48 protein-coding genes and 3 tRNA genes are annotated in these 54372 nt (G+C 39.6%); 14 read left to right on the top strand and 37 right to left on the bottom strand.

The window, feature by feature from the left end; genetic code table 11:
• Window positions 1–75: 75 nt before the first annotated feature.
• The 9 genes from I2D56_RS09370 to I2D56_RS09330 all read right to left on the bottom strand — a co-directional run bounded on the left by I2D56_RS09370 (window position 76) and on the right by I2D56_RS09330 (window position 9225).
• Window positions 76–1017: a YitT family protein gene (locus I2D56_RS09370; RefSeq protein WP_195214251.1), complete on the bottom strand. Its 942-nt coding sequence runs from the start codon at window positions 1015–1017 to the stop codon at window positions 76–78.
• Window positions 1018–1090: 73 nt separating this feature from the next.
• The gene (gene aspS / locus I2D56_RS09365) at window positions 1091–2845 is read right to left on the bottom strand and encodes an aspartate--tRNA ligase (protein ID WP_195214252.1); all 1755 of its coding nucleotides are present in this window, start codon (window positions 2843–2845) and stop codon (window positions 1091–1093) included.
• Window positions 2846–2945: 100 nt separating this feature from the next.
• Window positions 2946–3182: a hypothetical protein gene (locus tag I2D56_RS09360; protein WP_195214253.1), complete on the bottom strand. Its 237-nt coding sequence runs from the start codon at window positions 3180–3182 to the stop codon at window positions 2946–2948.
• A gap of 144 nt (window positions 3183–3326) precedes the next feature.
• Entirely contained in the window at window positions 3327–4595 is a 1269-nt protein-coding gene (dltD, locus tag I2D56_RS09355; protein ID WP_195214254.1) for a D-alanyl-lipoteichoic acid biosynthesis protein DltD, read from the bottom strand.
• Entirely contained in the window at window positions 4588–4827 is a 240-nt protein-coding gene (gene dltC / locus I2D56_RS09350) for a D-alanine--poly(phosphoribitol) ligase subunit DltC (protein ID WP_006595371.1), read from the bottom strand. Before dltC ends, dltD begins: the two co-directional genes overlap by 8 nt.
• Window positions 4828–4845: 18 nt before the next feature.
• Entirely contained in the window at window positions 4846–6096 is a 1251-nt protein-coding gene (dltB, locus tag I2D56_RS09345) for a D-alanyl-lipoteichoic acid biosynthesis protein DltB (protein WP_195214255.1), read from the bottom strand.
• Complete coding sequence (gene dltA, locus I2D56_RS09340) at window positions 6093–7643, bottom strand: D-alanine--poly(phosphoribitol) ligase subunit DltA (protein WP_129822590.1); 1551 nt, start codon at window positions 7641–7643, stop codon at window positions 6093–6095. The genes dltB and dltA overlap by 4 nt, the downstream gene beginning before the upstream one ends.
• A gap of 14 nt (window positions 7644–7657) precedes the next feature.
• Window positions 7658–7786: a teichoic acid D-Ala incorporation-associated protein DltX gene (locus I2D56_RS09335; protein ID WP_006595368.1), complete on the bottom strand. Its 129-nt coding sequence runs from the start codon at window positions 7784–7786 to the stop codon at window positions 7658–7660.
• A 173-nt stretch (window positions 7787–7959) separates the two neighbouring features.
• Window positions 7960–9225 carry a S41 family peptidase gene (locus I2D56_RS09330; RefSeq protein WP_023024749.1) on the bottom strand — a complete coding sequence of 422 codons (1266 nt, stop codon included), beginning with the start codon at window positions 9223–9225 and terminating at the stop codon, window positions 7960–7962.
• A gap of 261 nt (window positions 9226–9486) precedes the next feature.
• On the opposite strand from I2D56_RS09330, the gene I2D56_RS09325 reads away from it, so the two are divergent.
• Window positions 9487–10152, top strand: a complete 666-nt coding sequence (locus I2D56_RS09325) for a DUF4947 domain-containing protein (RefSeq protein WP_229039010.1) — start codon at window positions 9487–9489, stop codon at window positions 10150–10152.
• 64 nt (window positions 10153–10216) lie between these two features.
• Here I2D56_RS09325 and I2D56_RS09320 read toward each other — a convergent pair whose 3' ends face one another.
• Window positions 10217–13012 carry a YhgE/Pip domain-containing protein gene (locus tag I2D56_RS09320; RefSeq protein ID WP_195348415.1) on the bottom strand — a complete coding sequence of 932 codons (2796 nt, stop codon included), beginning with the start codon at window positions 13010–13012 and terminating at the stop codon, window positions 10217–10219.
• A 135-nt stretch (window positions 13013–13147) separates the two neighbouring features.
• On the opposite strand from I2D56_RS09320, the gene I2D56_RS09315 reads away from it, so the two are divergent.
• Entirely contained in the window at window positions 13148–13684 is a 537-nt protein-coding gene (locus I2D56_RS09315) for a TetR/AcrR family transcriptional regulator (protein ID WP_195348414.1), read from the top strand.
• A 36-nt stretch (window positions 13685–13720) separates the two neighbouring features.
• Here I2D56_RS09315 and I2D56_RS09310 read toward each other — a convergent pair whose 3' ends face one another.
• The 11 genes from I2D56_RS09310 to I2D56_RS09260 all read right to left on the bottom strand — a co-directional run bounded on the left by I2D56_RS09310 (window position 13721) and on the right by I2D56_RS09260 (window position 27410).
• Entirely contained in the window at window positions 13721–15082 is a 1362-nt protein-coding gene (locus I2D56_RS09310) for a bacteriocin secretion accessory protein (RefSeq protein ID WP_123159936.1), read from the bottom strand.
• Between the two features lie 26 nt (window positions 15083–15108).
• Entirely contained in the window at window positions 15109–17262 is a 2154-nt protein-coding gene (gene comA / locus I2D56_RS09305) for a peptide cleavage/export ABC transporter ComA (RefSeq protein WP_154854267.1), read from the bottom strand.
• A gap of 283 nt (window positions 17263–17545) precedes the next feature.
• A complete protein-coding gene (gene rpsD, locus I2D56_RS09300; RefSeq protein WP_003009175.1) occupies window positions 17546–18157 on the bottom strand; it encodes a 30S ribosomal protein S4 in 612 nt (203 codons plus the stop codon).
• Between the two features lie 574 nt (window positions 18158–18731).
• Window positions 18732–19004, bottom strand: a complete 273-nt coding sequence (locus tag I2D56_RS09295) for a Veg family protein (protein WP_006595358.1) — start codon at window positions 19002–19004, stop codon at window positions 18732–18734.
• 3 nt (window positions 19005–19007) lie between these two features.
• On the bottom strand, window positions 19008–20363 hold the full coding sequence (gene dnaB / locus I2D56_RS09290) for a replicative DNA helicase (RefSeq protein ID WP_023024763.1): 1356 nt from the start codon (window positions 20361–20363) through the stop codon (window positions 19008–19010).
• A 24-nt stretch (window positions 20364–20387) separates the two neighbouring features.
• Window positions 20388–20840, bottom strand: coding sequence for a 50S ribosomal protein L9 (gene rplI / locus I2D56_RS09285; protein WP_023024764.1), 453 nt, complete (start codon window positions 20838–20840; stop codon window positions 20388–20390).
• Window positions 20837–22816 carry a DHH family phosphoesterase gene (locus I2D56_RS09280; protein WP_123159938.1) on the bottom strand — a complete coding sequence of 660 codons (1980 nt, stop codon included), beginning with the start codon at window positions 22814–22816 and terminating at the stop codon, window positions 20837–20839. The genes rplI and I2D56_RS09280 overlap by 4 nt, the downstream gene beginning before the upstream one ends.
• A gap of 211 nt (window positions 22817–23027) precedes the next feature.
• A complete protein-coding gene (gene mnmG / locus I2D56_RS09275; RefSeq protein WP_023027415.1) occupies window positions 23028–24941 on the bottom strand; it encodes a tRNA uridine-5-carboxymethylaminomethyl(34) synthesis enzyme MnmG in 1914 nt (637 codons plus the stop codon).
• A gap of 8 nt (window positions 24942–24949) precedes the next feature.
• Complete coding sequence (locus tag I2D56_RS09270; protein WP_123159939.1) at window positions 24950–25405, bottom strand: NUDIX hydrolase; 456 nt, start codon at window positions 25403–25405, stop codon at window positions 24950–24952.
• A gap of 137 nt (window positions 25406–25542) precedes the next feature.
• Window positions 25543–26664, bottom strand: a complete 1122-nt coding sequence (gene mnmA / locus I2D56_RS09265; RefSeq protein ID WP_195348413.1) for a tRNA 2-thiouridine(34) synthase MnmA — start codon at window positions 26662–26664, stop codon at window positions 25543–25545.
• Between the two features lie 203 nt (window positions 26665–26867).
• Complete coding sequence (locus tag I2D56_RS09260; RefSeq protein WP_195348412.1) at window positions 26868–27410, bottom strand: LysM peptidoglycan-binding domain-containing protein; 543 nt, start codon at window positions 27408–27410, stop codon at window positions 26868–26870.
• Between the two features lie 230 nt (window positions 27411–27640).
• Here I2D56_RS09260 and sdaAB point away from each other — a divergent pair, with 230 nt between their 5' ends.
• The 3 genes from sdaAB to I2D56_RS09245 are packed head-to-tail and all read left to right on the top strand — an operon-like array spanning window position 27641 to window position 29824.
• Entirely contained in the window at window positions 27641–28312 is a 672-nt protein-coding gene (gene sdaAB, locus I2D56_RS09255; RefSeq protein ID WP_023024775.1) for an L-serine ammonia-lyase, iron-sulfur-dependent subunit beta, read from the top strand.
• A 9-nt stretch (window positions 28313–28321) separates the two neighbouring features.
• Entirely contained in the window at window positions 28322–29194 is an 873-nt protein-coding gene (sdaAA, locus tag I2D56_RS09250) for an L-serine ammonia-lyase, iron-sulfur-dependent, subunit alpha (RefSeq protein WP_023024777.1), read from the top strand.
• Between the two features lie 3 nt (window positions 29195–29197).
• Window positions 29198–29824 (top strand): HAD hydrolase-like protein, encoded by a 627-nt coding sequence (locus tag I2D56_RS09245; RefSeq protein ID WP_023027419.1) that lies wholly within the window; start codon window positions 29198–29200, stop codon window positions 29822–29824.
• A gap of 166 nt (window positions 29825–29990) precedes the next feature.
• Here I2D56_RS09245 and I2D56_RS09240 read toward each other — a convergent pair whose 3' ends face one another.
• The 7 genes from I2D56_RS09240 to yfmF form a co-directional block, all read right to left on the bottom strand.
• Window positions 29991–30629 (bottom strand): LysM peptidoglycan-binding domain-containing protein, encoded by a 639-nt coding sequence (locus I2D56_RS09240; protein ID WP_195348411.1) that lies wholly within the window; start codon window positions 30627–30629, stop codon window positions 29991–29993.
• A 171-nt stretch (window positions 30630–30800) separates the two neighbouring features.
• Window positions 30801–31595 carry an energy-coupling factor transporter transmembrane component T family protein gene (locus I2D56_RS09235; RefSeq protein ID WP_023027421.1) on the bottom strand — a complete coding sequence of 265 codons (795 nt, stop codon included), beginning with the start codon at window positions 31593–31595 and terminating at the stop codon, window positions 30801–30803.
• Window positions 31588–32430 (bottom strand): energy-coupling factor transporter ATPase, encoded by an 843-nt coding sequence (locus tag I2D56_RS09230; RefSeq protein ID WP_023024785.1) that lies wholly within the window; start codon window positions 32428–32430, stop codon window positions 31588–31590. The genes I2D56_RS09235 and I2D56_RS09230 overlap by 8 nt, the downstream gene beginning before the upstream one ends.
• The gene (locus I2D56_RS09225; RefSeq protein WP_023024787.1) at window positions 32415–33242 is read right to left on the bottom strand and encodes an energy-coupling factor ABC transporter ATP-binding protein; all 828 of its coding nucleotides are present in this window, start codon (window positions 33240–33242) and stop codon (window positions 32415–32417) included. Before I2D56_RS09225 ends, I2D56_RS09230 begins: the two co-directional genes overlap by 16 nt.
• Window positions 33243–33782 carry a CDP-diacylglycerol--glycerol-3-phosphate 3-phosphatidyltransferase gene (pgsA, locus tag I2D56_RS09220; RefSeq protein ID WP_023027422.1) on the bottom strand — a complete coding sequence of 180 codons (540 nt, stop codon included), beginning with the start codon at window positions 33780–33782 and terminating at the stop codon, window positions 33243–33245.
• Window positions 33783–33878: 96 nt separating this feature from the next.
• Window positions 33879–35165: an EF-P 5-aminopentanol modification-associated protein YfmH gene (yfmH, locus tag I2D56_RS09215; protein ID WP_023024790.1), complete on the bottom strand. Its 1287-nt coding sequence runs from the start codon at window positions 35163–35165 to the stop codon at window positions 33879–33881.
• Entirely contained in the window at window positions 35162–36412 is a 1251-nt protein-coding gene (gene yfmF, locus I2D56_RS09210; protein WP_123159943.1) for an EF-P 5-aminopentanol modification-associated protein YfmF, read from the bottom strand. The genes yfmH and yfmF overlap by 4 nt, the downstream gene beginning before the upstream one ends.
• A gap of 152 nt (window positions 36413–36564) precedes the next feature.
• Between yfmF and yaaA the strand changes: the two genes are divergently transcribed.
• Complete coding sequence (gene yaaA / locus I2D56_RS09205; protein WP_023024793.1) at window positions 36565–36936, top strand: S4 domain-containing protein YaaA; 372 nt, start codon at window positions 36565–36567, stop codon at window positions 36934–36936.
• Between the two features lies 1 nt (window position 36937).
• On the top strand, window positions 36938–38026 hold the full coding sequence (gene recF, locus I2D56_RS09200) for a DNA replication/repair protein RecF (RefSeq protein ID WP_042361444.1): 1089 nt from the start codon (window positions 36938–36940) through the stop codon (window positions 38024–38026).
• An 81-nt stretch (window positions 38027–38107) separates the two neighbouring features.
• On the opposite strand, the gene guaB is transcribed toward recF, so the two are convergent.
• Window positions 38108–39589 (bottom strand): IMP dehydrogenase, encoded by a 1482-nt coding sequence (gene guaB, locus I2D56_RS09195; protein ID WP_195348410.1) that lies wholly within the window; start codon window positions 39587–39589, stop codon window positions 38108–38110.
• 167 nt (window positions 39590–39756) lie between these two features.
• Window positions 39757–40782, bottom strand: coding sequence for a tryptophan--tRNA ligase (gene trpS, locus I2D56_RS09190; protein WP_042361299.1), 1026 nt, complete (start codon window positions 40780–40782; stop codon window positions 39757–39759).
• Between the two features lie 420 nt (window positions 40783–41202).
• On the opposite strand from trpS, the gene I2D56_RS09185 reads away from it, so the two are divergent.
• Together I2D56_RS09185 and I2D56_RS09180 are read left to right on the top strand one after the other, a co-directional pair.
• Complete coding sequence (locus I2D56_RS09185; RefSeq protein WP_006595336.1) at window positions 41203–42825, top strand: ATP-binding cassette domain-containing protein; 1623 nt, start codon at window positions 41203–41205, stop codon at window positions 42823–42825.
• A 62-nt stretch (window positions 42826–42887) separates the two neighbouring features.
• The gene (locus I2D56_RS09180) at window positions 42888–45476 is read left to right on the top strand and encodes a YfhO family protein (protein ID WP_229050212.1); all 2589 of its coding nucleotides are present in this window, start codon (window positions 42888–42890) and stop codon (window positions 45474–45476) included.
• 80 nt (window positions 45477–45556) lie between these two features.
• Here the strand turns inward: I2D56_RS09180 and I2D56_RS09175 are convergent.
• The 7 genes from I2D56_RS09175 to rlmH form a co-directional block, all read right to left on the bottom strand.
• Window positions 45557–45630, bottom strand: a tRNA-Asn gene (locus tag I2D56_RS09175).
• 8 nt (window positions 45631–45638) lie between these two features.
• Window positions 45639–45710 (bottom strand) — tRNA-Glu (locus I2D56_RS09170).
• Between the two features lie 47 nt (window positions 45711–45757).
• Window positions 45758–46510, bottom strand: a complete 753-nt coding sequence (locus I2D56_RS09165) for a response regulator transcription factor (protein WP_154854253.1) — start codon at window positions 46508–46510, stop codon at window positions 45758–45760.
• Window positions 46511–47830, bottom strand: a complete 1320-nt coding sequence (locus I2D56_RS09825) for a sensor histidine kinase (RefSeq protein ID WP_229050211.1) — start codon at window positions 47828–47830, stop codon at window positions 46511–46513. It lies immediately after the preceding gene.
• Complete coding sequence (locus I2D56_RS09155) at window positions 47830–47973, bottom strand: bacteriocin (protein WP_082160962.1); 144 nt, start codon at window positions 47971–47973, stop codon at window positions 47830–47832. The genes I2D56_RS09825 and I2D56_RS09155 overlap by 1 nt, the downstream gene beginning before the upstream one ends.
• A 245-nt stretch (window positions 47974–48218) precedes the next feature.
• Window positions 48219–48292: transfer RNA gene (locus tag I2D56_RS09150), tRNA-Arg, on the bottom strand.
• Between the two features lie 44 nt (window positions 48293–48336).
• Window positions 48337–48816: a 23S rRNA (pseudouridine(1915)-N(3))-methyltransferase RlmH gene (rlmH, locus tag I2D56_RS09145; protein WP_195214270.1), complete on the bottom strand. Its 480-nt coding sequence runs from the start codon at window positions 48814–48816 to the stop codon at window positions 48337–48339.
• Between the two features lie 201 nt (window positions 48817–49017).
• On the opposite strand from rlmH, the gene I2D56_RS09140 reads away from it, so the two are divergent.
• The 5 genes from I2D56_RS09140 (at window position 49018) to I2D56_RS09120 (ending at window position 54195) form a co-directional block, all read left to right on the top strand.
• Entirely contained in the window at window positions 49018–50196 is a 1179-nt protein-coding gene (locus I2D56_RS09140) for a S1C family serine protease (protein ID WP_129822610.1), read from the top strand.
• Between the two features lie 65 nt (window positions 50197–50261).
• A complete protein-coding gene (locus tag I2D56_RS09135) occupies window positions 50262–51023 on the top strand; it encodes a ParB/RepB/Spo0J family partition protein (protein ID WP_129822611.1) in 762 nt (253 codons plus the stop codon).
• Between the two features lie 249 nt (window positions 51024–51272).
• On the top strand, window positions 51273–52643 hold the full coding sequence (gene dnaA / locus I2D56_RS09130; protein WP_195348409.1) for a chromosomal replication initiator protein DnaA: 1371 nt from the start codon (window positions 51273–51275) through the stop codon (window positions 52641–52643).
• 160 nt (window positions 52644–52803) lie between these two features.
• A complete protein-coding gene (gene dnaN, locus I2D56_RS09125) occupies window positions 52804–53940 on the top strand; it encodes a DNA polymerase III subunit beta (RefSeq protein WP_123160750.1) in 1137 nt (378 codons plus the stop codon).
• A 63-nt stretch (window positions 53941–54003) separates the two neighbouring features.
• Window positions 54004–54195 carry a DUF951 domain-containing protein gene (locus I2D56_RS09120; protein ID WP_129822612.1) on the top strand — a complete coding sequence of 64 codons (192 nt, stop codon included), beginning with the start codon at window positions 54004–54006 and terminating at the stop codon, window positions 54193–54195.
• The last annotated feature ends 177 nt before the right edge of the window (window positions 54196–54372 follow it).

Genomic DNA, 54372 nt, shown 5'->3' with positions numbered 1-54372 from the left:
CCCTACTCAACTGTGCGGAGGTGGGACGACGAAATCGAATTCTAACGAATGACCGATTTCTGTCCCACTCTCTTTTTAATCTTCCACCTCGACAAAACGTCCAATAATATGAACATTTTCTGATATGGTAATAAAAGCTTCAGGATCCTCTTTTTTCATTAAAAATTTAAACTCATTAAACTCTGCTCTGGTAATAACGGTGAGCAAGACCGCTTTTTCCTGATGATTATAAGTCCCTTCCGCATTGTGGATAATGGTTGCTCCACGATGCAAACGCTTATGAATTTTCTCAATTATCTTATCCGGTTGGCTAGTGACAATCATAGCCTGCATCCGCTTCTGCTTGGTAAAGACTGCATCTGTCACTCGACTGGACACAAAAATGGTAATCATCGAATAGAGGGCATATTTCCAACCAAAGGTCATCCCTGCTATCAACATGATGCTCCCATTGACGATGAGAGAAATTTTTCCGACGTTCTTGCCCGTTCGCTTTCGAATGGTCAAGCTAACAATATCGGTTCCCCCACTGGAGATATTGTTGCGAAGCGCAAATCCAATCCCTGTCCCCATTACAACTCCCCCAAAGAGAGCATTCATAATAGGATCATTGGTCAGGGTAACCACTGGCATAAATTGGATAAAGAAGGAACTCATAGACACCGTAATAAAGGTGAAAATAGTAAACTTATGACCAATTTGATACCAAGCGATGATCATTAATGGCAGATTGATGGCATAGAAGGACAAAGAGACCGGAATGGTAAAGCCTAAAAATCGATCACTAAGGGCGGATATAATCTGGGCCAATCCTGTCGCACCACTGGAATACACACGTCCCGGCTGGAAAAAGAAGTTCACAGCAACGGCAGATAGGAAGCCATAGACCAAAGAAGCCGAAATCTTTTCATCGTACTTCTCTCGGGAAATACTTTTTAAGACCCGTAGTAATTTAAAGTTATAGGCCAATCTTCGTATATAATAACGCAAGATCTTGCCTAAGCGAGTTTTTTTCATGCTTATCTCTCAATTTATAAATAAAGGGAAAATCCCACAAGTTGCTTATGGTAATTTTCCGCTTTTACTTTTCTTATTCCTCAGTTTTTACTTCTACTTGTAGGCTCAACTCTTCCAGTTGTTTGGTAGCTACTGTAGAAGGGGCTTGGGTCATTGGATCCGTTGCCTTATTATTCTTAGGAAAGGCAATCACTTCACGGATATTCTCCTCACCAGCTAACAGCATGACAAAACGGTCCAAACCAAGAGCTAATCCACCATGTGGAGGGAAACCATAATCCATGGCTTCTAGCAAGAAACCAAATTGCTCTGTCGCGTCTTCTTTTGAGAAACCGAGAGCGGTAAACATCCGTTCTTGCAATTCTTTTTGGTTGATCCGAAGACTACCACCACCAAGCTCGTAACCATTGAGCACAATATCATAGGCAATGGCCCGTACCTTGGCAAGATCGCCCTCTAATTCATGAGCTGTATCTGCTTGCGGAAGTGTAAATGGATGGTGGGCACTCATGTAACGACCTTCTTCTTCAGACCACTCAAACATTGGCCAATCGACCACCCATAGGAAGTTGAATTGACTATTGTCAATGAGGTCCAATTCCTTGGCAATTCTGCAACGAAGGGCACCTAGAGTTGCATTGGCCACTTCTAGTGTATCAGCTACAAAGAGAACCAAATCCTTTTCTTCCAACTGTAAAGAACTTGTCAACTCTGTTGTCACACCTGTCAAGAACTTAGCTACTGGCCCATTTAAAGCACCATCAACTACCTTGACCCACGCTAGACCTTTTGCCCCATATTGCTTGGCTACTTCGGTCATCTTATCGATATCTTTACGAGAGTAGCGGTCTGCTGCTCCTTTGACCACAATGGCTTTCACTGCTGGAGCTTCTGAGAAGACCTTGAAGTCTACGCCCTTTACAACTTCTGTCAAGTCTGTCAAGAGCATCTCAAAACGAGTATCTGGTTTGTCAGAACCATAAAGAGCCATAGCATCATCGTACTTCATCCGTGGGAAAGGAAGGGTCACTTCGATGCCCTTCGTTTCTTTCATAACACGTGCGATTAAACCTTCCGTAATATCTTGAATTTCTTGCTCTGTCAGGAAGGAGGTTTCTAAATCGACCTGTGTAAACTCAGGTTGACGGTCGCCACGTAAATCTTCATCACGGAAACATTTGACGATTTGATAATAGCGGTCAAAGCCAGCATTCATCAACAATTGTTTAGTGATTTGAGGGCTTTGAGGCAAAGCATAAAAATGTCCCTTGTTGACGCGAGATGGTACGAGGTAGTCACGCGCCCCTTCTGGAGTTGACTTAGAAAGGAAGGGGGTCTCCACATCGATAAATTCCAACTCATCCAAGTAATTACGGATAGAGTGCGTCACCTTGGCACGCAATTTTAAGTTTTCCAACATTTCTGGACGGCGCAAGTCCAAATATCGATAGCGTAGACGAGTATCGTCGTTGGCTTCAATACCGTCCTTGATCTCAAATGGCGTGGTTTTTGCAGTATTGAGGATAGTCAAGGAAGAAACATGCATTTCAACCTGACCTGTTGCAATTTTATCATTCGCTTGCTGTCTGGCAGCAACTTGACCTGTCACTTCGATCACATATTCGCTACGAAGGCTCTCGGCCGTTGCCATGACTTCCGAGCTAACAGTTTCCGGATTGATGACCAATTGCATAATCCCTTCACGGTCCCGCAAATCAATAAAGATCAAGCCACCCAAATCACGGCGTCGACCCACCCATCCTTTGAGGGTTAGTTCTTGTCCAATGTGTTCCTCGCGAACACGCCCAGCATACATGGAACGTTTCATTGTATTTTTACTCTCCAAACTAATATTCTTCCTTCTATTTTACCATAAAGCCTGTCAGATAAGTGCTTTTCCAGAGATTTTTCCAGAAAAAACAGTTCTTTTATTCAGCTTCTTTCCTGGTAGGATCTTTCTCTTGTTTTGCCTCTTCATCGTATAGCGTTGGGGCCAACATTTTCATCAGGCTAGCTGTTCCAAAACGCATGACGGCTGCCAAGACCCCAAATATTGGAGCCAAGCCACGGAAAAAGAAATCTCCTCTGACGAATTGGGTGATGAAACCCGTAATGAGAAAGATTACGATTCCTTGAAGAATCGCATAAAAAGCTATTTTCTTCATTGTTTTCATCTTGTACCAGTTCCTCTCTTTGTATTAGACAGACTTATCCACAAGCTTGTGGATAAGTCTGTGAATATGGGGATAAGTTTCTTCAAAACCATAGGAAAAAAGGTTGAGACTGGGTATTCTCAACCTCTTTGCATCTTACTTAAATTGATCCGGCTGACCTTTATAGTTAGCCCAGTCCTGACTTAAGAAACGATTGTTAATCTTGTATTCAGGGGCAGGTTGAGGGTTGGAGACAAAAGGATCAACTGCCTTGTCAAATGCCAACCATCCATTCCAGCCCATATGAATGGTATCTTGCATAAAGTAGGGTTTATCACCATCTTTAGAAAAATCAGCAATATGGGTAAAGCCTTGACTTTCTAATTGGTAACGAATTTTTTCAACTGTCCGTTGATACATGTCTTTACTCAAACCTGTATAGGCCATCCATTTAGAGTTAACTGGAGGGATGACAAAGATCACATTGGTTTTAGATTGAGCAAACTGATCCAAGACGAGTTGTAAATCATTGTATTCTGGGGATTGTTCATAGGATTCATTCTTTTGGAATCCTTTGAGTTTCTTGAGCTTACTCGCAAGACGATGTGTATAAAAACTATTACTAATGCCTAAATTATTATTATTAGTTTTCTTTTTGGCTTCCGCCGTCGCCACTTCTTCCAAGGCTTCGTAAGAAAATGTATCCGGTAAAGCATCTAAGCGAGAGAGTACTTTTTTCTCATAGTTGCTATTGTTCATTGCCGTAAAGTTGCTAAAGAAGGCATCCTCCCGACGAACAAAGCGCATGAGGGTCTGATTGAGTCCTTTTTCAAAACCAGATAGATTCTGACCCTTGGCCAACTTCTGAACTCCTCCCTGCATAGCAACATTAGGGTATTGTTGCAAAAGACGAGACGCCGCATATTGGCTTGCTGGTCCAGCTTCATGGTTGGCCAAAAAGCTAGTTAATTGATCGCTGTTAAAGTATTGCTGAAAGGCCGACGAATCATAGCCAGCCTTCGTAAACCACTGGGGCGATACCACATAGACAGCGGTTTTTCCTTCTAGTTGAGGAAGAATTTGCTGCATCCCAAAATATTGGTTCAAGGACGCTGCTCCTCGTTGCCCTAGAAAATACGGGCGATAAGAACGATCATACTTCTCAGCTAGTACTGCTGGGTGGACGATATCAAACCGCAACCATTCGCTGGAACCAAAGAAGGGTACAAAACGATAGTTGGGATCCCCGAGCGCTTCTTCTTTACGGGCACGACTTTTAAAGCCTTCTGCTGTCAAGCTCACTGCGACCTTTTTCTCCTCTGTCAGATTATGTTTATGGTTAATCGGATAGAAAAAGAGAAGAGTAGCGACAAGAGCCATGGCACAAAAGACCGGACCCAGAATCAGCCACAATCGTTTAAGCATTCTGAAGCTCCATGACACCTTCTACGATTTTGTTGGCTGTGTTCCAGTCATCACGACCAAATTCAGATACAGGAACCCGAATATCGAAGCGGTTTTCCAATTCCACAATCAACTCAACGGTTCCCATGCTATCAAGAACACCCGCATCAAAGAGATCCTCATCCATCATATCTGAGACATCTTCCATAAACAATTCGTCAATAATTTCAATTACTTGTGATTTTACATCCATTTTTCATTTTTCCTTTTCTTATTTCATTTTTGGAAACCATTGCTGATCCAAGAAACCTGAGAAAATCAGGAAGGACAGCATAACGGTATTGAAGGTAATAAAGATTCCAAGAGCCTGGGTCCAGCGGTTGTCTGGTAGGGGCTCTAGTCCTTTTGCTTTGCGTTCTTTATTGATGGTCTTTTTCTTCCGCAACCAGGCATCATTGATCACAAGACCAAGTCCGTGGAAGAGACCATAGGCTACATAATACCAGGTCACTCCATGCCAGAAGCCCATGACCAACATGTTAATAATATAGGCAACGTTTGACGTTGTAATCCGGCTCTGAAAGACCTTGTTGCGCATCAAAACCATGACTAGACGCATAAAGACAAAGTCACGAAACCAGAAGGACAAACTCATGTGCCAGCGATTCCAAAATTCCTTTAAATCACGTGATTTGAAAGGGAGATTAAAATTGATCGGGCTCTTAATTCCCATCAAATTAGATGCCGCAAGGGCAAACATAGAATAGCCTGCAAAGTCAAAGAAGAGATCCAAACCAAAGACATACATGACCCCTAAGGTGCCTAGGTTAAAGATTCCCCCTTGAAGAAGGGCATAGGTCTTGACGTGTCCTAGTAAGAGATGGCCAAAGATATGAGCTAGAATAAACTTATAGAGGAAGCCAAGCATGATATACTTGACGCTCTGCTCCAACATATCTAGAAGCTCATCTCGATCCGGAATCGTCAGATAATCTTCATTGAAGCGTTTGAAGCGGTCGATCGGCCCACTTGAAAAAGTCGGCATAAAAAGCAAGAAACGCAAGAATTCCCAGAGACTAAAGTCTTTGAGGGTTCCGTCTCGCATCTCGATAATCATACCCACTGCTCGGAAGGTCAGATAAGAGATCCCAAGGAAGCCCATCCAAGACTGGGTGCCATCAATGGCTGGTTGCACCTTCACAAAAACCAAGGGCAAAACGACCAAGAAAGAGTGGAGGTAAAAAACCCACTTGTTATCACGCTGGCTTCGATAGAATTTATAGGAGTAGACCCAAAGGATTTGCCAAAAGAGGTAGAAAAGAACCGCATAGATTTGTTTCAAATCCGTCCCTGTCAGCATTAGAACAATAAAGGTGAGACTGACCAAGGCTTCATAGACTGGGAATCGCTTTTTAAAGAAGAGGCCAACAAAGATGGGCAATAAGGCCCCAATCAGATAAATAAAGTAGACCGGGGTCCCATAGGGTTCTAAATGAGGGAGCTGTTTCAAAAACTCGATCATCGGTTGTTAACCTCACTAATCAACCCTTTGATGTCGATCTTCCCGTTTGGAGTTAGCGGTAAACTATCACGGTAAAGGAATTTTGAAGGCATCATATAAGACATCATGATGTGTTCCAAATCTTCCTTGATGGCTTTCGTAATATCAATCTCGCGTTCAAATTGCTCTTTGACGCCATCTTTTAAGATGACATAGGCCAAGAGATTTTGAACCTTATGATCTTTGTTGTAGCGTGGCACTGCAACAGCCGAGTCGATGTACTGAGATTTGTTCAAGTTTTGAGAAACATCTTCTAGCTCAATACGATAGCCGTTAAACTTGATCTGGAAGTCCATTCGACCACCATAGAGAAGAAGACCTTCATCTGTCATGGTACCAACATCTCCCGTATGGTAGGCTGGAAGTCCTTCAAATTCGAAGAAGGCTTCTGCTGTTTTCTCTGGATTATTCATATAACCTTTTGAAACAGCCGGTCCAGACACGATGATCTCTCCTTGCTCTCCATTTGGCAATTTGTTTCCTTCCTCATCAATAATGAAGGTTGGAGAATCTTCTTTAGTATAACCAATTGGCAAGCGTTTAAGAGTCGCTAGCATTTCATCTGTGATAGCAACTGCCGACAAAGCTACCGTCGCTTCCGTTGGTCCATAAGCATTGATAATCCGAGCATTTGGGAAACGCTCGCGCAGTTTTTGAGCCGTTTTAACCGTTAACTCTTCCCCATCAAAGTAGAAATGGGTAATGCCTGGCATCTTTTCAGCATTGAAATCTTCAGACAACATGGCCATATCTGCAAAAGATGGCGTTGAAGTCCAGATAGCAATCGGAAGAGAAAAGATGGTCGCAAAGAGTTGTTTAAAGTCTTGAGTAATGGCTGATGGAAGGGCAAAAAGGGTCCCTCCAAGAGCTAAGGTCGGTGCCCAGTACATGACAGACAAATCAAAGGAATAAGGTGGTTGGGCCAACATTTGCGGACGCTCTGGCGTCGCAAATTCCTTGTCTGTAATCATCCAGTTGGTGAAGCTGAGCAAGTTGTCGTGTGAAATTTGCACCCCTTTTGGTTTTCCAGTTGTCCCCGAGGTAAAGATGATGTAGTAGTTATCATCCCCCTTGACCGGATGTTGCAAGTCATACATATTCTGAGCCGCATAAGCTTCACGCACTTGCTCCAAGGACATGACTGGAGCAGCTGGATTTTCAATTGGAAACTCATTGATGGCGATAATTAAGCTTGGATCAGCCACTTCAACAATAGCAGACACGCGCTCCAAGGCAGAGTGGCTGTCAATTGGGATATAGGCGTGGCCAGACTTGGTCAGGGCCACAAAGGTTGCCAACATTTCATATTCTTGTCCACCAAAGACCACAACAGGTGACTTTTCAGGAAGTCCCATTTGGTCAATGTGGGCCGCTAAGCTATCTGAATCAGCCTTCAATTGGCCATAGGTATGCTCTTCTCCAAGGACATTGTAGACAGGATAGTCTGGTTGTAGTTGGGCGTAATGTTCAATCGCCTCAATCATATCAGTAATTGGTTGGTTTGACACGGTAGGGATCTCCTTTAGAATTCATTGTAAATAAAGCCACCTTGACCTTGACCAAGGTAACTAAAGAAATAGAGTAGGGCTAAGAAAATAGCGAAATACAAGATTGTTTGCCCTATAAATTTATAAAGTGTTTTATGTTTCATCTTTTTCACTCTTCATTTTGATTATCACTGACTATTTTACCATTTTTTGTTCAGTCAAAGCAATCCAAACACAAGGAAAAAATACTAGAAAACGTTACCATAAGAGACAATTGAGATCTGCCCTTAAATTGATTGCTTTTCTGATTTAAGTCAACCATCATCTAATCTAAGCCTTATTTTGCCGTTCCGCGACTCTGACGAATCAATTCCAAACACTTGTCTACTTCTACGTCTCTTTCAAAATGAGCTGGAGTCCAGGGAATTTCTATATCCGGTTCAACACCTTTATCCGTCATTCCTCTACCTTGATCTACGCTTAGACAGCGAGAAGTAGGAAACATCAATCGATAATCACCATAATCAACGGTACAACAATTGGAATAGTCTAAAATTCCGAGAGTTGGTCTACCTACCACCGTTACCTTCTTAAACTGCTTCATCATCTGGACAAAATTGTCCCCAGATGAAGCACAATAGATATCTGATAAGATAAAGATCTGTTCGGGATATTGGCCGCCTCTAACCTCTGGGAAGAATTCCTCGTTTTCTTGCTGGTACAGCACATAGCCTTTGCCCCGATAGCGGAGTAGATCCTCTTTCATCTCTTCAAGGAGTTTAATTGTTTCGGAACTAATCTCTTCCTGTTGCATCCAGTCCTCAAAATCCTTCAAGCGTAAGTCGACATTGCGTTCCGTGTAGAGAATTTCCATGCCATCATCATCCCAGTCAAGCGAATCATAGCCCTGACCCTTCTCTAAGCCTAGATGTAATAGAGGGAAATATAAAGAATCTGTCCCTCCACCGTTCTGTCGGACATCAATGAGAAGGAACTTGACTTCCGTCATCATCGGTAAACACTCTTGGTATAAGCGACTAATAGCTCCTTCATCCATAAAGTTATCCAGACAAAGATAAAGAATCTCATCGTCTAACCGTTTCCAAAAAATCTGATCTTGGATCGGCTCTCGACTGGGCGCTACTTCAATGGTCTTTTCTACCCCTTCTCGAAGCAGGGTGACTCTTTTGGACTGAGAGACCAAATCCGCCCATTCTCGGTAGTGTCTTTCGGGGGTCTTACTTATAAAATAGTCCTTATGAAGAGACGCCACCTGCTCCAAGTCACTTCCATCCAGACCTAGGATCTGATCCCCTGCCTGGAGACCAGTGTCTGCATGCGCCTTTTCAACATAAAGTTGATGGTCCATTACACGTAAGAGAAAGCCTTTCTGACCAGCTTTTTTATTCTGAAAGGAGATGTGCCCAATAATACCAAAACTGGCTAGGTAGGACCTGACTTGATAAAGAAAGGCATCATCCGCCATATCATCTGTTATTTTTTCCCGAAAAGGCTCTGGATCACATCCTTTTCGATCTTTGATAGTAGATGAATCGTGAGTCATAATGGAGACGATATCTTCAAAAATAGCTCTCTTTCTCATGCAAGACTCCTTAATTTTTTTAGAAACAGTATACCACTTTTCCTTAAAAAGTTCTTAAACCCCTAAAAAGAGGCTGGGACAAAAGTCCTAGCCTCCTCGCTTCAAATAAGATCACAACGAGCTGTCCCTTACAGGAGAGAAAGATTGTATGAAATAAATACCTACTTCGTACAGCTTCTCTCCTATTTTTTCGTGCTTTTCAATCTTTTATAGTGTACAATAGAAGAAATGATGCTCTATGATTAGAAAGGGATTTACATTATGTCTAAAAAAATCACTCTCCTTGCAACTCTCTTTTTGAGTCTTTTCTTCTTGACAGCCTGTATGTCTGATTTTCAATCATATTTCAAACCGGAAGAAACAAGCACTGGTTCCTCCTCTAAAAAACAAGAGAAAAGTGAAAAAGAAGCCTCATCTTCTAAAAAATCATCTAAAGCTAGCTCTTCGAACAAAGAAAAGAAAGAGTCTAAGACAAAAACCAGCTCAAGCAAAAAAATGGAGGTGTTCCCTGCCAATGCTAGCGAAGCCCCCAAGGACAAGATCTATGCAACTGGTGATTCTGTCGTTTACTATAAAAAATATGACGGTGGATTAAAAGTGCATACACCTGATTTCGAAGGCTATACAACAAAAATAGTCAAAAAAATTCTTGGTAAACCTGAAAAAACCCATGTTGATTCAAATTATATGCTCGAGACCTTTTCAGAAAAGGAAAAAGAAAACCTTGTTAATCTCTATCAAGAGGGCCTTTTAACTGACGAGCAACTCCATGCTTTTTGGGCTGGTGTAGTCGATCTAGCTCAAACGGCTCAATTAGAGCAAACTTTTACAGTCTTTACCTACAAAGAAGGACAAGTTCAACTTGTCTTTAAGGGTGACAACCTTGTCTATGTTACTCCAGATCCTGAAGTGCTTTATTTTAACTAAGAAAAATCCCCTTTCTCTTCAGAGAAGGGGATTTGTTTCACATGAAACTATGGATAGAGGTAGTTTAGTCTTCTTCCATCTTTTGAGGTTGATAGGCCAGCATTCCTAAACCAATACACAGCATCAAAACCAGGGTAAGGAAGGTGACTTGCCCGCCTATCTGACCAGACAAGGAAATGGTTTCCCTTAGTCCCGATACGGTATAGCTCATCGGCAACAGCGGATGAACGGTTTGGAAGAAACGATTAGTGAGGGCAAGCGGATAAGTTCCTGCACTAGAAGCCAGTTGAAGGAGCAAGAGAATCAAAGAGATAAAAGCTCCTACCTTGTTGTTCCATGTCGTTAAGGCCGTCACCATGGACATGAAGGTCACACTTCCTAGCACACAGAGGAAAAGTGTCAAAGCTTCATGGTTTGCTGCCATCCCTAGCAGATGAACAGCTCCGTAGACCAGGACACCAGCCAAGACAGCAATTATCCCGTTCACTTCCAATCTCGATTTCAGCCAAGCCCAACGACTTTCTGGATGACGCCCAGATGGCAATTTGGCAAAAATCATATTGGTAGAAAGAGCAGCGACGAAAAGGGCAACTGATATCATATAAGGCGCCATTCCCACTCCATTCACTGAAACATTATCATGGTCTGTCTTTGAAAGGGTAATTGGATCTGACAATACGCTGGCATTTTCTTTTTTAGTGCTAGCGCTATTTAATTGGTCCTTAGCCGAACTCAAGCCTTGACTGAGATTCTGACTACCTGTTTGGAGATCCCCCAAGCCCCCGACAAGAACTTGGCCTCCTGTCGCTAATTGACCAGAGCCATCAGCTATTTTACTTGCACCATCCGCCAATTGATAAGAACCTGATAGTAACTGAGCTGATTTATCCGATAACTGATCGACTCCTGATACGAGTTGATCAACACCGCTAGCTAAAACTGGTGTTTGAGTGTTTAATTGACCAATCCCACTGGCCAGTTGTCCAGCACCTGTTGTTAATTCGCTAGACTTACTAGTCAATTGGTTGGCCCCTGAAACTAATTGGTCCATTCCCATAATCAGAGTTGGCATCTTTCCATTTAGTTCTCCCAATCCTGTTGCTAGTTGACTGCTTCCAGATACCAAATCCGCAGATTTCTGCTCCAGTTGACTGGTCCCCGCACTCAATTGAGTAGCGCCTGCTATCAAGGTGCTACTATTATCATTAAGCTGACTAGCTCCGCCAGCTAACTGGTCCACCCCTGTCGTATAGAGTTGCACTCCTTGGTTGAGAGTTTGGCTAGCTGGTAGAAGTTGCTCTGTCACTGCTATCTGCACGGAGCTCAAGCTAGTTGAAAGAGTATTCAAGGTAGACGAAGCTGTTGGCAAGATCTGATTGGCACTTTCTTTTACTGTGGCCAAGGGACTCTCGGTCGTTAAGCCTTCTTGCAAACCTTGAACGGTAGTTAAAATCGCTTGAGCAGCAGTCTCCGTCGTACTTGAAGCAGCAGACACAGCAGCCGTCAGTTCTGCCTGTTGTTCGGCTGTCATCGATTGATAGGCAGCAGTAGCTTGAAGATTGGCTAGTACTGAATTGCGGTCAGCCTGTGCTGCAGCTGAAATCCCTTGAGCAGAGGTGGCAATGGTTGCCAATGCTGTGCTGAGTTGACTAGTATCTCCGCTCGTGTTCTGAATAGCTTCATTTAATCGGGTGAGGCCTGCTGTTAATTGGGCAAGCTGCTCTTGTTGACTTGGTGACGGAGAAAGTTGTGTAGATAAGGTTTGAATTCCTGTTTCTAACTGAGACACTCCATTTCTCAATGCTTCCGATTGACCACTTAATTGACTAGCTCCACCACTGAGAGTAGCAAGCCCTGTGCTATAGTTTGTTAGACCATTCGTCAAATTGCTAGCACCAACATTCAACTGACTGACTCCTTTTGTGTAGGTATCCAGTCCTGTTGTGAGAGTGTTCATTCCTGTATGCAATTGGCCAATTCCAGAGGCTAACTGAGGCGTTTGACTAGCCATTTGGTTCAAACCATCTCCAAGTTGTCCAACACCAGACGTATAGGCCGTCAGTCCACTACTAAAGGAGGTAAAACCATTATGAAGTTGCCCAACTCCCGATACGAGGGTCGGAACTTTCTCCTTCATTTGGTGAAGACCTGTCGCTAATTGACCAACTCCATTGGTGTAGGCCAAGAGTCCTGTGCTAAGAGTCTGTGCCCCATTTGAGAAAGAGAGACTCGAATTGGACAAGGTTGTCAAATGGTCTGTCAGGGTTTGCCCACCCTCTTTTAACTGACCAGCACCGGTTGCCAGCTTTTGACTTCCTTCAGCTGCTGTTCCCATCCCTGTCTTCAAACTCCCCATCTTTTCAAAAAGAGCGTTTGTATAGGTTTTGGTTACATTACTAGCAACGGTTTGCTGAATTTTTATCATGGCTGAATCACTCATCTTACCAGCAATAAAGCTATGGCCACTAGATGTTTGGTAGGCAATGGTCATTTGTTCGGGATGATTGGTTAAGATAGATGCCGCTTTAGCGGATAGATCTTGGGGCAAGGTCACCACCATATAATAATCACCCTTTTTCAGTCCTTCTTTAGCTGCTGTTTCATCTACAATATGAAAATCCAGGGCATCACTCTTCTCAAAATTGGACACCATGTCTTTTCCAATTGTTAATTCTTGTTCTTGATAACGAGCTGGCTGATCTTGATTGACAACTGCTACCGGCAAGTCCGAAACCTTGCCATAAGGATCCCACATAGAAGATAGAAAGATCACATTATAGAGAGCTGGTATCAAAGCAACCCCTAACATCACAACCATAACGGTCGGTTTTCTAAAAATCGCTTTCCATTCCTTAAACATTTTTTGTCTCCTTTTTATACACAATGTCTAATTTTTTGATATAATTGATTATACAGTTCTTTTGAAAAACCGCAAGTTAAAAAAGAAATTTTTGGACACTGTGTATAATTTTGTATATAAAAGAAAGGGACTAGAATGGTTACCGAAAGCAACAAGCGAATAAAAACAAAACGGATCATCCAGGAAGCCATGGTTGACCTGCTTCATAGAGAGTCCTTTGATGAGATTTCAACCGTTCAGTTAGCAAAAGAGGCTGGTATCAGCCGGAGTAGCTTCTATACCCACTACCGCGATAAGTACGATATGATCGAGCGCTACCAACAGGAATTTTTCCACAAAGTTGAATACATCTTTGACAAACAAAAAGAAGATAAACACCAAGCCGTTACCGAAGTTTTCGAATTTCTCACCAAGGAGCCCCTCTTTGCTATCCTTCTAACCGAGAATGGGACAAAAGAAATTCAATCCTTCTTGCGGCATAAGCTACAAGTTCTACTAGTTGATAGCTTGCAAGAGCGTTATGGCCATCGATCTTTGACCGAAATCGAGAGAGACTATAGTTCTGTCTACCTCACCAATGCTTTCTTTGGAGTCTGTCAAATGTGGGTGGCGCGAGGCCAAAAAGAAAGCCCGCAACAAATGGCGGACTTCCTATTAAAAATGCTGGAATAAAAAAGAGACCTCGGTCTCTTTTTCTATTATCCTTCTTTAGTTCCCCGCTCCTAAAAATTGATCCACAAAGAAACTGAAGTAAGATTTTTCTCCTGTGATCAGAACACACTTCCCTTCCAAACCGTAACGTAGAAGTTTAGCCTCATGATCCTTGAGACGAAGGACTCCCTCTATTTTGAAAAAGTTCCCCTGTTCTGTCCGAGTTGCACTCGAAGCAATTGAGCTAATACGGACTTCTAACGTAATTGGTTTTTGTTTACTTCCCTGTGTGCTAAAGCGAACCCGATCTCCCACATGAATCGTGGCTATATCTTTTGAAGGAATATAGGTGACAATCTTGACTTCTTTTTCTTTCTGAATGAGAGGATAAACTACAGCCAGAGGAGTCCCTTCCGCTACAATACTCGCTCCTTTTGTTTCATCATTCAAATGAAGCACCCCTTCATCCTTCGCTAGAATCCGAGTCTTCTGAAGAAGAGTTTCTTGTGTTTTTACCTTACTTTCTAGATCTGCGATTTGCTGAGAAAGAAGCAGAAGATCTTGTCCAACTTTACTCAATTGTTGAGCTTTCAGGGAGGCTATTTGACTATCTAAACTGGTCGAAAAAGCTTGTTGGCTTCCGGATCCCGCATATTGGATTCGATAATTAGAAATACTCGCCTCTAACTGCTGGATTTGACTATCCAACTGGCCAATAAAAGAAGCTTGTGCTTGAGCGTTTTCCTCTCCGTGTGCTTGCTGAGCGTAACTCTGGTAGAAAGAGTAAAGTGGATGAGTCGCATCCAGACTTCTCCCCTCTAGTAGAGCTGATTTTAGACTATGGTAATCAGCTAAGCGCTTCTCTTGGTCTTGGATAACTTGGCCAATTTCTGCTTGACTGGAACTTGCACTGGCATTTTGAGAAGCAATGGTTGCATTTTGTTGATGGGCTTGAGCTTGGAGAATCGCTATCTGTTGCTGGTAATCCTTAAACAGCTGGTCATAACCAAAATGCTCATTTCCTGTAAACTGGCTCTCCCCTGTCTCAATGCTCGTTTTCAACAATTTTAATTGTTCCTCCTGTTTCTTTAAGAGGTCTAGCTGTTGCGTTAAGCTCATTCCTTGTTGTTTTTCCTGGTCCTCTTGGTATTCTACCAAGATTTCTCCCTTCTTAATCTCTTTATTTTCCTTTAGATGGTTGACTTGAATGGGAGAATTACTGGTTGATTGGATTTGATCAATCACGCGCGTAGCTTCAATTGTCCCTCGACTAGACAAGGTCACTTCCTTCTTGGCAAAGACAGAGAATCCCACAACAAAAAGTAGTAAAAGAAAACAAGGGACTACCCATAAACTAGCAAAATTATGGAAACGTTTCTGATAGAATTCTGCACTTTCAAAATATTTTTCGTTCATCATACTCTCTTTTTTCTCCTAGTCCTCTCTTAACAAGTAACTAAATGGCTGTAATAGCCATTCTTTTTCAGTAGTTCTTCATGGCTTCCCTCTTCCTTAAGACGACCTTGGTCCATGAGGAAGACTTTTTCAGACCGTTCTGCAATCGTTAACCGATGGGCGATAAAGATAATGGTCTTATCTAAGGCCATCAAGCGGTCCACAATTTTCTTCTCCGTCAAGATATCTAGGCTGCTGGTCGCTTCATCCAGAATCAGAATAGGAGCATCCGTTAACAAAGCACGCGCCAAAGCAATCCGCTGCCGTTGTCCACCAGAAATTCCCATACCATCCGTTGTTAATTCCGTTTGGTAATTGAGGGGCATGCGCTCAATATCTTCTCGAATTCCTGCGATTTCAACAGCGCGCAAGATATCTTCCTGACTAGTTCCTTCCCGCGCTCCTAGTAACAAGTTCTCTAATATTGTGCCATTAAAGACATAGGGCTGCTGGGGTAAATAATTGATTTGCTGGCGGAGCAAGGTTTTATCCACTTGCTGGATATCCCTTCCTCCCAGACGAATCGTTCCTTTAGTGGGTTGGTAGAAATTCACCATCATTTTAGCTAGCGTTGTTTTTCCAGAACCTGAAATACCGACAAAACTTACCTTGCTCCCTCTTTTGATTCTTAAGTTAATATCTGTTAGAACATTGGCCCCGAAACCGTACTTGTAATCTACTCCCTCAAATACTAGATCACCATCGAGAGCCTCACGCTCTTGAAGGGGCTTCTTCTCTGCGAACTCAGAGTCTATCAGATAGACTTCATTCAGACGGGTATTAGCTACTCGGGCGGCTTGAAGTTTGGTTTGGAGGTTGATCAAATTCTCTAGAGGCCCTGTGAAATAAACAAGGAGAGTATTGTAAGTAATCAGCTGACCCAAACTCAATTCTTGCTTCATGACCAAATGAGCTCCCATCCACAAGACCAAAACATTCAAAATCAACTGAGCCAAGTGCTTGAGCCCCTTTTGAAGACTTTCCGCCTTGCTCATGGCAAAGGACTTCTTCAGATAATCCACAAATTCTGAGTCAATCTTTTGATAACGACTACGCTCACTGGTAAGAGACTTGATGGTTTCAATCCCATTGATATCTTCGATAATAGAAGAAGACAAGACACTATTGGCTTCCATAGTTTCATTATTTAAGCGCTCAAAAGGCTTCATAAAGGCAAAAATAATGACTGCATAAATCGGCAGCAAGAGAATGGTCAAGAAAAAGAGGTGAGCGTTTTGGCTAAACAGGACTACGGATAAAATCAAAACAATGGACAGATCCAAAAAGATTGAAAGCAGCGTACTAGCCAGAGCATCGATAATGCGGTTGGCATCTGTAAACCGCGACACTACTTCTCCTGTCCGTCGAGTCGCAAAGAAACTCATAGGCAACTGAAAAACATGCTTAATATAGGACAGAATGACATCAATAGACAAGCGTTGGCCTAAAACAAGGAGCAAGTAATCTTGCGCGTAGGTGAGGATTTGCTGTAAGATGTAAACCACAATCAAACCTAGTGAAATCACACTCAGCGTCTGCTTCATCTGATCAGGCACATAGGTATCAATAATCGATTGTAGGTAGTAAGAACCAACAATATTGATGAGGGTTACCAATAATGTTGCAAGAACAATATGCAGAACCAATTGCCGTTGTTTAAACAAAAGAGGGACAAAGTCTAGGAGCCCATTTTTCTTTTCCTTACTAGGTTGATAGGCCGGAGTCGGGGCCAAGGCAATGACAATCCCTGTCCATTCCTTTTCAAACTCTTCGATCGTCAATTTGGTCATCTTTACTTTTGGATCTGGATCTGCTACGTAAAGATGTTTTTTATCTTTCTTATACACTACGTAATAATGAGGGAGACGCCCATCCTTGATCACGTGGACAATCAATGGATAGGTCACTCCTTCCAAGTCAAAAAGTGTGCGGTCTGCTCGGAAGGCGCGTGTCTCAAAGCCCAACTCTTCTGCTACCTTGACCAAACCTAAGGCGGTCGTTCCATCTGCAGTCGTTTTTGCCTTCTCCCGCAGACTAGCTAAAGAATAGTATGATCCATAGTAGCCAAAGACCATGGCTAAAGCTGCAACACCACAGTCTCTCATGTCAACTTGTTGGCGATAATGTTTTTTCTTAAATCCCATAAGAACCCTTTCCAATTGTTTGTTTCATCTTAACAAAAAGGACTATCGGAGAAGAAAAAATCGCTATTTGGTTTATTATTTTAGGTATTTGGTCATAAAAATCTCCAAATCAGGAGAATGATCATTTATTTTGAAAAAGAAAAACCGCCTATTTTTACAGGCGGTCATTTCTTTCTATGAAGCAAGCATAGGGAACAAATATCTAAGCAAACCCAACAATCAACAGTTTAAGACAAAGCAAAAAGCCCACAACCATGGGCTTTTCGTAAGATATATCTTAAAATTAAAGCATTTTGTTGTAGAATTCAACCACAAGTGCTTCGTTGATTTCTGGGTTGATTTCATCGCGTTCTGGCAAGCGAGTCAATGAACCTTCCAATTTTTCAGCATCGAATGATACGAATGCTGGACGTCCAAGAGTTGCTTCAACAGCTTCAAGGATAGCTGGAACTTTAGCTGATTTTTCGCGAACTGAGATCACTTGACCTGGAGTTACACGGTATGAAGGGATATCAACGCGTTTTCCATCAACAAGGATGTGACCATGGTTAACGAATTGACGAGCTTGACGACGAGTAGTCGCAAGTCCAAGACGGTAAACAACGTTATCCAAACGACGTTCCAAAAGAAGCATGAAGTTGAAACCGACAGTTCCTTCTTTGATCTTAGTAGCTTGTACGAACAAGTTACGGAATTGTTTTTCACCAAGTCCGTAAGAGAAACGAAGTTTTTGTTTTTCAGCTAATTGCAAACCGTATTCTGACAATTTTGAACGGTTGTTTGGTCCATGTTGACCTGGTACGTAGTTACGACGTGCCAATTCTTTACCTGTACCTGTAAGTGACAAGCCAAGACGGCGAGATTGTTTCCAAGATGGTCCTGTATAACGTGACATATGAAATGTCCTCCTATAAAAATAATTTTTTGTAGGAAATAACGTTTTAGACAAACCTGATTCGTTCAGAAAGCCTTCGCCCAAACAGCAAAGGTTACTTTTCTAGCTGGCTTCCTGTTGACGAGCTTCATTTTGTCCTGCTGTCATTTCGCACAAATTCTATTATACCACCAATACCAGTCCTTGTAAAGTTGCTTTCTCGTTTTTTTGTATTTCTTTCTATAAGTGAAAAGTAAAATGGGCGCTTCTAGCTAGCGACTTTCTAAATCGCTAATTTCTGACTTCGATTATCATGTATTTCCTTTTCTATCCTCTCATTTTTATTTTGTTTACATGAATCTTTACAACTTTTTTACAACTTGTCAAGCATGATTGTTTTAACAGTCTCCCAAATAACCCTATTGTAGCAAGATTAAGAACAAAAGCCTTTAAAAGATTCCCTGTCTATTATTGACATATTTGATTGTAAAATTGACAGCTTTGTCAATATTTTTACATAACTATAACGATCATATAATTAAAAAAACCATCTCCGAGAAGAGACGGTTGAAATTTGTAGCTCACCCTAACCAAATTAGTCTAAGTAATGAATCAGATTTTTCTCAGTTAAAATATCTGAGTAAGTGTAAGATTCGACATAGGTTGTTGCTGGTTCACCAGGTAAACTATTTTCATTTGTGTATTCAATAATAAACAAAGAAGGATAGACTTCAATTAATCGACCAAACTTATTTTTTTGACGTTTACGGCCATTTTCCAAGGTCATTTCTACAATTTGACCTTCATGAGCCTTGATTTCTTCTTTGATTTTTTTCATTTTTGCTACATCAGTAAATGCATCACTCATCCATTATTCCTCTACTCTCTTTGATATGCTGGAGAATTTATTATATTCCTTTTGGAAGATTAACTCCACTGTTCCACGCGCACCCGAACGGTTTTTTTCAATAATGACTTCAACCTTATTATTCGGCATGCCTTCTTCTTCCTCACCCGCACGTTCATAATAGTCATCTCGATATAGAAAGGCAACAATATCTGCATCCTGCTCGATGGATCCTGACTCACGAATATCGGATAGAACCGGACGTTTATCTTGTCGTTGTTCGACTCCCCGAGATAGCTGACTGAGGGCAATCACAGGAACCTTTAATTCTTTCGCCAAAATTTTTAATTGACGAGAGATTTCTGAGACTTCCTGTTGACGGTTTTCACGTCCAGTCCCAGTAATCAACTGCAAGTAGTCGATGAGGATTAGACCGAGATTACCGGTCTCTTGTGCTAATTTCCTAGAACGAGACCGAATTTCTGTAATCCGAATACCGGGAGTATCATCTATATAAATGCTTGCATTGGCTAGATTTCCTTGTGCAATTGCATATTTTCGCCACTCATCGTCTGTCAGCTGACCAGTACGAATGGAATGGGATTCAATCAAGCCCTCTGCTGCCAACATCCGGTCTACCAAACTTTCAGCACCCATTTCCAGCGAGAAAATAGCAACTGTTTTATCCAACTTGGTTCCGATATTTTGAGCAATGTTTAGAGCAAAGGCAGTTTTACCAACCGCTGGACGAGCTGCAAGAATAATCAACTCTTCTTCATGAAGACCTGTTGTCATATGATCAAGATCTCGATACCCCGTTGCAATCCCAGTAATATCCGTTGTCTGCAAAGACCGAGTTTCAAGACTTCCAAAGTTGATATTTAAGATATCCTTAATATTCTTGAAACCACTCCGATTAGTCTTTTCACTAACATCAATCAGAGCTTTTTCTGCACCTGCAATAATCTCATCCGACGGACTAGCTCCATCATATGCTTGATTTATACTCTCCGTTAAACGAGCAATCAAGCGTCTTAGCACCGCTTTTTCAGAAACAATCTTTGCGTAATATTCCGCATTGGCTGAGGTTGGAACAGAGTTGATGACTTCGGCTAGATACGAGAGACCACCGATATTTTGTAAATCCCCTTGACTATCTAGAATATTGCGAACTGTAGTCGCATCAATAGCATCTCCCCTGTCTGCAAGGTCAATCATCGCCTTAAAAATTAACCGATGGGCATATTTAAAGAAATCTGCTGGCTCAATAAACTCACGAACAAAAACCAGTTTTCCCTCATCGATAAAGATGGCTCCTAAGACAGATTGCTCTGCTTGGATATCTTGAGGCTGGGTTCTTAATTCTTCTATCTCAGCCATAGTCATTCCTTTCTAACGATTTACTTAACCTTCATTTACTCGAATTTGGATAACACCTGTAATATCCTGATAAATTTTAACAGGCACATCAATCAAGCCAACAGAGCGAATTGGAGAAGCCACTTGAATGTGACGCTTATCGATTTTGATTCCAAATTGTTTTTGTAGTTCTTCTGCAATTTTTTTATTGGTAATAGAACCAAATGTACGTCCATCAGGACCAATTTTTTCTGTAAATTGGACAACGGTCGTTTCTTCTGCTAATTTTGCTTGAATTTTTTTCGCTTCTGCGACTAGTTCCGCATGGGCTTTTTCTTCAGATTTTTGCTTACCACGAAGCTCCCCAATCGCTTGGGCGTTGGCTTCCTTGGCTAAATTCTTTTTAATCAAAAAGTTTTGAGCATAACCTGTTGGGACTTCTTTAATTTCCCCTTTTTTTCCTTTTCCTTTTACATCTGCTAAAAAGATAACTTTCATTCTTCTTCCTCCTTATCCTTTTGGACCTCTTCTCGAATACAGTCAATCAACTGGGCACGAACCTGATCTATTGTTACATCTGACAATTGAGAGGCCGCAGAATTAAAGTGGCCTCCGCCTCCCATTTGCTCCATAATCTTTTGCACATTAACCTTGCTTCTGCTTCGAGCTGAAATGGAAATGCTTCCTTGTTCATTCAGAGCAATAACAAAGGTAGCTTCAATTTTGGACATGGCCAACATACTATCCGCTGCTTTACTAATGGTGACTGTCCCATAAGGAACATCTTCTGCTCCCGTTGCCACAATAATATGTGGGAAGACCATTTGACCATTTAGGATCAATTCATTTACTTCGCGGTACTCATCGAAGTTAATAGCTGAAATTTCCTGGATGAGGACACTATCACTGCCTCGGCTTCGCAAATAACTAGCTACATCAAATGTACGACTTGTCACACGAACTGAGAAATTCTTGGTATCCAACATAATACCTGCCATCAGAACACTGGCTTGAATCTTATTCAAGCGGTTCTTCTTAGAATTCTGGAACTGAAGCAATTCAGTAACCAACTCACTCGCACTACTTGCACCACTTTCAATATAAGTGATCATGGCATTTTCAGGGAAGTCTTCATCCCGTCTATGGTGATCAATGACAATGACTTGGGAAAACTTCTCATACAAATCATTTGAAAGCGTAAGAGCTGTCTTCGAATGGTCCACCATAATCAAAAGGGATTGATCGGTTACCATCCTTAAAGCATCTGAAACCGTTAATAGTTTAGTCGCTCCATCAGATTGAATTTTTTCAACCGCTCGTTTGATATCCTGAGCCATGGACGTATCATCATAAACTGCATAAGAGCGTTCGTTGATATTGTATGCAAATAATTGCATCCCAATCGATGCTCCTAAAGCATCCATGTCTAATTTTTTGTGGCCAACAACAAATACCTGATCAACCGATTTAATTTTTTCAGAAATAGCTGTCATCATAGCACGAGTTCGCGTACGAGTGCGCTTGATAGAAGAAGCTGTCCCACCTCCAAAGAAAATAGGATCCTTACCTTCTTCTCTTTCTTTCACAACCGCTTGATCGCCTCCTCGAACTTCAGCTAAGTTTAGATTCGATAAAGCAACTCTACCAATTTGATCATGATTGCCGTCCCCGTATGAGAATCCCATACTTACCGTAATTGGTAATTCACGATTTTTTGCTTCCTCACGGAATTGGTCAATAATAGAAAATTTGGATTCTATTAATTGTTCAAGGACCGTATAGTCGGTAAAGAGATAAAAACGATCCATCCCAACTCTTCGGTAAAACATATGGTATTTTTCAGAGAATTCTTCAACAAAGTTTGCAATAAATCCATTGATGCTACTGATATCTGAATCAGACACAACATCTTCTAAGTCATCATAGTTGTCTACAGACATAATCCCGATAACCGGTCTAGTGGTAACAAGACCGACGTTGGCTTCGTACTCGCTTGAAGCATCAAAAAAATAAACGACACTAGCTTGGGAATCCAGATAAACCGAATATTTTTTATCCCCAATGGTTGCGTAATGGCCTTTCCCCTCAAATGGAATTGCCAAAACTTGTTGCAGGTATTCCACATCAAATTGTCCATCCTCAGTGGAGAAAATCAACTCCGCATAGGGATTAAACCACTCGACTTCATTGGTTTCACCGTTTACCTTAATCACACCAACTGGCATTTTATCTAGTAGCGAGGCCAATCCATTTTCAGCCTGATGATTAACATATTGAATTTGTTCTAACTCATCTAACTCTACTTGCTTTAATTGATGAAGAAAAAGATAGATGACACCGGAAAGGATCAACAGAATCACAAATAAATTTGCAATTGTGCCACCCATTAATCTGGAACTGATGGCTAATATAATAAATGCTAACAAACCTACCATACAATAATGGATAGGAGTCATACGAAATTTTTTCATCATAAACCTCTGTTGGGCCATTATACCATAAAATATAAGAAAAAGCGAGGCCAGTCAAGCCTTTCCGCCAAACAAATGGCTAAGATGGATCATGGATTGATTGATCACTTGTCTAACACTGTAAAGAATCTTTACACCATTGTAAACAAACTATAAAACGAGAAAAGAAGTAGCTCTTCAGCCACTTCCTTCACATATTTACATCCTCATCAAGTTAGGATTCTTTTTCTTGGTTTTTCGAAATACTCCGACTCTTGCCTTCAAGATAAACCATCAAGATAGAAATATCAGCTGGGTTGACACCTGAAATCCGACTAGCTTGACCAATGGTCTCTGGATTAATCAGTTTGAACTTTTGACGAGCTTCTGTTGCGATGGAGTCAATATCATCCCAGTCAATATTGGCAGGAATTCGTTTTTCTTCCATTCGTTTCATCTTTTCAACCTGGTCTAAAGCTTTTGAGATATATCCCTCATACTTAATTTCTGTTTCAATCAGTTCGATGATCTTATCATCTAACTCTTCCGCAGCAGGTCCGATAAAGTTGACAACATCTTGATAGGATACCTCTGGTCGACGTAAAAATTCTTTGGCAGTAACTGCATCTGTTAATGGTTTGAAGCCAAGTGCTGTAACTTTTTCATTGGTTTCCTTTACAGGTTTTAACTTGATACTGTCAAGACGTTTCATCTCATTTTCAAACTGATACTTCTTGGTTTCAAAACGGTTCCAACGTTCATCGTCAACCAAACCAACCTCGCGCCCAATTTCTGTCAAGCGCATATCTGCGTTATCATGACGAAGAATCAAGCGATACTCAGCACGACTAGTTAACAACCGATATGGTTCGACTGTTCCTTTGGTCACCAAGTCATCAATCATGACCCCGATATAGCCATCACTCCGTTTCAAAATGAGTTCTGGTTTCCCTTGAATTTTCAGAGCCGCATTAATCCCTGCTACAATTCCTTGGCCAGCAGCTTCCTCGTAGCCAGATGTTCCATTAGTTTGGCCCGCTGTAAAGAGACCTGATATTTTCTTTGTTTCTAAAGTTGCTCGTAACTGATGTGGAAGAACCATATCGTACTCAATTGCATAACCGGTACGCATCATCTCAGCATTTTCTAGCCCCTTAATTGAATGAACTAGTTCTCTTTGCACGTCTTCTGGTAAACTGGTTGACAAGCCTTGGACATATACTTCTTCTGTATTGCGTCCTTCTGGTTCTAGGAAAAGTTGGTGACGTTCCTTGTCAGCAAAGCGAACAATCTTATCTTCAATAGATGGACAATAACGAGGACCAACACCCTTTACAACACCTGTAAACATAGGGGCCCGGTGTAAATTGCTGTTGATAATCTCATGGCTTTGACTATTGGTATAGGTGAGCCAACAAGGGATTTGATCCTTTAAATAATCCTCGTCACGCGAATTGTAAGAAAAGTGATTTGGATTTTCATCACCAGGTTGAATTTCCGTTTCTTCATAATTGATTGACGATGCCTTGACACGAGGAGGCGTTCCTGTTTTGAAACGACCAATTTCAAGTCCTAGGTCTCTTAAATTATCAGCCAGTTTAATCGAAGCAAGGCTGTGATTTGGTCCTGACGAATACTTGAGATCCCCGATAATAATTTCTCCTCTGAGAGCTGTCCCTGTCGTGACAATAACAGCCTTGGCTCCATAGGCTTGATGAGTCGCTGTTACAACTCCTCTGACCTTCCCGTCTTCGACGATGATCTCATCAATAACTGATTGGCGAAGAGTCAGATTTTCTTGGTTCTCAACCGTCTTACGCATTTCCTTAGAATAAAGTTCCTTATCCGCTTGGGCACGAAGCGCACGGACTGCTGGACCCTTTCCTGTATTCAACATCTTCATTTGAATGTAGGACTTGTCAATATTCTTGGCCATCTCTCCACCGAGGGCATCTACCTCACGGACCACAATCCCTTTTGCAGAACCACCAATCGAAGGATTACAAGGCAAAAACGCCAACATTTCTATATTGATGGTTGCAAGTAGAACTTTACAACCCATCCGGCTCGCAGCAAGTGAGGCTTCTACACCCGCATGTCCTGCTCCGATTACAATAATATCGTATTCTTCTATAAAATTATAAGTCATCTTTTCTCCTATTTCTCCAGCTGTATGTGTTGTAATTGTCCGTTCCAATCTGGTAAGGCCGTTTTTAAAAATGCCGGCTTCAGGTCAACAGTAGATAAGGCCTCTATAGCAAGCCACCGGCAAGGTAAGGACTTTGTATCTTCCTGCATGGTTAAAGGGGCATCTTCCAGCAAGTCCACCAAATAATGAAATTCAATATTATGGTAGTGGATTCCAGCTTGATTAAAGCGATTTTCAACAATGAAAGCTAGCTGACCAGCTCTAGAAGCAACGCCAAGTTCTTCTTTGACTTCCCGAACCACAGCATCTTCTGTAGCTTCATTCACTTGAAGAGCGCCACCGATTGTATAGAAACCATCCTTGTCTTCTATAACTAACAATCGACCATTTTCTACAATTAAAGCAGTTGCTCTCACACCAAAAACCGTCTGATTCAACTTGGTCCGAAAATCCTGTTCTTGCATGTTACTTCCTTTCGAAACGACACAAAAATAGTCAAAACTCTGAGAAGTGCAGGACAAAAAAGCCTGCAACATCCATGAGCTTTGACCATCATTTCTATTGCTTTTCTTATTGTAGCAAATTGAGAAAATTTGTCAATTTAAATATACTGACAAACTTCTCCATCCCGGTAAGCATTGTCAATCAAACCACCTCCGAGACACTCTTCACCATCGTAAAAGACAACAGCCTGACCTGGTGTAATGGCCCGTTGAGGTTCTGCAAAAATAACCTCAGCCTTGTCACCCTTGACATGAACCGTCACTTTGGAATCTGGCTGGCGATAGCGGAACTTGGCTGTACACTCTAGTGTAAACTCTTCTGGCATATCTCGTGTAAAGTGAACTTGACTAGCTTGTAAACTTGTTGACATGAGTGCTTCATGATAGAAGCCTTGACCGACATAAAGAATATTTTGACTCAGATCTTTACCAACTACAAACCATGGGGCATTGTCCCCACCTTGTTGACCACCAATTCCAAGACCACCCCGTTGACCGATTGTGTAATACATCAAACCAGCATGTTCGCCCATATCACGTCCATCTACAGTCATCATTCGGCCTGGCTGGGCAGGGAGGTAGTTACTGAGAAACTCTTTAAAATTCTTTTCACCGATAAAGCAGATCCCAGTGGAATCTTTCTTTTTAGCTGTTGCCAATCCAGCCTCTTCTGCCAAACGGCGAACCTCAGGCTTTTCCAAATGTCCCAATGGGAACATGGTTTTTTGAAGTTGCTCCTGAGACAACTGGCTTAAGAAATAAGTTTGATCCTTCCCATTGTCAACGCCACGTAGCATATGAACAATGCCGTCCTCATCTCGTGCCACGCGCGCATAATGCCCTGTCGCTACATAATCGGCACCGAGAGTCATGGCATAATCTAAGAAGGCCTTAAATTTGATTTCCTTGTTACACATGACATCCGGATTTGGTGTACGGCCTGCACGGTATTCTGCAAGGAAGTATTCAAAGACGCGATCCCAGTATTCTTTCTCAAAGTTGACAGAATAGTAAGGAATGCCAATTTGGTCTGCAACCGCTGCTACATCTTTGTAATCTTCTGTAGCTGTACAAACACCATTTTCGTCTGTGTCATCCCAGTTTTTCATGAAGATGCCAATGACATCGTAACCCTGTTGTTTTAACAACAAAGCCGTAACAGATGAATCGACACCGCCACTCATACCAACAACAACACGTGTTTTCGAGTTATCACTCATAGGTTTCTCCCATCTTTTCGTTTCTCACGATTGAAGGTCGTGGTTTGCTTCAACGATTGAAGGTCGTTTTGAGCATTATCAATTGTAACACGCTTTATAGTAGAAAACAAGCATCATGCCATTCTACTTATTGACTATTGTATCTAGACGTTTACAAGTCTGTAAATCAAAAAGAGTCCAATTGCTGAACTCTTTCATCTACTTTAATACCAACCATTGGCCAGCCAGAAGTTTTTAGCTGCCGACCATGAACCATAGCGGTTGACAACATATTGATTGGCTACTTTTTCCTGATTTTCAGGTGATAAATCTCCATTTAAATACGTGATTGTTAACTGATATCGACCATAATATTGGCCATTTTGTGCTGTATAACTGCCGCTTGATTCTTTCTGAGCAATCCATTCTTTAGCCGCAGCATCCTCTGCACTCAAGCCATTTGATGCAGAACCCGTCGTTGTTGCTTGTGTAGTGTCAACTTTACTGGTGGTAGCTTGCTCAGTTGTCTGTTTAGTTGAGCTAGTTTCTTCAATCTCAAGAACTTGTCCAACTGTAATGAGATTTACATTGCTAATCTTATTTTTCTTAGCAATTTCATCAACAGTGGTGTTCTTTTCCTTAGCGATAGCAGATAAGGTATCCCCTGACTTTACAGTGTAAGATTCTGCACTGGCGAGGACAGGAATAAACATTCCTGATAATAAGCTAAGTTCGATAACACGTTTTACAAACATTTTTTTATTCATGGTTTTACACTCCTTTTCTGTATGCTCTCTATCTTACAGAAGAAATGTTTCGGAAATTTTATGAAATCACGTCAAATGTTTCAACAATGTGTTAGCGAGAATAAATAACACCTCAAATAAAATGGTTTTAAGTATCTTTTAAGTTTAAAACAAAATTTCCCTCTCAAATAGGAGAAAACAAGACCTAGATTTGTTATAATGAAAGAAAAGAAACCCTAAGGAGCAGACTGATGAATTCGCTTAAATTCCAATCCGTATTTGATATTATTGGACCAGTTATGATTGGACCTTCTAGTAGCCATACTGCTGGAGCCGTTCGTATTGGAAAAATTGTCTCTTCTATTTTTGGAGAGGATCCGACAGAAGTTGAATTTCAGTTGTTTAATTCCTTTGCCAAAACCTATCGCGGTCACGGAACAGATTTGGCCCTTGTAGCTGGTATTTTAGGCATGGACACAGATGATCCAAGAATTCCCAATAGTCTTGAAATTGCACATGAAAGAGGAATTCGAATCGTTTGGTCTATTCAAAAGGAGAGTAATGCTCCTCATCCAAATACGACGACCATCACGGTAAAAAATGAGCATAAAACTATCTCCGTCACAGGAATTTCTATTGGTGGGGGGAATATTCAGGTAACTGAGTTAAATGGCTTCGCAATTTCACTGAACATGAACACCCCAACTATTATTATCGTTCACCAAGACGTTCCTGGGATGATTGCCCATGTTACAGAAGCCCTTTCCCGCTATGATATCAATATCGCCCAAATGAACGTAACCCGCGAAAAAGCTGGTGAAAAGGCTATTATGATCATTGAAGTAGATTCTCGAAATTGTGACGAAGCGATTGAATTAATCCGTCAAATTCCCCATTTACACAATGTGAATTTCTTTCAATAAGGAGACCCCATGTTTTATTCAATTACAGAACTAGTTGAGCAAGCGACCCTCCACTATGAAGGAAATGTCGCAGAATTAATGATTGCTACCGAGTTTGAACTAACTGGCCGTGAGCGAGAAGAAGTTCTGACTCTTATGACACGTAATCTTGAGGTGATGAAAGAATCTGTCCACTTAGGCCTCAATGATCAGCTTTCTCGAAGTGGCTTGACAGGAGGAGATGCTGCAAAACTAGATCGCTATATTCAATCTGGAAAAGCCCTCTCTGACTATACTGTCCTAACTGCAGCCAAAAATGCTATCGCTGTCAACGAACACAATGCAAAAATGGGCTTGGTCTGTGCTACTCCAACAGCCGGATCGGCCGGTTGTTTACCCGCTGTTCTCACTTCAGCGATTGAGAAACTCCATTTAGATGAACACCAACAATTGGAATTCTTATTAGCGGCTGGAGCCTTTGGTCTGGTTATTGCCAACAATGCATCGATTTCTGGAGCCGAGGGAGGTTGTCAAGCAGAGGTTGGGTCAGCATCTGCTATGAGCGCAGCAGCTTTAACGCTAGCAGCGGGAGGAAGTCCCTACCAAGCTAGCCAGGCTATTTGTTTCGTCATTAAAAATATGCTAGGCCTGATTTGTGATCCTGTTGCAGGACTAGTTGAGGTTCCTTGTGTCAAACGAAACGCTATGGGAGCGAGTTATGCATATATTGCGGCAGATATGGCCCTGGCAGGAATTGAATCCAAAATACCTGTTGATGAAGTCATCGATGCTATGTATCAGGTCGGATCAAGTCTACCAACTGCCTTTAGAGAAACTGCTGAAGGTGGTCTGGCAACTACTCCAACTGGGAAACGACTACAACAAGAAATTTTCGGAGAGTAATCTATGAAGTATATATTTTTCGACTTGGATGGGACCTTAGTCGATAGTTCCGAAGGTATCGAGACCACCTTTCTACACACTTTTAACCTGCTGGGGGTTCCTGCACCTGATAAAGAGACTATTCGAACCTTTATGGGCCCTCCACTCGAGGTTACATTTACAAACCATGTTCCAAAAGAACTTGTTACAAAAGCTGTAGAAATCTATCGCACCTATTACAAAGAAACCGGCCAACAGCAAACCTACCTCTACCCAGGTATCAAAGAACTCCTTCATCAATTAAAGGAATTGGGTTTCCACTTATTCATCACCACCTCTAAAAATCAGGAAGTGAGTCTTGAAATAGCCCATTTACTAGGAATTAGTGATTATTTTGAAGGGATTTATGGTTCTATCCCTGGATCCATGCACAAAGCTGATATCATTCAGCGTGTACTGTTGGATCATGAAATTCCAAAAGATGAGGCTTGTATCGTTGGGGATACTAAATTTGATATCATTGGAGGAAAAACCATTGGCATTCATACAATTGCAGTCAGTTGGGGTTTTGCTCCTCTAAATCAATTAAAAGAGGAAAGTCCTGATACCATCATAGATTCTCCCCTAGATTTACTCACTCATTTAAGTTGATAAAAGAGGTTTACAAAATTGTAAACCTCTTTTTTGTATAAAATCACGCTTGGGTAAGACTACACATCGGTCATCAAGGTTGACGAATACTATCGTACCTCTTTACAACTCTTTCCCGCACTTGTCAAGATAAGAAACAAAATAAAAAGAGGGTTCCCCCTCTTTTTTAGTATCCCCAAGCTGAAAGTCCTTGGTTTGAATAGGCATTATAAGCTGCTTGGATTTGATCATCAACTGTAGCAGTTGAACCCCAACCTGGCATTGTTTGGAAAAGACCACTAGCCCCAGATGGGTTTGCTGCGTTCACTTGACCATTTGATTCGCGGGCAATAATTGCTTCCCAAGTTGATGCAGGAACCCCTGTCATTTCAGCCATTCGAGCTGCTGCATAAGATCCAGTTTCTCCAGCAGTATTTCCATTTGCAAGTACAATCCCATTTCCAGAATTCGTAACAACTGGTGCCGCATTATAAGTAGCATTAGTTGTTGTTTCTGCTGCAACTTGATTTGTAGAAGCTCCAGCTACTGGTTCCTGACTTGCTTTGGCAGTATTTACTTTGTTGATCAATGAGTTTGAACGTTCACCCAACTTAATAATTTGACCAGCATGGATCAAATCTTGATTGCTGATTTGATTCAATTCAACAAGCTTTTCGATAGTAGTGTTATTCTTAATCGCAATTTCTGATAAAGTATCACCATTTTTTACTTCGTATGTTTCAGCATTCACTACCACACCAGTAACAAAAAGTGAAAGAGCTGAGATAATAGAAGTTAATGTCCATTGGACTTTTTTTGTGTTCATCAATACATTCTCCTTTCGAACATAATACTATCTTACACATTAAATGTTACAGTTAGTTATATTTTATGTTACAAAGGTTACAAAAACATGTATTTTTCATGCAAAAAACGCTATAAATAGCGTTTTTCTTCATCTTTTTAGAAAAAACACCCTATATGTAGTGGTGGTATTCTAATATTTTAACCAAAAAATGATAGCACCAACTGCCACTATAGATAGAATAGCTATACTATCTAAGGCTTGCCATTTTAACTGCCTGTATCGGCTTCTTCCCTCTCCACTTTTATAACCTCTTGCTTCCATGGCAATTGCAAGAGCATCTGCACGTTTAAAACTTGATGCAAACAAGGGAATTAAAATCGGTATAAAAGAGCGGATTTTCTGAAGGAGATTTCCTTCTCCAAAATCAACCCCTCTAGCTCTCTGTGCATTCATAATGCGAATTGTATCATCCATCAGAGTGGGAACAAAACGGAGGCTCATAGACAACATGAGCCCAATTTCATGAGCAGGAACTTTGATCATTTTAAAAGGAGTTAACAATTTTTCTACTGCATCTGCTAAGCTTAAGGGTGTGGTTGTCAGCGTTAAAATCGTTGAAAATACAACAATGAGAATAAAACGACAAAAGATCACACCAGCTTGCGCAAGACCTTTATCCGTTACAGTCAAAAAATAAAATTGAAATAAAGTCTTACCACCAGTCGTCGCAAACAACTGAAAGAGGGTGGTGAATGCGATGATAAAGACCATAGATTTCAAGCCATTAATAAAAAAACGAAAGGGGATTTTAGCAATCAAAATCAAAGCAAGGGCAAATAAAAATAACAGGGCATTTGTCATCACATTATTAGCCCAAAACAAAATAACAATTAATAAGAAAAGTCCCAGTAACTTTGCTCTTGGATCCATACGATGGAGAATGGAATTACCTGGTACATATCGTCCTAAAATCATACTATTCATGTCCAATTAACTCCTTAAACTCCTGTAAAGTGATTGGTAAAATTGGCAAAGATAGTCCTTTTTGACGTAAACGCCAAGCAAATTTCGTCACTTTAGGTACACCTAATTGAATATTTTCTAACCCTTCTACATCCTGAAATACGTCCCTTGGGTGCCCAGACCTCACAATTCGTCCTTTTTCCAAAACATAAACAAGATTTGCGTATTCTGCCACATCTTCCATAGAATGACTAACAAGAACGATGGTCATGCCAGCTTGATGAAGTGACGCAAATAGCTTCATTAATTCCCGTCTGCCTGAGGGATCCAAGCCAGCTGTCGGCTCATCCAGTACCAAGATTTCAGGTTCCATCGCTAAAATGCCTGCAATAGCAACCCGTCTCATTTGTCCTCCAGATAATTCAAAGGGACTCCGTTCAAACAACTCTTCAGAAAGACCGACTAAAGTCAATTTCTCCTTGGCAATGCTTTCAGCTGACTCTTGGTCTACTCCAAAATTTTGAGGACCAAAAGCGACATCTTTTACCACAGTCTCAGCAAAAAGTTGACTTTCTGGAAATTGAAAAACAAGACCAACTTTCTTCCGAAGGTTCTTTAACTCTTTTTGAGAGGACTCAGAATCAATGTGTAAATCATTCATTTGCACTTCCCCTCGACTAGGTAAAAGCAGACCATTTAATAATTGGAGAATGGTTGATTTTCCACTTCCAGTATGCCCAATTAGAGCTGTATAAGAACCGCTTGGGATTTCCATATTCACATCAAAAAGAGCCGCTCCTTCAAATGGAGTTCCTTCTTGATAGGTATAACTAAGCTGTTTTAAAGCAATTCCCATAATAGTTTTTCTAGCTCTCCTTCAGTCTGATAGGTTTCTCCGACTGGAAAACCTTTTTGATGTAAAATGCTTCGCAATCGATTCGCGAAAGGTTCTTCTAGTCCAATTTCATCTAAATCATCTCGAGAAAAGAGTTCTCTTGGAGTCAGATCCAAGGTCGCTTTCCCTTTTTCAAAGAGAATAACCCGATCACTTAGGGAAACTTCCTCTAAATCATGGGTAATAGAAATAACCGTTAAACCGTATCGTTCTTTAACTTCTCGAACCGTACGAATCAGTTCCAAGCGTCCTTCAGGATCCAACATGCTGGTCGCTTCATCCAAAATAATGATTTTAGGTCGTAAAGCAATAATTCCTGCAATCGCCACCCGTTGCTTTTGTCCACCGGATAACCTAGCTGGTTCTCGATCCTTAAACTCATCCATGCGAACCATTTTCAAAGCTTCATCTACTCGTTGAACCATCTCATCTCTTGGAATCCCTTGATTTTCCAATCCAAACGCCACATCATCTTCTACAGTAGCTCCAACAAATTGGTTATCCGGATTCTGAAAAACCATACCAATCTCACTACGTTTATCCCAAACGTTTTCAGGAGTTAGCAAATCTCCAGAGATATAGATTTCACCCGATTCAGGTTCCAACAAACCATCAATCAAACGAACCACTGTTGATTTACCACTTCCGTTATGTCCGATAATGGATAACCATTCACCATGTTTCACGTGAAACGAAATATCATTTAACTGATGGTTCTCATCTGTTTTTTGGTATTTAAATGTAAGATTTCGAACTTCTATAATATTATTCATTTATCTAAAGGTATCTTTAAAGAGGTAGGCACTGCCTTTAAAGTATTCATATCCAGAGTAGACTGTAAAGATTAGCGCAACATAAAGCGTCAATTGGCCCAATAAATCCCAATGAAAGAGAAGGAAAATAATGGAAAACATTTGTGAGAAGGTTTTAATTTTTCCAGGCATAGCTGCTGGCAAAACAACTCCTCCTGTTTCAACCAATAACAGACGGAGGCCAGTAACAGCTAATTCACGGCAAATAATAACTGCCGTAATCCAGGCCGGAACCATCTTTAATTCAATCATCATGATAAAGGCAGACATGACAAGAAGCTTATCAGCCATAGGATCTGCAAATTTTCCAAAGTTACTAACAACGTTCCATTTACGAGCTAGATAACCGTCTAAATAATCGGTGATACTTGCAACAGCAAATACGATAGCTGCTGCTACATGCCAGCCATAACTTTTGCCAAATATTAGCATCAAAATAAAAATGGGAATAAACACAATTCGAATCAGTGTTAAGGCATTAGGAATATTTTCTTTTTTCATTCTAGTCTCCTTACTAGTTTACATAATAGTTTACATCTAATTGACAAAACCGACCTCGATTTAATTCGACAAAATCATCATTCCATTCTTTTCCCATTATTTAGGAAAAATGATAAAGTCCGTCATATCACAAGCGTTGACAAAGTCTCGCCCAACCTTTACAACGTCTTGTAAAGAAATACTTTGTAAAATTTTTGGAAGGTCAAATAGATTTTCACCCGTCTCAATTGGATTAAATTGAGTAGCAATATAATCCAAGGAATTCAAACCATGTAAAAAATCACCAAACATTTCGCTTTTAATCGTATCCAAATGCTCTTGAGTCACATCGGGATCTTTCTCAAAATTCTTTATGGCAGTTCTGAACTGATGTGATATACTGACAGGTTCAGAAGTATCCATCGTTAACATCACAAAGTGAAACGAAGACTCGACTTCAATTTCTAATGTCAAGGAGTTGTCAAGTTTACCAACTTCATAAAGCGACTGAAATCGTTTGGATGTCCACCCAAACATCATTGCAAACAATAATTTGAGGATAATCTTGTAGCGATACTGGTACATAGGAGGAATTTGATTTCTTCCACGAATTCCAATTGCTAATTTTGGTGAAGCAACTTCCATCCGACTTGTCTCATTTTGAACAACTGGATTTAAGTCTACAGGTGAAATGTGAGGAAGAGGATTTGAAGAAGTTTTCATCTCAAATTCAGAAACAAGGTTCACAAGACTGTCAAGATCAAAATTTCCGACAACTACTAGATACATGTTGGATGGTTGGTAGAATAAATCGAAATTATCCTGTAAACTCTCTTCATCAATTTGAGAGAGAGAAGCTGTAGTACCTGCAATATCTTGGGCCAATGGTGTATCTGGATAGAGATTCGCCAGCGCCCTAAAGAATAATTGATAGTCAGGACTATCTTGGTACATTTCGATTTCTTGTTGAATAATCGATTGTTCCTTCTTTAGAGAATCCTTTGAGAGATGAAGAGACTGTGTCATCTCCAGTAACAATTTCAGACTTTCATTGACATACGAGGTAGTCGAAAAGAGATAACTGGTCTGCGTAAAGCTAGTAAAAGCATTACTTTCAGCCCCCAGCCGTACAAAATGTTGTAAATAATCTTGACCGTCTTGATCTTCAAATAATTTATGTTCAAGAAAATGTGCAATCCCTGCTGGAAATTCTTTTACACCTTCTACTCCATCCATTGTAAATCTTGTGTCAACTGAACCGAATTTAGTAGAAATGATTGCATAGCTTTCATTAAAATCCGTTTTTGGAATTAAATATAACCTCAATCCATTTTGGAGAGTTGTCTGATAAACGCATTCTCCAACAGCTGGATACTCTATTTTCTCCAAATCTTTCTTTATCATTCTCTTCCTTCCATAAAATAGACCGCTTGTAATTTGAGTGATTTGGCAACAGCCATAATTTCATCTTTCGTCACCAGTTGAATGGCTTGAATCCAATCATCAATTGACAAGAACTGTTTTCCTAAAGTGGATTTTAGATAAGCTCTTTCAATCAAGGTGCCAGGTCGATCCTGCGACAATTTTGCAGCATTTATTATCATTTCTTTTGTCAAGCGCAACTCTTCACTGGTAAACTTCCCTCTCTTAAAGTCACTCACTTGACGACTCATCAGAGTCATCGTCCGGGTTCTATTTTTTCTATCAATCCCTGCATAGATACGCATAAAATGAGAAAAAATATCAAAATGGCTGGAGATAGTATAAGCCAACCCTTCTTTTTCTCGGATGACTGTAAACAATTTTGAGTGAGAGAAAGTGCCCAGTAAACCATTTAAAACAATTAAAGCAAAATGCTCTTTCTCTCCATACTGAACAGGAAAGTGATAACCTAATTCTAAAATAGATTGATGAGTCTCTCGCTGCTCCAGTCCTTCTCTGACAACATTCGAGAAAGATTGTGTGTAAAAAAGGTTGACATTAGATTTACGAGGTTGTAAACCAAAGTTACTGATCTTTTCAATGACCGCTAGTTCATTGAAATCACCCATAAAGAAAAAGTCAATCAGATTTGTTTGAAGCATTTCTTGAAATGCTTCATAAGCTGACTCTTCATCCTCATTCTGAATCTGCTGGACACTTCCATACTTACTTAGTTTCATGTCAGCTTGATCATAAAACAACCGATTCAATTGTTGGTGAGCATAATAAAAATGATTTTCAATTTCTGCTTCTAGTTCTGTGATAAGATTTTTTTTCTCTACTAAAAAAGTTTCTGAATGAAAGCATCCATTTTCTGCAAGAGGAGCATTAAGAGATACCTTTAATAAATCCAGCATCTGATCTGTCAAGACATTTTTCTTGCTCAAAAAAGCATCACGGACATAGGATAAATTAATATCAACGTAGTGTGTTTGGCCGCGTTTTGAAACAGAAGTAGAAAAATTGGCTCCATACAAGTTCGCCAACTGTTCTCTAAATTGCTGAGAAGTTGGGTAAAGTTGATTGGCTGTTTCGATCATGCGTGAGGCTAAAACACGTCCTGCTATTGTTTCTTCAGAAAGGGGGGCCGAGAATCGCACTTTTATCTCATTGGTCTTAAATTTTTCTGATTTCATAAAATGGATTCGAACACCAGTAACTAATTCCATCGTCATCCTCGTTCTAACAAATATTACTCTTCATTATATCATGAAATCCCAGTAAAATCTTTCCCAGACAGATTAAAAAACGTTTACACTGACTCGCCCTATTTTAGGTTTTTCATCCTTTTGTGGTATAATAACAATCATTGAGGTGAACTATGAACTATAAACTTTTTGATGAATTTATCACATTACAAGCTCTATTTAAAGAACTGGGAATCATCCAAAGCGGTGGAGCTATCAAAGCCTTTTTACTTGAAAATCAAGTAGAGGTCAATGGAGAAGTGGAAACCAGAAGAGGACGTAAATTACGAGTAGGAGATACAATCAAAGTAATTGGTGATAAGGAAATCGTAACGATTACGCAACCTAGTCCAGAAGAAATTGAAGACTACCAAGCGGACAAGCTAGAAAAAGAACGCGTTGCTCAATTAGTGAAGAAATTAAACAAAGAACAGAAACAAAAAAAAGACACAAAACCAAAAAAAGAGGAGAACAAACGGAAACCCGTTCGTTTCCCAGGGACATAATATGTGGCTTAAATCCATACATATTCAAAAATTTCGAAATTATAAAGAAGTAGAACTCCAATTCCACTCCGGTTTGAATATTTTCTTAGGTCAAAATGCTCAAGGCAAAACCAATCTCCTTGAGTCTATCTACTTTTTAGCCTTGACGCGTAGCCATCGGACTCGTTCCGATAAAGATTTAATTCATTTTCAAGAGGAACAATTTACCGTTTCAGGAGTGTTAGAAAAAAAGACAGGCTCTATCCCTCTAGAAATTTCCTTATCCTCAAAAGGAAGAGTCACTAAAGTGAACCACTTAAAACAAAGCAAGTTATCAACATATATCGGTAACATGAATGTGGTTCTCTTTGCTCCAGAGGATTTACAACTCATTAAAGGATCACCCTCTCTTCGTCGCAAGTTTATTGATATTGATTTAGGGCAGATGAAACCCGTTTATCTATCGGATTTAACAGCCTATCATCATGTTCTAAAGCAGCGCAACAGTTACTTAAAAACGGCGAACACAGTAGATCCAACCTTTTTAGATGTTTTAGATGAACAATTAGCAGATTATGGTAGCCGAGTCTGCATCCATCGGAAAGTTTTTCTTAAAAAATTAGAAAACTTTGGCCAGGAAAAACATTTTGAAATTTCCAATCAAGCTGAAAAACTCACCATTCGGTATGACTCCTCTGTTCCTTTTCAAGATGAAGAAACACTTCGCCCAACTTTTATCAAATTACTACGAGAAAATCGGACCAAGGATCTCATCAAAAAAACAACCAGTGTCGGTCCTCACCGAGATGACATTAGTTTTTACATCAATGACATGAATGCGACTTTTGGTAGCCAAGGTCAGCACCGCAGTGTTGTTCTTTCATTAAAACTAGCAGAGATTTCATTGATTGAATCCTTGACGAATGAAAAGCCTATTTTACTCTTAGACGATGTCATGAGTGAACTTGACAACAATCGTCAACTACATTTACTAGAAGTTATCTCTCGTGACATCCAAACATTTATTACAACTACAACTCTAGATCACCTAAAAGACTTGCCTGAAGACTTAAAAATCTTCAATATTCACTCAGGTCAAATTGACGAATAATTAACAGTGTTGTCAATTTAAATTTACATCTTTTTGACACAATAAAAGTGTGAAATCATAGAATTTCACACTTTTTCTTTTTTATTGAACGGAGTAGTTTGGTGCTTCGTTGGTAATTTGAACATCATGTGGATGACTTTCTTTCAAACCTGCCCCGGACATTTCAACAAATTGCGCATTTTCATGCAATTCTTGAAGGTTGGCAGCTCCAACATAGCCCATACCAGAACGAATACCACCAATCATTTGGAAGACGATATCAGCTGCTGATCCTTTATAAGCAACCCGACCTTCGATTCCTTCTGGAACCAATTTGTTGGCTTCATTGACAGAACCTTGGAAGTAGCGGTCACTAGATCCCTTCTTCATAGCTGCAATGGATCCCATACCACGATAGGTCTTAAATTTACGTCCTTGGAAAATTTCAGTTTCACCAGGAGCTTCATCTGTTCCGGCAAACATGGAACCAAGCATAACTGCATGACCACCCGCAGCTAAAGCTTTTACAATATCTCCAGAATACTTGATTCCACCGTCAGCAATGATTGTTTTTCCATATTCACGCGCGACAGCAGCTGCATCATAAATCGCAGTAACTTGAGGAACCCCAACACCAGCAATTACACGAGTTGTACAGATTGAACCAGGTCCAATTCCAACCTTAACAACGTCAACACCTGCATCATAGAGAGCACGCGCTCCTTCAGCTGTAGCAATATTACCTGCAATCAAAGTGCGGTCTGGGAAATGAGCCCGAATTTCAGCAATCTTACGAAGAACCCCTGCAGAATGACCATGGGCCGTATCGATCACAATCGCATCTGCACCAGCTTCAAACAATGCTTCTGCACGCTCAAATGTGTCAGAAGTAACACCCACCGCACCTGCTACTAAAAGACGACCAAATTCATCTTTAGCTGCATTTGGAAACTCAATGACTTTTTCAATATCCTTAATGGTAATCAAACCAGACAAACGACCATTCTCGTCTACCAATGGCAATTTTTCAATTCGGTGTTCTTGGAGAATCCGTTCAGCGGTCTCTAAATCAGTACCGACTGGTGCAGTTACTAGATTCTCGCTCGTCATTTGATTTGAAATTGGTTGATCATAATCAGAAATAAAACGCAAATCGCGGTTGGTCAAAATCCCAACTAGTTTACGATTTTCCATGGTTTCAACAACAGGTACACCACTGATACGGTAGCGTCCCATGAGTTCATCGGCTTCAGCAATGGTATGTTCAGGTGTTAAGAAAAATGGGTCAATGATAACGCCGTTTTCAGAGCGTTTTACCTTACGAACTTCATCTGCTTGTTGGGCAATGGACATATTTTTGTGAATAACGCCAAGTCCTCCAGCACGCGCAATGGCAATAGCCATTTGGCTTTCAGTGACTGTATCCATTGCAGCTGTGATGATTGGGATATTCAGCACAAGGTTATCCGCCAATTTTGTACGAAGATCTGCATCGTTTGGTAATACATGACTTTCAGCTGGAATGAGCAATACATCATCGAAGGTATAACCTTTTTTCAAAAATTTAGTGTCCCAATTTGACATTCCCATTTTCCTCTTTTCTTTCTTTTTGAGCCAAGCTCGTCTTTTTTGATTGATAATATCATACCATTCTAAGATAATTTGTCAATCATTTGTACAATATTTCAAAAAGAGGTGTTGAAACCTCTTTTGAATCATTTATTGTATTAGATCATCTTCATATCAAGAGCTTATTTGAAATAGTTCAAACCCATAGCAGACTTGACTTGATCGAGCGTTTCTGCTGCAACCGAACGAGCCACTTCACTACCCTTTTGAAGCATATCATAGACTTGTCCCATATCTTTAGCAAATTCAATCCGCCGTTCGCGAATAGGACCCAACTCTCTCTCTAGAATCTCTAAAAGATAGCGTTTGGTTTTAACATCACCTAAACCACCCCGTTGGTAATGCTCTTTCATGTCTTGAATAGTCGCCTGATCCTCTTCTTTTCCAAAAACATCCAAATAATGGAAAACCATATTTCCTTCGATTTTTCCTGGATCTTCGACACGAATATGCTCAGGGTCCGTGTACATACTCATCACCTTTTTCTTCAAGGTGTCCATATCATCCGCTAAATAGATGCCATTCCCAAGAGATTTAGACATTTTGGCATTTCCATCCAGACCAGGCAAACGACCCGCTGCCTCATTTTCTGGGAAAATTCCCTCTGGTTCAACCAAGACATCACAATGATAAGCATGATTAAAGGAACGGACGATTTCACGTGTTTGCTCAATCATGGGCTTTTGATCGGTCCCAACAGGTACCAGATTGGCTTTAAAAGCGGTAATATCTGCTGCTTGAGAAACAGGATAAACCAAGAAACCAGATGGAATAGACTCTCCGAACCCTTTTTGAGCAATTTCTGTCTTAACGGTTGGGTTGCGTTCCAAACGTGAAACAGAGACCAAATTCATGTAATACATGGTCAATTCCGCTAACTCAGGGATTTGACTCTGAATAAAAATGGTTGATTTATTTGGATCCAATCCAGCTGCTAAATAGTCTAGAGCAACGTTTCCGATGGATTCGACAATGGTTTGTGGGTCTTTAGCATGATCCGTTAGGGCTTGCTGGTCTGCTAAAAAGACAAACATCTGGTACTTGTCTTCGTTTTGCATAAGAACTCGATTCTTCAATGAACCGACATAGTGTCCAATATGGAGTTTCCCAGTCGGGCGATCTCCAGTTAAAATAATCGGCTTAGTCATTTTTCTTCCTCCCTGAAGTACAAAATAAAAGCCCACGCATAGCAAAAACTATGCGAGGGCGTCTGAGACACGGTGCCACCTCACTTAGAACAACATCTGGTGTTCCCTCTGGCTCATCACAAATGAGCTGCACATAAGGCCTGCTAGCCGAATCTCTATTGGTTCAGATTCTATTTGAATATCAGTCCATTTCATGCTAGTTCATTGCTTATTTTCAGCGACCATAAGCTCTCTAAAAAACGAATCTAGACTACTCTTCTGATTGATTTTCATTATATAATGACATCAAGGGAAAGTCAAGTTCTTCTCTCTTTTATCCTCCATAATCATCTCCCTCAAATGCTTAAGGGTATTCATTGAAAAATCAAGCGTTTTCTAGTAAAATAGGCTTATATAGACAGAAATAGAGGAGAAATATACGTGCTAACAGTAACAGACGTCTCACTACGTTTTAGTGATCGAAAATTGTTTGATGATGTTAACATCAAATTTACAGAAGGAAATACCTATGGTTTGATTGGGGCCAATGGTGCTGGGAAATCAACCTTTTTAAAAATTTTAGCTGGGGATATTGAACCAACAACTGGTCACATCTCTCTTGGTCCAGACGAACGTCTTTCTGTTCTTCGTCAAAATCACTTTGATTACGAAGATGAGCGTGCCATTGACGTCGTTATCATGGGAAATGAAAAACTTTATAGCATCATGAAAGAAAAAGATGCTATCTATATGAAGGAAGATTTTTCAGATGAAGATGGTGTCCGTGCAGCAGAGCTTGAAGGAGAATTCGCTGAACTAGGTGGTTGGGAAGCAGAAAGCGAAGCTTCACAACTCCTCCAAAACCTGAATATTCCAGAAGAGCTCCACTACCAAAATATGAGTGAACTAGCAAATGGGGATAAAGTGAAAGTCCTCCTAGCCAAAGCTCTCTTTGGTAAACCAGATGTCCTTCTTTTGGACGAGCCGACCAACGGTCTTGATATTCAATCCATTACCTGGCTAGAAGATTTCTTGATTGATTTTGAGAATACTGTTATCGTTGTATCCCACGACCGTCACTTCTTGAATAAAGTCTGTACTCACATGGCCGACCTGGACTTTGGAAAAATCAAACTCTATGTCGGTAACTATGATTTCTGGAAAGAATCATCTGAACTGGCTGCCAAGTTGTTAGCAGATCGTAATGCCAAAGCAGAAGAAAAAATCAAACAATTACAAGAATTTGTGGCTCGTTTCTCTGCCAATGCTTCAAAATCTAAACAGGCAACTTCGCGTAAAAAGATGCTTGACAAGATTCAGTTAGAAGAAATTGTCCCATCTAGCCGGAAATACCCATTTATCAGCTTTAAAGCTGAACGAGAAATCGGGAATGATTTGTTGACAGTAGAAAACTTATCTGTAAAGATTGACGGTGAAACTATACTTGACAACATCAGCTTCATCTTGCGTCCAGGTGACAAGACAGCTCTTATCGGACAAAACGACATCCAAACAACTGCCTTGATCCGCGCTATTATGGGTGAAATCGAATATGAAGGAACTGTCAAGTGGGGTGTCACAACTAGTCGCTCTTACTTACCAAAAGACAATTCAGCTGACTTTGCAGGTGGAGAGTCGATCCTTGACTGGCTCCGTCAATTCGCAAGTAAAGAAGAAGATGACAATACCTTCCTTCGTGGATTCCTCGGACGTATGCTCTTTTCTGGAGACGAGGTTAACAAGCCTGTAAACGTCTTGTCAGGGGGAGAAAAGGTACGCGTGATGCTTTCAAAACTCATGCTTTTGAAGTCAAACGTTCTTGTACTTGACGATCCTACAAATCACTTGGATTTGGAATCTATTTCAAGCTTAAACGATGGATTGAAAAACTTCAAAGAATCGATCATCTTTGCCAGTCACGACCATGAGTTTATTCAAACTCTTGCCAACCATATCATTGTTCTTTCAAAAAATGGTGTTATTGACCGGATTGATGAAACCTATGACGAATTCTTAGAAAACCAAGAAGTTCAAGCAAAAGTCAAAGAACTTTGGAAAGACTAAGAAATCACTCAAAATGATCAAAAACCCTGGAACCTTTGTTTCAGGGTCTTTCAATAGAGTATATGAAATTTAAAAAATATTTATCACACCCCATCATATTTTACTTTACAGCTTTTTTACTTCCCTTTACAATCTTATTTTTTGTCTACCTCAGTCAAGGTATTTATTGGGGTAGTGAGACTTCTCCTTTATTAGGCGATGGTTTTCATCAATACGTTATTTTCGACGTTACCTTACGAAATATTTTACACGGAACCGACAGCCTTTTTTACAGCTTTACAAGTGGACTGGGCTTAAATTTTTACGCTCTTTCTAGCTATTATTTGGGCAGTTTTTTATCTCCCTTTGTCTTCTTCTTTGACAGTTTATCCATGGTTGATTCCGTCTATCTCTTTACACTGATAAAAATAGGATTGATAGGGTTGTCAACTTATCACTCCATTAAAGGAATCTATCCTCAACTACAAAAATTCTTGATCCTTTCACTGTCAACTTTGTTTGCGTTAATGAGCTTCTCCATCAGTCAGATTGAAATCAAAACCTGGCTCGATGTCTTCATTTTGGCTCCTCTTATTCTGTTAGGTTTACACCGTTTGATGACTCAAAAGAAGCGGGTTCTCTACTTTACAAGCTTGACTATCCTCTTCATCCAAAATTATTATTTTGGATTTATGATGGCTATCTTCTTGACATTATGGTATTTCACGCAGCTTTCCTGGGACTTTAAAAAAAGAATATCTTCTTTCTTTGACTTTACAATTGTGTCAATTTTAGCAGGGGTCACTAGCTTGATCATGATTTACCCCACCATATTGGATTTACGAACTCATGGAGAAAACTTTACCAAGATTACAAGAACCTTTACAGAAAATAGTTGGTACTTAGACGTTTTTGCAAAGAATTTGATTGGTAGCTTTGATACAACAAAATATGGGGCTATCCCTATGATTTATGTTGGTCTATTTCCATTCTTACTTGCCTTTCTATTTTTCTTTGTCAAATCGATTCGGTTTCACGTGAAACTAGCATATTTGACCTTATTAGTCATTCTTATTGCAAGTTTCTATTTACAAGCTTTGGATTTATTCTGGCAGGGAATGCATGCTCCTAATATGTTTCTTCACCGTTATGCCTGGCTCTTTTCATTGACTATTTTGTTCATGGCAGCAGAGGTCCTCAATCGGATAAAAGAAATCAATTGGCAACGACTCTGCCTAGCTGTTAGTTTGCTTAGTATTGGATTTATCCTCACCTTTCTCTATCGCAAGCACTATCCTTTCTTGACAAGCAGTCATTATGTATTGACACTAGAATTTCTTCTTGTATTCTTTACTGTGACACTTGCCTTTACAGTTCGTAAACTTTCTCATCCCATTTTTTCTGCTGTTATTCTTTTCTTCTGTTTGTTTGAAATTAGTATAAACAGCTATTATCAGATCGATGGAATTGCAAATGAATGGGTATTTGCAGCTCGTTCTTCTTACCAAGGAAAGATTCCATCAATTGATAAATTGACATCAAGTTTACAGGATGATCAAGAATTTTACCGAACAGAGATTCTCCAACCTCAAACAGGTAATGACAGCATGAAATACAATTTTAGAGGGATCTCCCAGTTTTCATCTGTCAGAAATACAGATACCAGTTCGACCCTAGATAAACTCGGTTTTAAATCAGATGGAACCAACTTGAACTTGCGCTATCAAAACAATACTTTACTAATGGACAGTCTGTTCGGGATCAAATACAATATTTCAGATAGGAATCCTCAAAAGTTTGCTTTTCATAAATTGGAAACGCAAGGAAATCAGACCTTGTATCAAAATGAAAAAGCTCTTTCACTAGCATTTTTAACCGCAAGTCCCTACAAGGATATCCAATTTTCTAATCTAACCTTGGATAACCAAAAGAACTTTCTCAATCATCTAACGGGTCAATCGTTGACTTACTATCAGCGATTACATCCACTGAAAACTGGTGCAGATGATCCTTCTCAAGGTCCTCAGAAAGCTAAAGTTGAAGCAGATAGTTTTCTGACCTATGCCAGTATCGAATATGAGCTCTACATTCAAAACGATAGTCAACTTTACGTGAACCTTCCTTCTTTAGAATTTGAAAATGAAGATTATACAGATGTTGAAATCATTACGAATGGCCAAGTCAACCGCTATACAACAGACAATGTATTTCCATTCTTCACCATTGGTCACTTTACAGCAGGAGAAACTGTTAAGGTTCGAATTGCCTTCCCTGAAAATTCTACAGTAACCTTCCAAAATCCAGAATTTTTTGCTTTGAACCTTCAAGCCTACCAGGAAGCCTTTGAATGGTTGCACCAACAAGAAGTTCATGTGCAAACCAAAGGAAATACCGTCACTGCAGATTTTACAGCAGACCACCATACAAGTCTCTTTTTCACCCTTCCTTATGATAAAGGGTGGACAGCGACAATCAATAATCAACCTGTCCCTATTCAAAGGGCTCAAAAAGGATTTATGACTGTTGATGTCCCTAAAGGAAAAGGACAGGTTGTTCTACAGTTCATTCCACATGGGTTAAAAGAAGGAACCATCGCTTTCCTACTCGGAATTCTTTCCTTCGCTTGCTACAATGCTATTCGAAAGAAATCTCAATCCTCAAAAAATCAGTAAATTCGCATCATAAAGAGCCCCATCAGTTTGAAGGGGCTCTTATTTTATACAAAAAAGCATCCCTTAGGATGCTAGTTTAGCTCCGCCAGTAGGACTCGAACCTACGACATCATGATTAACAGTCATGCGCTACTACCAACTGAGCTATGGCGGAATGAGATATAGTCCGTACGGGATTCGAACCCGTGTTACCGCCGTGAAAAGGCGGTGTCTTAACCCCTTGACCAACGGACCATGTCATTAACAGAACATATCCCATTATACCATCGATTCAAAAATTGTCAAGCCTTTTTCTGTATTTTATTTAATAATTCTTCGACCCTTTTCACCTGTGTACGAGAAACAGGGCAAGTTGTCTCCTCTTCTAACATCAAGAGTCTCTTGCGACGATCAAAACTGACAATCATTCTTTGATTCACTAGATAAGACTGATTAGGACTGAAGAAATGATTGTCCACATCTTTTTCAAGTATATCCTTGATAGTCCCTAAAAATTCCTTTTGAAAATTCTTTCCAACAAGTCGCAATTTGTGGGAAACTCCAGTTGTTTCAATGTACAATATATCTCGATATGGCACTCGAATTTCCATATTTTTGAAACTATACTCAAAGAAATCAATGATATTTTTATTTTCAATCACATTCTTCTTCAAGTAGAGAATACATTCTCTAATTTTTTCCTTAAACAAGTTTTCATTCAAGGTTTTTTCAATAAATTCAAGAGCTGATACCTTGTAACGATAGGTAATAGTAGCAAATTCCGATTTCGTCGTGATAAAGGCAATGATCGCAAAAGGATTGACCTCACGAATCATTTGAGCTGCCTTGATACCAGCTTTTTCATCCCCTTTGATATCAATGTCAAGGAAGAAAAGCTGATGAAAATCACCATTGGTTAGATATTCCTTTAGTTCAGTTATTTTACTGGTGGAAACAATATTTAATCGTAGGCCTTCCTCCTCAGCGATAGCTTTCACATGTTTCTCTACTCGAACTTGTTGAGAAATTTCGTCCTCTAGCAATACAATATTCATCTATCTTCCTTTCTCTCCAATAACTAAGCTCTGCGTAAATCTTCCATTGATCAACTCTGTCTCTAGAAAAATAGCAGCATATTCTCCAATAAGCTCTTTTACAATCGCAAGGCCCATTCCTCTACGATCCCCCTTAGTTGAAAATCCCTTTTCATAGAGCTTATTCCAATTAATCGGTTCATCAGAAATAGAGTTCTTTATGATCAGATGCACTCCATTCGGCATATTAAAAACCGCTATTTGAACTTCTTTTTCTTGACTCATTTTAGCAGCTTCAATAGCATTATTGACTAAAATTCCGACAGTTCGTACAAGATCCAATAATCTCATGGGAACCTTTTCAATAATATCTTCTGTTTCAAAGGTTAGTTTGACACCCATTTCCTCCGCATAGATCCATCCCCTACTTAGGATACTTCTCAAAGCAGAATCTCGAATATTTCCTAGGTCAAATCCTGTATATTCTTCTTTTTGGAGTTGACCGTAGCATTCTTCAAGAACATCTCTTTGAATTCGTTTAATATCCTCAATATTTTCTTCCTCAATCGCTAAATTTAAGGAAGTGATAATATTGCCAAAATCATGACGAAAACCTTTTAATTCTAAATAGAGGCCTTGAATTTTATTCATATACTGCTCCATTTGGCGTTGTTCGAACCTCTTTTGCTTCAACTCCATTTTCTTTTCATAACGATCTCGAACCGTCTTCATTTGAACCATGGTTCCGATAAAGATCAAGAAACAAATCGTTGCTACCATGCTACCAAAACTATTGAAATGAGCAATATCACTTATCCAATGAGAAGCATTCAATACTAAGGTTAAAATAAGATAACTAACGATCAATTGCTGGACAAATTTCTTAAAAACCCGCTCTTTAAAATAGAGAAGATTCACTTCGAGAATCGTTAATACCTTCATAATTAAAATAAGTGAGATAATTCGAATAGTTAAAAAGTAATAATCAGAGTATTGGTTAATTATACTATCACCAAAAATAGAAGAAGTAATTACAGATAAAAATGTATCTGTACTTTCAACTGCTAGATAAATGATGAATGAGTAAAGAACCGCTATCTGACGTTGAAGATTACAAATAAAATAGTAATAAAGATAAAGAAATAGTGGCCATAGACATAACATTAGATAATCAATATGTAAATCAAAGTAATCTAAGACCACTGTGATGACAAATACAGCAACAACACCAGATCCTAAAATCAATTGTTTACTATATTTATTAAGTTTTTGATCAATTTTTAAAAAAGATAAAAAAATTGTAAAAATAGTTAAAATTGAGAATAGGGTATTTAGAAACATCAGTTTCCTCCTCTACCAAAAATAAGCCCAATAAGATCAGAAAAATTATTTTTTTTGCGTTTATCCCCTCCACAAATTTGCTGCAATTCTTTTTCTGTAAGAACCTTAAATGCTTTAGAAACTGTCGATGGATTGTTTTTCATAAAAAAATCTCCTTATAATTTATTTGATCATTAAATTATTAAATTTAATATACATAAATTTTAGTAAAAAATCAAAGACTTTTTTTACATTTTCGCTATTTGGTTCATTTTTACAGCTATTTGGAACAAAAAATCAAGTTTTTACAATTTTTTTATCCTATCTGTTTAGAAAAAACTCTAGTTTTTTTTAAAAAAAACAAGTAATAAAAAAACGTGATTTCTGTAAAAATCACGTTTTTTTATTTTGATCCCAGCAGGATTCGAACCTGCGACCGTTCGCTTAGAAGGCGAATGCTCTATCCAGCTGAGCTATGAGACCAGATGTCTTTTTATTCTATCAGAAAATAGGAGGAGCGTCAAGATTCATTTATGGTAAGGACTTCCCTGTTGAATCATAAATGCCCGGTAAATTTGTTCGATTAAAACAAGCTTCATCAATTGATGGGGAAGGGTTAACTTTCCAAAACTCATAAGTAAATTCGCTCGTTTTTTAACTGCTGGAGACAATCCTAGGCTCCCTCCAATCACGAAGGTAATTTCAGAATACCCTCGTACAGTGACCTCTTCTAGGGTTTGACTAAACTTCTCAGATGGAAATTGTTGCCCTTCAATCGCTAAGGCAATCACATACTCACGATCTCCAACTTTAGCTAGTATACGATTTCCTTCTTTTTCAAGGATTTGCTGGTTTTCTAAATCACTTGCTCGATCAGGAGTTTTTTCATCCGGCAATTCTATCATTTCTAGCTTCGTAAACCGCCCCAAGCGTTTCGTATACTCGGCGATTCCATCTTTTAAATACTTTTCTTTTAATTTTCCAACTGTTACAATTTTAATTTTCATATTCATATTCTAACACAAATGAACTTATACACAAGTCTTCAACAAATAAGACAGAATCTATCTTTCAAAAAATGGCTCTATTCTCACGTTTTTCACACTTATACACAGTTTTCCACAACTTGTGGAAAAAATTTCCATTTTAAGTTATAATTAAGAAACTAGGTCTATACTTTTCCATAATTGGAACAATAGGAGAAAACTATGAAACAACCATCAAATTTTCTAAAAAAAATTTTGCAACTTTTACTTGTTCTTGTCATTGGGTTTACTGGAGGAATCTTAGGGACCTTGACCTCTTTCCAGTTTACCAAGGGGAATTCTACAAATCCTAGCCAAGAAATAAAATCTACCAAAGTTAATCATGCTTATAAGAATACAACATCAACTAGTGAAGCTGTTGATAAGGTTAAAAATGCTGTTGTTTCTGTTATTACCTATGCTGAAACCTCTGAAAAAGGCTTCATCAATGGAGAAACAGATTCTGATCCAGAAGTAGCTAGTGAAGGTTCAGGTGTTATCTATAAAAAAGACGGTAAAGACGCTTATTTAGTAACAAATGCCCACGTATTAATGGGAGCAACAAAAGCCGATATTCTCTTTGCAGATGGAAATAAAGTTTCTGGAGAAGTTGTTGGTTCTGATACTTTCTCAGATATTGCGGTTGTTAAAATCAGTTCAGATAATGTTACGACCGTGGCTGAATTTGGGGATTCATCTAAGTTGACTGTTGGAGAGACCGCAATCGCTATTGGTAGTCCTTTAGGAACAAAATTTGCCAATTCCGTTACCCAAGGGATTGTCTCTAGTCTCGGACGTACTGTGAAGCTCAAATCAGAAGACGGCCAAAATGTATCTACAAAAGCGTTGCAAACGGACGCTGCAATCAACCCAGGGAATTCTGGTGGTCCCCTTATCAATATTCAGGGACAAGTCATCGGAATTACCTCAAGTAAAATCTCTTCAAATGGCCAAACTGCGGTTGAAGGAATGGGATTTGCAATTCCTGTAAATGATGTACAAAATATTATTGAACATTTAGAAAAAGATGGTAAAGTCATTCGTCCAGCTCTTGGAATTACCATGATGGACCTGGCTAACCTATCCTCTTCTGATCTTAGCCAATTAGACATTCCAAGCAAACTCAAAGGTGGGGTTCTTGTCCGCTCAGTTGAAAATGATATGCCGGCATCCAAATATTTGCGTCGATTAGATATCATTACAAAAATCGATGACACAAACATTGAATCAACTGCAGATTTACAATCTGCCCTCTATTCTCATCAAATTGGTGATAAAATTAAAATCATTTTCTATAGAGATGGTAAGCAAAAAACAGCTACCATTGAGCTGACAAAATCTACAGAAAATCTTGGAAATTAAGTAAATTTACAACAGTGTCAACACACCTTTACGAAATTGTAAAGGTGTGTTATGCTATATACATCATGGAAAAAATTGATATTATTGACGTAAAGCAAATACGAACCAATCCTTTTCAACCTCGTCAAACCTTTGTACAAGAAAAATTAGAAGAACTCGCAGCTTCAATCAAAGAAAATGGATTAATCCAGCCCATTATTGTTCGAAAATCTCCGATTGTTGGTTATGAACTACTTGCTGGAGAAAGACGCTACCGAGCAGCTCAAATGGCTGGTTTCAAAGAAATCCCTGCGATTATAAGAGAATTATCAGATGATGACATGATCAAACAAGCCATTATCGAAAATTTACAAAGGGAAGATTTGAATCCAATTGAAGAGGCCGAATCCTACCAACATCTTATTGATAAAGGGGCTACCCATGAAGAAATTGCACAATTTATGGGAAAATCTCGTCCTTACATCAGCAACATGGTCCGTTTGCTTCATCTCTCACCAGCTGTCAAAGAAGCCATCAAAAATGATCAAATTTCACAAGGACATGCCCGCATTTTAGTTCCTTTAAAAGAAGATCAACAAATCTATTGGTTGGAACGAACTCTGAAAGAAGGGCTAAGCGTTCGTAGTTTGGAAGAAAAGGTTGGTCAAAAAAAGAAAAGGCCAAGTAAAAAAGAGAAAGAACTCTTTTTAGCACAGGAAGAAAACAGATTAAAAAAGATGCTGGGAACCGAAGTAGAAATCCGTCTGACAAAACAAGAAAAAGGTAGTATTCATATTTCATTTAACAACCTTGATGAATACCAGCGAATTATTAACAGTCTCAAATGAGGCTGTTATTTTTTATAGAACAATTAACAGAATTATCCACTTCTTCAAAAATCCTCCTTACTTGATATTCCTACTTTCTTCTCTCTTTTCCCCAACTTGTGGAAAACTTCTACACACATTGGGGATAACTATTCACATATTGTGGAAAAAACTCTTTTTTATTCCCTCAGAACAAGTTGTGGAAAACTCCCTCCTTTTATGATAAAATAAGAAAAACATAGCAAGTAAAAATGAATAGGAGGGCGATAAGTGTCAAGAGAAGAAACATTCTGGAATCGTGTGATTGAATTAAGTAAAAAGACATTTAAAAAAGAAATCTTTGACTATTTTGTCCTTACTTCAAGACTCATCAAAGTCGATCAACAAGAAGCCGTTATTTATTTAGATGCGGAAGTGAAAAAATTATTCTGGGAAGAGAATATGACAAAGGTGATTTTGACTGCTGGATTTGAAATTTATGCAGTAGAATTAACCATTTCCTATCAATTCAATCTTGAAGAAGAGGAAGAAGAAAAAGAGTTTATTCCCCTTTCAGAAATGAATAGAGACTATGCAGTGAGCCATGCTCCGATAGTAGATTTGCCTCCTATCCAAACAGGATTAAGAAAGAAATACACCTTTGATAATTTTGTAAGTGGAGATGGAAATCAATGGGCTTTGGCTGCCGCTTTAGCAGTTTCTGAAAACCTTGCTACCACTTATAATCCTTTATTTATCTATGGAGGACCCGGTTTAGGTAAAACGCATTTGCTCAACGCGATTGGGAATCAGATTATGGAAAACTACCCAAATGCTCGAGTAAAATACATCCCAGCAGAATCCTTTATCAATGAATTTTTAGAGCGTCTTCGCCTCAATGATATGGATACCTTTAAAAAAACCTATCGAAACTTGGATTTGCTCTTAATTGATGATATTCAATCGCTTGGAGGAAAAAAGGTTACAACTCAAGAAGAGTTCTTTAATACCTTTAATGCTCTTTATGGGGATAATAAGCAGATTGTCCTAACCAGCGATCGTAGTCCTGATCATTTAGATAGCTTAGAAGAACGTCTAGTCACGCGCTTTAAGTGGGGCTTGACTCAAAATATTACACCACCAGATTTTGAAACGCGAATTGCTATTTTGAGAAATAAAATCGAAGACCTAGACTTTACTTTCCCAGATGATACTCTTGAATACCTAGCAGGTCAATTTGATTCGAACGTCCGAGACTTAGAAGGTGCTTTGAATGATATTTCTCTCGTGGCAAGAGTTAAAAAAATCAAAGATATTACAATTGATGTCGCAGCCGAAGCCATTCGAGCTCGTAAGAATGAATCTTTACAAATCACTGTAATTCCTATTGAAAAGATTCAAGCTGAGGTTGGAAAATTTTACAATGTCAGTGTCAATGAAATGAAAGGCACTCGACGGGTTCAAAATATTGTCCTAGCTCGACAAGTAGCTATGTACCTCGCCCGCGAAATGACTGATAATAGTCTTCCCCGTATTGGTCGTGAATTTGGAGGAAAAGACCACACAACAGTCATGCATGCTTATGAAAAAATCAAAGGGATGATCGAAATTGATGACAATCTCAGACTCGAGATTCAAACTATCAAGAAAAAATTAAAGTAATCTCATGTGGACAATCATAGAAAAACTTGCTTCTTTTTCCACATGTTGTAAACAAGGAACTTTTCAATTCCTGTCTGGCTTTAGAAGACTTTTCCACATGTTCCACACACTCTACTATTACTATTAACTTACTAATACTAAAATAATAAAAGGAGATCTCATGATCAATTTTTCTATTAACAAGGCTTATTTCCTACAAGCTTTAAATACGACAAAAAGAGCCATTAGTTCAAAAAATGCAATTCCTATCTTATCTACTATTAAGATTGACGTAACTTCTGAAGGAATTACTCTCATTGGATCAAATGGACAAATTTCAATTGAATACTTTATTTCTGTTAAAGATAAAAATGCAGGCCTTCTAGTAACAACACCAGGCGCTATTCTCTTAGAAGCAACTTTCTTTATCAATGTTGTCTCAAGTCTACCAGATGTCGTTTTAGATGTGAAAGAAATCGAACAAAAACAAATTGTATTAGTTAGTGGGAAATCAGAAATTACCCTTAAAGGGAAAGATGCAGAACAATATCCTCGCATTCAAGAAATTTCTGCTAGCAACCCTCTAACGCTCCCAATTCAAACCTTGAAGAAAATCATTTCTGAAACAGCTTTTGCAGCAAGTACCCAAGAAAGTCGTCCGATTTTGACAGGAGTCCATTTTGTTCTTTCTGATCACAAGGAATTAAAAACGGTGGCAACAGATTCTCATCGAATGAGTCAAAAAAATATTACTCTTGAAAAAAATGGGGATAACTTTGATGTTGTGATTCCAAGCCGTTCTTTACGCGAGTTAACGTCTGTCTTTTCAGATGAAATTGAACAGGTTGAAGTCTTCTTTGCCAATAACCAGATTTTATTTAGAAGTGACAATATCAGTTTCTATACACGCTTACTAGAAGGAAACTATCCAGATACAGATCGCTTGATTCCAACAGAGTTTAGTTCTGAAGTAACCTTTAAAGTTGCTCATCTTCGCCAAGCAATGGAACGGGCCCGCCTTTTGTCTAACGCTACTCAAAATGGTACTGTTAAATTAGAAATCGCTAGTGGAGTCGTTTCTGCTCACGTAAATTCTCCTGAGGTAGGGCGTGTGAATGAAGAAATTGATACAGAAGCAGTTTCGGGAGATGATTTGAACATCAGCTTTAATCCAACTTATTTGATTGACGCTTTGAAAGCTATTGAAAGTGAAAAAGTCGTCATTCGCTTCATCTCTGCAGTTCGTCCCTTTACATTGGTACCAGCAGAGGAATCTGAACGCTTCATTCAATTAATTACACCAGTTCGGACCAATTAAGGGCCAAAAGCTAGCATCAAAAAGGCTAGCTTTTCGTCTTCTATGTTGATGAAAGGAAAATCCATGTATCAGGTCGGTGATTTTGTAGAAATGAAAAAACCCCATGCTTGTATCATCAAAGCAACAGGGAAAAAAGCCAATCGTTGGGAAATTCGGCGAGTAGGGGCAGATATCAAAATTCGTTGTAGCAATTGTGATCATATGGTCATGATGAGCCGTCATGATTTCGATCAAAAATTAAAAAAAGTATTGTAAAAGAGGCTGGGACAAAAGTCCTAGCCTCTCAATTATTTTTGGATTGTTGAGCAAGACGCAGTGGTTGAGTGGGCTCTACTACGCTGATTTCATCAGCTTTTACAGCCCTACTCAACTGTGCGGAGGTGGGACGACGAAATCGAATTCTAACGAATTACCGATTTCTGTCCCACTCTC

This window comes from Streptococcus australis (assembly GCF_015553625.1).
Taxonomy (GTDB): domain Bacteria; phylum Bacillota; class Bacilli; order Lactobacillales; family Streptococcaceae; genus Streptococcus; species Streptococcus australis_B.
Note: the sequence above shows the minus strand (reverse complement) of the source record. Positions and strands in the feature narration are given on the sequence as shown.

Coding starts and splice junctions, on each gene's coding strand:
- I2D56_RS09225 (WP_023024787.1), bottom strand. CDS start 33,242: ATGAATAATATTATAGAAGTTCGAAATCTTACATTTAAATACCAAAAA.
- I2D56_RS09280 (WP_123159938.1), bottom strand. CDS start 22,816: ATGATGAAAAAATTTCGTATGACTCCTATCCATTATTGTATGGTAGGT.
- I2D56_RS09320 (WP_195348415.1), bottom strand. CDS start 13,012: ATGTTTAAGGAATGGAAAGCGATTTTTAGAAAACCGACCGTTATGGTT.
- rlmH (WP_195214270.1), bottom strand. CDS start 48,816: ATGAAAATTAAAATTGTAACAGTTGGAAAATTAAAAGAAAAGTATTTA.
- I2D56_RS09330 (WP_023024749.1), bottom strand. CDS start 9,225: ATGAGAAAGAGAGCTATTTTTGAAGATATCGTCTCCATTATGACTCAC.
- I2D56_RS09295 (WP_006595358.1), bottom strand. CDS start 19,004: ATGAGTGATGCATTTACTGATGTAGCAAAAATGAAAAAAATCAAAGAA.
- aspS (WP_195214252.1), bottom strand. CDS start 2,845: ATGAAACGTTCCATGTATGCTGGGCGTGTTCGCGAGGAACACATTGGA.
- I2D56_RS09155 (WP_082160962.1), bottom strand. CDS start 47,973: ATGAAAAACAATCCATCGACAGTTTCTAAAGCATTTAAGGTTCTTACA.
- sdaAB (WP_023024775.1), top strand. CDS start 27,641: ATGAATTCGCTTAAATTCCAATCCGTATTTGATATTATTGGACCAGTT.
- I2D56_RS09135 (WP_129822611.1), top strand. CDS start 50,262: ATGGAAAAAATTGATATTATTGACGTAAAGCAAATACGAACCAATCCT.
- yaaA (WP_023024793.1), top strand. CDS start 36,565: ATGAACTATAAACTTTTTGATGAATTTATCACATTACAAGCTCTATTT.
- guaB (WP_195348410.1), bottom strand. CDS start 39,589: ATGTCAAATTGGGACACTAAATTTTTGAAAAAAGGTTATACCTTCGAT.
- I2D56_RS09315 (WP_195348414.1), top strand. CDS start 13,148: ATGGTTACCGAAAGCAACAAGCGAATAAAAACAAAACGGATCATCCAG.
- I2D56_RS09240 (WP_195348411.1), bottom strand. CDS start 30,629: ATGAACACAAAAAAAGTCCAATGGACATTAACTTCTATTATCTCAGCT.
- comA (WP_154854267.1), bottom strand. CDS start 17,262: ATGGGATTTAAGAAAAAACATTATCGCCAACAAGTTGACATGAGAGAC.
- dltC (WP_006595371.1), bottom strand. CDS start 4,827: ATGGATGTAAAATCACAAGTAATTGAAATTATTGACGAATTGTTTATG.
- rpsD (WP_003009175.1), bottom strand. CDS start 18,157: ATGTCACGTTATACAGGACCATCTTGGAAACAATCTCGCCGTCTTGGC.
- I2D56_RS09120 (WP_129822612.1), top strand. CDS start 54,004: ATGTATCAGGTCGGTGATTTTGTAGAAATGAAAAAACCCCATGCTTGT.
- I2D56_RS09230 (WP_023024785.1), bottom strand. CDS start 32,430: ATGGGAATTGCTTTAAAACAGCTTAGTTATACCTATCAAGAAGGAACT.
- rplI (WP_023024764.1), bottom strand. CDS start 20,840: ATGAAAGTTATCTTTTTAGCAGATGTAAAAGGAAAAGGAAAAAAAGGG.
- I2D56_RS09270 (WP_123159939.1), bottom strand. CDS start 25,405: ATGCAAGAACAGGATTTTCGGACCAAGTTGAATCAGACGGTTTTTGGT.
- I2D56_RS09260 (WP_195348412.1), bottom strand. CDS start 27,410: ATGAATAAAAAAATGTTTGTAAAACGTGTTATCGAACTTAGCTTATTA.
- pgsA (WP_023027422.1), bottom strand. CDS start 33,782: ATGAAAAAAGAAAATATTCCTAATGCCTTAACACTGATTCGAATTGTG.
- dltD (WP_195214254.1), bottom strand. CDS start 4,595: ATGCTTAAACGATTGTGGCTGATTCTGGGTCCGGTCTTTTGTGCCATG.
- yfmF (WP_123159943.1), bottom strand. CDS start 36,412: ATGGAATTAGTTACTGGTGTTCGAATCCATTTTATGAAATCAGAAAAA.
- dnaB (WP_023024763.1), bottom strand. CDS start 20,363: ATGGCTGAGATAGAAGAATTAAGAACCCAGCCTCAAGATATCCAAGCA.
- I2D56_RS09325 (WP_229039010.1), top strand. CDS start 9,487: ATGTCTAAAAAAATCACTCTCCTTGCAACTCTCTTTTTGAGTCTTTTC.
- mnmA (WP_195348413.1), bottom strand. CDS start 26,664: ATGAGTGATAACTCGAAAACACGTGTTGTTGTTGGTATGAGTGGCGGT.
- I2D56_RS09310 (WP_123159936.1), bottom strand. CDS start 15,082: ATGATGAACGAAAAATATTTTGAAAGTGCAGAATTCTATCAGAAACGT.
- trpS (WP_042361299.1), bottom strand. CDS start 40,782: ATGACTAAGCCGATTATTTTAACTGGAGATCGCCCGACTGGGAAACTC.
- I2D56_RS09245 (WP_023027419.1), top strand. CDS start 29,198: ATGAAGTATATATTTTTCGACTTGGATGGGACCTTAGTCGATAGTTCC.
- I2D56_RS09360 (WP_195214253.1), bottom strand. CDS start 3,182: ATGAAGAAAATAGCTTTTTATGCGATTCTTCAAGGAATCGTAATCTTT.
- yfmH (WP_023024790.1), bottom strand. CDS start 35,165: ATGATAAAGAAAGATTTGGAGAAAATAGAGTATCCAGCTGTTGGAGAA.
- I2D56_RS09370 (WP_195214251.1), bottom strand. CDS start 1,017: ATGAAAAAAACTCGCTTAGGCAAGATCTTGCGTTATTATATACGAAGA.
- I2D56_RS09825 (WP_229050211.1), bottom strand. CDS start 47,830: ATGTTTCTAAATACCCTATTCTCAATTTTAACTATTTTTACAATTTTT.
- I2D56_RS09165 (WP_154854253.1), bottom strand. CDS start 46,510: ATGAATATTGTATTGCTAGAGGACGAAATTTCTCAACAAGTTCGAGTA.
- mnmG (WP_023027415.1), bottom strand. CDS start 24,941: ATGACTTATAATTTTATAGAAGAATACGATATTATTGTAATCGGAGCA.
- I2D56_RS09180 (WP_229050212.1), top strand. CDS start 42,888: ATGAAATTTAAAAAATATTTATCACACCCCATCATATTTTACTTTACA.
- I2D56_RS09235 (WP_023027421.1), bottom strand. CDS start 31,595: ATGAATAGTATGATTTTAGGACGATATGTACCAGGTAATTCCATTCTC.
- recF (WP_042361444.1), top strand. CDS start 36,938: ATGTGGCTTAAATCCATACATATTCAAAAATTTCGAAATTATAAAGAA.
- I2D56_RS09140 (WP_129822610.1), top strand. CDS start 49,018: ATGAAACAACCATCAAATTTTCTAAAAAAAATTTTGCAACTTTTACTT.
- dltB (WP_195214255.1), bottom strand. CDS start 6,096: ATGATCGAGTTTTTGAAACAGCTCCCTCATTTAGAACCCTATGGGACC.
- dnaN (WP_123160750.1), top strand. CDS start 52,804: ATGATCAATTTTTCTATTAACAAGGCTTATTTCCTACAAGCTTTAAAT.
- sdaAA (WP_023024777.1), top strand. CDS start 28,322: ATGTTTTATTCAATTACAGAACTAGTTGAGCAAGCGACCCTCCACTAT.
- I2D56_RS09335 (WP_006595368.1), bottom strand. CDS start 7,786: ATGAAACATAAAACACTTTATAAATTTATAGGGCAAACAATCTTGTAT.